At 65.2% G+C, this 55,170-nt stretch carries 54 protein-coding genes, 1 tRNA gene and 1 riboswitch (2 of these 56 cut by a window edge); of the genes, 30 read left to right on the top strand and 25 right to left on the bottom strand.

Going from position 1 to position 55,170, the window contains the following annotated elements:
• Positions 1-909, top strand: the final stretch of a protein-coding gene (uvrA, locus tag ACE3P9_RS07490) for an excinuclease ABC subunit UvrA (protein WP_374492957.1). The gene continues 5,151 nt to the left of window position 1, outside the view; only the last 909 of its 6,060 coding nucleotides appear in the window; the start codon falls outside the window, past its left edge; its stop codon occupies positions 907-909.
• A 182-nt stretch (positions 910-1,091) separates the two neighbouring features.
• On the opposite strand, the gene ACE3P9_RS07485 is transcribed toward uvrA, so the two are convergent.
• A complete protein-coding gene (locus ACE3P9_RS07485) occupies positions 1,092-2,021 on the bottom strand; it encodes a polyprenyl synthetase family protein (RefSeq protein ID WP_374492987.1) in 930 nt (309 codons plus the stop codon).
• Between the two features lie 303 nt (positions 2,022-2,324).
• On the opposite strand from ACE3P9_RS07485, the gene rplU reads away from it, so the two are divergent.
• From rplU to proB, 4 genes are all read left to right on the top strand, one after another.
• Positions 2,325-2,636: a 50S ribosomal protein L21 gene (gene rplU / locus ACE3P9_RS07480; RefSeq protein WP_374492956.1), complete on the top strand. Its 312-nt coding sequence runs from the start codon at positions 2,325-2,327 to the stop codon at positions 2,634-2,636.
• Between the two features lie 19 nt (positions 2,637-2,655).
• Positions 2,656-2,916, top strand: a complete 261-nt coding sequence (gene rpmA, locus ACE3P9_RS07475) for a 50S ribosomal protein L27 (protein WP_374492954.1) — start codon at positions 2,656-2,658, stop codon at positions 2,914-2,916.
• Positions 2,917-3,090: 174 nt separating this feature from the next.
• The gene (gene cgtA, locus ACE3P9_RS07470; RefSeq protein ID WP_374492952.1) at positions 3,091-4,251 is read left to right on the top strand and encodes an Obg family GTPase CgtA; all 1,161 of its coding nucleotides are present in this window, start codon (positions 3,091-3,093) and stop codon (positions 4,249-4,251) included.
• A gap of 84 nt (positions 4,252-4,335) precedes the next feature.
• Positions 4,336-5,505: a glutamate 5-kinase gene (gene proB / locus ACE3P9_RS07465; protein ID WP_374492950.1), complete on the top strand. Its 1,170-nt coding sequence runs from the start codon at positions 4,336-4,338 to the stop codon at positions 5,503-5,505.
• 130 nt (positions 5,506-5,635) lie between these two features.
• Here proB and ACE3P9_RS07460 read toward each other — a convergent pair whose 3' ends face one another.
• Both ACE3P9_RS07460 and ACE3P9_RS07455 read right to left on the bottom strand, forming a co-directional pair.
• The gene (locus ACE3P9_RS07460) at positions 5,636-6,181 is read right to left on the bottom strand and encodes a CNP1-like family protein (RefSeq protein ID WP_374492949.1); all 546 of its coding nucleotides are present in this window, start codon (positions 6,179-6,181) and stop codon (positions 5,636-5,638) included.
• Positions 6,178-6,900 (bottom strand): RNA pyrophosphohydrolase, encoded by a 723-nt coding sequence (locus tag ACE3P9_RS07455; protein WP_374492947.1) that lies wholly within the window; start codon positions 6,898-6,900, stop codon positions 6,178-6,180. Before ACE3P9_RS07455 ends, ACE3P9_RS07460 begins: the two co-directional genes overlap by 4 nt.
• Before the next feature lie 256 nt (positions 6,901-7,156).
• On the opposite strand from ACE3P9_RS07455, the gene ACE3P9_RS07450 reads away from it, so the two are divergent.
• Both ACE3P9_RS07450 and ACE3P9_RS07445 read left to right on the top strand, forming a co-directional pair.
• On the top strand, positions 7,157-8,914 hold the full coding sequence (locus ACE3P9_RS07450) for a proline--tRNA ligase (protein ID WP_374492945.1): 1,758 nt from the start codon (positions 7,157-7,159) through the stop codon (positions 8,912-8,914).
• A gap of 151 nt (positions 8,915-9,065) precedes the next feature.
• On the top strand, positions 9,066-9,722 hold the full coding sequence (locus ACE3P9_RS07445) for a lytic transglycosylase domain-containing protein (RefSeq protein ID WP_374492944.1): 657 nt from the start codon (positions 9,066-9,068) through the stop codon (positions 9,720-9,722).
• A 119-nt stretch (positions 9,723-9,841) separates the two neighbouring features.
• Here ACE3P9_RS07445 and ACE3P9_RS07440 read toward each other — a convergent pair whose 3' ends face one another.
• Positions 9,842-11,536 carry an FAD-dependent oxidoreductase gene (locus ACE3P9_RS07440; RefSeq protein WP_374492942.1) on the bottom strand — a complete coding sequence of 565 codons (1,695 nt, stop codon included), beginning with the start codon at positions 11,534-11,536 and terminating at the stop codon, positions 9,842-9,844.
• A 312-nt stretch (positions 11,537-11,848) separates the two neighbouring features.
• Between ACE3P9_RS07440 and ACE3P9_RS07435 the strand changes: the two genes are divergently transcribed.
• Complete coding sequence (locus ACE3P9_RS07435) at positions 11,849-12,361, top strand: acyl-CoA thioesterase (protein WP_374492940.1); 513 nt, start codon at positions 11,849-11,851, stop codon at positions 12,359-12,361.
• Positions 12,362-12,443: 82 nt separating this feature from the next.
• Here the strand turns inward: ACE3P9_RS07435 and ACE3P9_RS07430 are convergent, their stop codons facing one another.
• Entirely contained in the window at positions 12,444-13,043 is a 600-nt protein-coding gene (locus tag ACE3P9_RS07430) for a LuxR C-terminal-related transcriptional regulator (protein WP_374492939.1), read from the bottom strand.
• A 129-nt stretch (positions 13,044-13,172) separates the two neighbouring features.
• Between ACE3P9_RS07430 and ACE3P9_RS07425 the strand changes: the two genes are divergently transcribed.
• The 3 genes from ACE3P9_RS07425 (at position 13,173) to ACE3P9_RS07415 (ending at position 14,920) form a co-directional block, all read left to right on the top strand.
• Entirely contained in the window at positions 13,173-13,874 is a 702-nt protein-coding gene (locus ACE3P9_RS07425) for a CoA transferase subunit A (RefSeq protein WP_374492937.1), read from the top strand.
• An 11-nt stretch (positions 13,875-13,885) separates the two neighbouring features.
• Positions 13,886-14,533, top strand: coding sequence for a CoA transferase subunit B (locus tag ACE3P9_RS07420; protein WP_374492935.1), 648 nt, complete (start codon positions 13,886-13,888; stop codon positions 14,531-14,533).
• A 228-nt stretch (positions 14,534-14,761) separates the two neighbouring features.
• A complete protein-coding gene (locus ACE3P9_RS07415; protein ID WP_374492933.1) occupies positions 14,762-14,920 on the top strand; it encodes a hypothetical protein in 159 nt (52 codons plus the stop codon).
• 96 nt (positions 14,921-15,016) lie between these two features.
• Here the strand turns inward: ACE3P9_RS07415 and panC are convergent, their stop codons facing one another.
• The 3 genes from panC to ACE3P9_RS07400 form a co-directional block, all read right to left on the bottom strand.
• Complete coding sequence (gene panC, locus ACE3P9_RS07410) at positions 15,017-15,868, bottom strand: pantoate--beta-alanine ligase (protein WP_374492931.1); 852 nt, start codon at positions 15,866-15,868, stop codon at positions 15,017-15,019.
• Positions 15,869-16,032: 164 nt separating this feature from the next.
• Entirely contained in the window at positions 16,033-16,824 is a 792-nt protein-coding gene (gene panB, locus ACE3P9_RS07405) for a 3-methyl-2-oxobutanoate hydroxymethyltransferase (protein ID WP_374492930.1), read from the bottom strand.
• 121 nt (positions 16,825-16,945) lie between these two features.
• A complete protein-coding gene (locus ACE3P9_RS07400; RefSeq protein ID WP_374492928.1) occupies positions 16,946-17,629 on the bottom strand; it encodes a TetR family transcriptional regulator in 684 nt (227 codons plus the stop codon).
• Between the two features lie 421 nt (positions 17,630-18,050).
• On the opposite strand from ACE3P9_RS07400, the gene ACE3P9_RS07395 reads away from it, so the two are divergent.
• From ACE3P9_RS07395 to ACE3P9_RS07375, 5 genes are all read left to right on the top strand, one after another.
• Positions 18,051-19,334: an efflux RND transporter periplasmic adaptor subunit gene (locus tag ACE3P9_RS07395; RefSeq protein WP_374492927.1), complete on the top strand. Its 1,284-nt coding sequence runs from the start codon at positions 18,051-18,053 to the stop codon at positions 19,332-19,334.
• A gap of 12 nt (positions 19,335-19,346) precedes the next feature.
• Positions 19,347-22,643, top strand: a complete 3,297-nt coding sequence (locus ACE3P9_RS07390) for an efflux RND transporter permease subunit (RefSeq protein ID WP_374492923.1) — start codon at positions 19,347-19,349, stop codon at positions 22,641-22,643.
• Positions 22,636-24,087, top strand: coding sequence for an efflux transporter outer membrane subunit (locus ACE3P9_RS07385; RefSeq protein ID WP_374492922.1), 1,452 nt, complete (start codon positions 22,636-22,638; stop codon positions 24,085-24,087). Before ACE3P9_RS07390 ends, ACE3P9_RS07385 begins: the two co-directional genes overlap by 8 nt.
• A gap of 251 nt (positions 24,088-24,338) precedes the next feature.
• A complete protein-coding gene (fabI, locus tag ACE3P9_RS07380) occupies positions 24,339-25,103 on the top strand; it encodes an enoyl-ACP reductase FabI (RefSeq protein ID WP_374492920.1) in 765 nt (254 codons plus the stop codon).
• 193 nt (positions 25,104-25,296) lie between these two features.
• A riboswitch (yybP-ykoY riboswitch) is annotated at positions 25,297-25,499 on the top strand.
• Between the two features lie 10 nt (positions 25,500-25,509).
• A complete protein-coding gene (locus tag ACE3P9_RS07375) occupies positions 25,510-26,088 on the top strand; it encodes a TMEM165/GDT1 family protein (RefSeq protein WP_374492919.1) in 579 nt (192 codons plus the stop codon).
• 85 nt (positions 26,089-26,173) lie between these two features.
• Here ACE3P9_RS07375 and ACE3P9_RS07370 read toward each other — a convergent pair whose 3' ends face one another.
• From ACE3P9_RS07370 to ACE3P9_RS07330, 9 genes are all read right to left on the bottom strand, one after another.
• Positions 26,174-26,881 carry a glutamine amidotransferase gene (locus ACE3P9_RS07370; RefSeq protein WP_374492917.1) on the bottom strand — a complete coding sequence of 236 codons (708 nt, stop codon included), beginning with the start codon at positions 26,879-26,881 and terminating at the stop codon, positions 26,174-26,176.
• Positions 26,882-26,925: 44 nt separating this feature from the next.
• Positions 26,926-27,414, bottom strand: coding sequence for a hypothetical protein (locus ACE3P9_RS07365; protein ID WP_374492915.1), 489 nt, complete (start codon positions 27,412-27,414; stop codon positions 26,926-26,928).
• A 67-nt stretch (positions 27,415-27,481) separates the two neighbouring features.
• Positions 27,482-28,513 (bottom strand): sulfate/molybdate ABC transporter ATP-binding protein, encoded by a 1,032-nt coding sequence (locus ACE3P9_RS07360; protein WP_374492912.1) that lies wholly within the window; start codon positions 28,511-28,513, stop codon positions 27,482-27,484.
• 36 nt (positions 28,514-28,549) lie between these two features.
• Positions 28,550-29,413: a sulfate ABC transporter permease subunit CysW gene (gene cysW, locus ACE3P9_RS07355; protein WP_374492910.1), complete on the bottom strand. Its 864-nt coding sequence runs from the start codon at positions 29,411-29,413 to the stop codon at positions 28,550-28,552.
• Positions 29,414-29,462: 49 nt separating this feature from the next.
• Positions 29,463-30,299, bottom strand: coding sequence for a sulfate ABC transporter permease subunit CysT (gene cysT / locus ACE3P9_RS07350; protein WP_374492908.1), 837 nt, complete (start codon positions 30,297-30,299; stop codon positions 29,463-29,465).
• Between the two features lie 219 nt (positions 30,300-30,518).
• Positions 30,519-31,580, bottom strand: a complete 1,062-nt coding sequence (locus ACE3P9_RS07345) for a sulfate ABC transporter substrate-binding protein (protein ID WP_374492907.1) — start codon at positions 31,578-31,580, stop codon at positions 30,519-30,521.
• Positions 31,581-31,818: 238 nt separating this feature from the next.
• Positions 31,819-32,625: an exodeoxyribonuclease III gene (gene xth, locus ACE3P9_RS07340; protein ID WP_374492905.1), complete on the bottom strand. Its 807-nt coding sequence runs from the start codon at positions 32,623-32,625 to the stop codon at positions 31,819-31,821.
• A gap of 33 nt (positions 32,626-32,658) precedes the next feature.
• Complete coding sequence (locus tag ACE3P9_RS07335; RefSeq protein WP_374492904.1) at positions 32,659-33,270, bottom strand: DUF4337 domain-containing protein; 612 nt, start codon at positions 33,268-33,270, stop codon at positions 32,659-32,661.
• A gap of 113 nt (positions 33,271-33,383) precedes the next feature.
• Positions 33,384-33,890, bottom strand: coding sequence for a dihydrofolate reductase (locus tag ACE3P9_RS07330; protein ID WP_374492902.1), 507 nt, complete (start codon positions 33,888-33,890; stop codon positions 33,384-33,386).
• A 369-nt stretch (positions 33,891-34,259) separates the two neighbouring features.
• Between ACE3P9_RS07330 and ACE3P9_RS07325 the strand changes: the two genes are divergently transcribed.
• The gene (locus tag ACE3P9_RS07325; protein ID WP_374492900.1) at positions 34,260-34,736 is read left to right on the top strand and encodes a cytochrome c; all 477 of its coding nucleotides are present in this window, start codon (positions 34,260-34,262) and stop codon (positions 34,734-34,736) included.
• Positions 34,737-34,913: 177 nt separating this feature from the next.
• Here ACE3P9_RS07325 and ACE3P9_RS07320 read toward each other — a convergent pair whose 3' ends face one another.
• Both ACE3P9_RS07320 and ACE3P9_RS07315 read right to left on the bottom strand, forming a co-directional pair.
• Complete coding sequence (locus ACE3P9_RS07320; protein WP_374492898.1) at positions 34,914-35,735, bottom strand: thymidylate synthase; 822 nt, start codon at positions 35,733-35,735, stop codon at positions 34,914-34,916.
• Between the two features lie 163 nt (positions 35,736-35,898).
• Positions 35,899-37,332, bottom strand: a complete 1,434-nt coding sequence (locus ACE3P9_RS07315) for an FAD-binding oxidoreductase (protein WP_374492896.1) — start codon at positions 37,330-37,332, stop codon at positions 35,899-35,901.
• Positions 37,333-37,492: 160 nt separating this feature from the next.
• Here ACE3P9_RS07315 and ACE3P9_RS07310 point away from each other — a divergent pair, with 160 nt between their 5' ends.
• The gene (locus ACE3P9_RS07310) at positions 37,493-39,268 is read left to right on the top strand and encodes a SulP family inorganic anion transporter (protein WP_374492894.1); all 1,776 of its coding nucleotides are present in this window, start codon (positions 37,493-37,495) and stop codon (positions 39,266-39,268) included.
• Here ACE3P9_RS07310 and ACE3P9_RS07305 read toward each other — a convergent pair.
• Positions 39,262-39,789, bottom strand: a complete 528-nt coding sequence (locus ACE3P9_RS07305) for a DUF2069 domain-containing protein (RefSeq protein ID WP_374492892.1) — start codon at positions 39,787-39,789, stop codon at positions 39,262-39,264. The two genes, ACE3P9_RS07310 and ACE3P9_RS07305, sit on opposite strands and share 7 nt — an antisense overlap.
• A 114-nt stretch (positions 39,790-39,903) precedes the next feature.
• On the opposite strand from ACE3P9_RS07305, the gene ACE3P9_RS07300 reads away from it, so the two are divergent.
• Together ACE3P9_RS07300 and ACE3P9_RS07295 are read left to right on the top strand one after the other, a co-directional pair.
• Positions 39,904-41,226 (top strand): YihY family inner membrane protein, encoded by a 1,323-nt coding sequence (locus ACE3P9_RS07300; RefSeq protein ID WP_374492890.1) that lies wholly within the window; start codon positions 39,904-39,906, stop codon positions 41,224-41,226.
• A complete protein-coding gene (locus ACE3P9_RS07295; protein ID WP_374492889.1) occupies positions 41,223-41,741 on the top strand; it encodes a DUF2059 domain-containing protein in 519 nt (172 codons plus the stop codon). The genes ACE3P9_RS07300 and ACE3P9_RS07295 overlap by 4 nt, the downstream gene beginning before the upstream one ends.
• A gap of 55 nt (positions 41,742-41,796) precedes the next feature.
• Here the strand turns inward: ACE3P9_RS07295 and ACE3P9_RS07290 are convergent, their stop codons facing one another.
• Positions 41,797-42,630 carry an alpha/beta fold hydrolase gene (locus ACE3P9_RS07290; protein WP_374492887.1) on the bottom strand — a complete coding sequence of 278 codons (834 nt, stop codon included), beginning with the start codon at positions 42,628-42,630 and terminating at the stop codon, positions 41,797-41,799.
• 148 nt (positions 42,631-42,778) lie between these two features.
• On the opposite strand from ACE3P9_RS07290, the gene ACE3P9_RS07285 reads away from it, so the two are divergent.
• A complete protein-coding gene (locus ACE3P9_RS07285; protein ID WP_374492885.1) occupies positions 42,779-43,246 on the top strand; it encodes a CBS domain-containing protein in 468 nt (155 codons plus the stop codon).
• A 67-nt stretch (positions 43,247-43,313) separates the two neighbouring features.
• Here ACE3P9_RS07285 and ACE3P9_RS07280 read toward each other — a convergent pair whose 3' ends face one another.
• Both ACE3P9_RS07280 and radC read right to left on the bottom strand, forming a co-directional pair.
• Entirely contained in the window at positions 43,314-43,898 is a 585-nt protein-coding gene (locus ACE3P9_RS07280) for a class I SAM-dependent methyltransferase (protein WP_374492883.1), read from the bottom strand.
• A gap of 98 nt (positions 43,899-43,996) precedes the next feature.
• Positions 43,997-44,683 carry a DNA repair protein RadC gene (radC, locus tag ACE3P9_RS07275; protein WP_374492880.1) on the bottom strand — a complete coding sequence of 229 codons (687 nt, stop codon included), beginning with the start codon at positions 44,681-44,683 and terminating at the stop codon, positions 43,997-43,999.
• 117 nt (positions 44,684-44,800) lie between these two features.
• Here radC and ACE3P9_RS07270 point away from each other — a divergent pair, with 117 nt between their 5' ends.
• The 4 genes from ACE3P9_RS07270 (at position 44,801) to ACE3P9_RS07255 (ending at position 48,076) form a co-directional block, all read left to right on the top strand.
• Entirely contained in the window at positions 44,801-45,283 is a 483-nt protein-coding gene (locus tag ACE3P9_RS07270; RefSeq protein WP_374492878.1) for a peptidylprolyl isomerase, read from the top strand.
• Positions 45,280-46,263 carry a 4-hydroxy-3-methylbut-2-enyl diphosphate reductase gene (ispH, locus tag ACE3P9_RS07265; protein ID WP_374492877.1) on the top strand — a complete coding sequence of 328 codons (984 nt, stop codon included), beginning with the start codon at positions 45,280-45,282 and terminating at the stop codon, positions 46,261-46,263. The genes ACE3P9_RS07270 and ispH overlap by 4 nt, the downstream gene beginning before the upstream one ends.
• Positions 46,264-46,495: 232 nt before the next feature.
• Complete coding sequence (gene serS, locus ACE3P9_RS07260; RefSeq protein ID WP_374492874.1) at positions 46,496-47,815, top strand: serine--tRNA ligase; 1,320 nt, start codon at positions 46,496-46,498, stop codon at positions 47,813-47,815.
• Positions 47,816-47,984: 169 nt separating this feature from the next.
• A tRNA-Ser gene (locus tag ACE3P9_RS07255) sits at positions 47,985-48,076 on the top strand.
• A gap of 177 nt (positions 48,077-48,253) precedes the next feature.
• On the opposite strand, the gene ACE3P9_RS07250 is transcribed toward ACE3P9_RS07255, so the two are convergent.
• Complete coding sequence (locus ACE3P9_RS07250) at positions 48,254-48,538, bottom strand: helix-turn-helix domain-containing protein (RefSeq protein ID WP_374492872.1); 285 nt, start codon at positions 48,536-48,538, stop codon at positions 48,254-48,256.
• Positions 48,539-48,721: 183 nt separating this feature from the next.
• Here ACE3P9_RS07250 and ACE3P9_RS07245 point away from each other — a divergent pair, with 183 nt between their 5' ends.
• From ACE3P9_RS07245 to ACE3P9_RS07235, 3 genes are all read left to right on the top strand, one after another.
• Positions 48,722-50,311: a P-loop ATPase, Sll1717 family gene (locus tag ACE3P9_RS07245; protein WP_374492870.1), complete on the top strand. Its 1,590-nt coding sequence runs from the start codon at positions 48,722-48,724 to the stop codon at positions 50,309-50,311.
• 834 nt (positions 50,312-51,145) lie between these two features.
• The gene (locus tag ACE3P9_RS07240; protein WP_374492868.1) at positions 51,146-51,703 is read left to right on the top strand and encodes an NADPH-dependent FMN reductase; all 558 of its coding nucleotides are present in this window, start codon (positions 51,146-51,148) and stop codon (positions 51,701-51,703) included.
• 15 nt (positions 51,704-51,718) lie between these two features.
• On the top strand, positions 51,719-52,762 hold the full coding sequence (locus tag ACE3P9_RS07235) for a VTT domain-containing protein (protein WP_374492866.1): 1,044 nt from the start codon (positions 51,719-51,721) through the stop codon (positions 52,760-52,762).
• Between the two features lie 45 nt (positions 52,763-52,807).
• Here the strand turns inward: ACE3P9_RS07235 and ACE3P9_RS07230 are convergent, their stop codons facing one another.
• The gene (locus ACE3P9_RS07230) at positions 52,808-53,344 is read right to left on the bottom strand and encodes a TlpA family protein disulfide reductase (RefSeq protein WP_374492864.1); all 537 of its coding nucleotides are present in this window, start codon (positions 53,342-53,344) and stop codon (positions 52,808-52,810) included.
• Positions 53,345-53,605: 261 nt separating this feature from the next.
• Here ACE3P9_RS07230 and urtA point away from each other — a divergent pair, with 261 nt between their 5' ends.
• Positions 53,606-54,943, top strand: coding sequence for an urea ABC transporter substrate-binding protein (urtA, locus tag ACE3P9_RS07225; protein WP_374492861.1), 1,338 nt, complete (start codon positions 53,606-53,608; stop codon positions 54,941-54,943).
• Between the two features lie 167 nt (positions 54,944-55,110).
• Positions 55,111-55,170, top strand: the 5' end (the start) of a protein-coding gene (gene urtB, locus ACE3P9_RS07220) for an urea ABC transporter permease subunit UrtB (RefSeq protein ID WP_374492860.1). The gene runs 1,623 nt beyond the window's last position; only the first 60 of its 1,683 coding nucleotides appear in the window; it begins with the start codon at positions 55,111-55,113; its stop codon lies beyond the right edge, outside the window.

Genomic DNA, 55,170 nt, shown 5'->3' with positions numbered 1-55,170 from the left:
CGCGCCGGACGCGAGGCCGACGCCCAGGGCGAGCGCCCGGCCTGGACGGGCTGCGCGTCTGTCACCGGCTACGAGGGCATCGCCCGCGTACTGGAGGTGGACCAGACCCCCATCGGCAAAACCCCCCGTTCCTGCCCGGCGACCTATGTCGGCTTCTGGGATGCCATCCGCAAGCTCTACGCCTCCACCCTGGAAGCGCAGGCACGCGGCTTCGGCCCCGGCCGCTTCAGCTTCAACACCGGCGAGGGACGCTGCCCCGCCTGCGAGGGACAGGGCATGCGCACCATCGAGATGAGCTTCCTGCCCGATGTCAAGGTCGTGTGCGAAACCTGCCATGGGGCGCGCTTCAATCCCCAGACCCTCGCCGTCACCTGGCGCGGCCGCAGCATCGGCGACGTGCTGCGCATGGAAGTGGACGAAGCCGTCGACTTCTTCGCCAGCATGCCGGCCATTGCGCATCCGCTGCGCCTGCTGCAGGACGTGGGGCTGGGCTACCTCACCCTCGGACAGGCCTCACCGACCCTGAGCGGTGGCGAAGCCCAGCGCATCAAGCTCGTCACCGAGCTCACCAAGGTCCGGGACGACGTAGGCCGCCGGGGGCAAAAGGTGCCCCATACCCTGTACGTGCTCGATGAACCCACCGTGGGCCTGCACATGGCCGACGTGGAAAAACTCATCCGGGTGCTCCATCGCCTGGCCGATGCAGGCCACAGCGTCATCGTCATCGAGCATGACCTTGATGTCATGGCCGAAGCCGACTGGATGCTCGATCTGGGACCCGAAGGCGGCAGCGGCGGCGGGCGTCTGGTGGTCGCCGGCACGCCGGAAGCCGTCGTCGCCAGCGGCAGCCACACCGGTCAGGCACTTGCCCCCGTGCTGGCACGCAGCGGGGACGTGCTGCCCCACTGACTCGGCCCGAAAGAGCAGGGCAGAAGCGGATGGGATGTGCATGCATCCCACGTCTCTGCTGCTCTGCCTCTGCTGCTTTCAGAGGGACGCTTTCCCCATGGAGTGGGCAGAAGGCAAGAGCCATGCGGCCGCCATGCACCCGCTGTGCAGGCGCAGCGACAGATGCCGGAACGCCCGGAAGATCAGCTCCGGCGTTCCTGCAGACCCAGTGCCAGTGCGCGAAGTGCCTGGGCATGGGCGTTGTCGGACAGATCGGCAATCGCAGCAATGGCACGGTCGGCCTCGGCCGCTGCCACCACCCGTGCATCGGCCAGCGAGCCAGTGCTGCGCACGATGGCCACTACCTCGTCGAGCGCCTCCACCGAGCCGTGTTCGATCGCGTGACGGATCACGGCGGCCTGTTCCGCCGGGGCCTTCTGCATGGCAATGATCAGCGGCAGCGTGGTCTTGCCCTCGCGCAGATCGTCGCCCAGATTCTTGCCCATCTCCTCGGCCTGTCCCTCGTAATCGAGCACATCGTCGATGATCTGGAAGGCCGTGCCCAGCGCCTGTCCATAGGTTGCGCAGCACTCCTCGCGCTCGGCGCTGCAGCCCTGCAGCACCGCAGCGATGCGCGTGCAGGCCTCGAACAGCTTGGCCGTCTTGGAGCGGATCACATGCAGATAGTCCTCGGTCGTGAGCGAGGCGTCGTGCATGTTCATGAGCTGCAGCACCTCGCCCTCCGAAATGGTGTTGGTCGCCCCGGCCAGGATCTCCATGACGCGCATGTTCTGCACTTCCACCATCATCTGGAACGAGCGCGAATACAGAAAATCGCCCACCAGCACGCTCGCCGGATTGCCGAAGGACACATTGGCCGTCGGCCGACCCCGACGCAGGGTCGACTCATCGACCACGTCGTCATGCAGCAGCGTGGCCGTGTGGATGAACTCCACCACCGCCGCCAGCAGGTAGTGCTGCTCGCCCTGATAGCCGAGCGCCTTTGCCATCATGAGCAGCAGCGCCGGGCGCAGCCGCTTGCCCCCCGCGCCGATGATGTACTGCGACACCTGGCTCACCAGCGGCACCCCCGTGTTCAGCCGCGCGTGGATCACGCGATCCATCGCCTGCATGTCGGGGGCGATCAGGGCGAGGGCAGACTGTACGTTGGAGGCAGGCAAGGTGGAATCCCGTGGTGCGGAAGCGGCCCCGCAGGGCCATGAGAAACAAGGAGACGGAACCCGCCCCCTGCGAAGACCTCAAATTATAGAAGCCATGCCCCGCAAAGGTGCCGGGCCCCCGAGCTTGCCCTGTCCCTGATCAGGCCAAAATCCTTTTGTGACAGAAGGACTTGCGTCTCCGCCAGGGCTCAGGGTAAAATCCCGCTCTTGCCGGAAATTCGTCTGGCAAATTTCATTCATTTGAAGGTTTCAACAATGTACGCAGTCATAAAAACCGGCGGCAAGCAGTATCGCGTAGCAGCCGGCGACAAGATCAAGGTAGAACAGATTGCTGCGGACGAAGGACAAGAGATCACCATCGATCAGGTGCTGGCCGTCGGCGACGGCGACAGCCTGAAGGTGGGTACTCCCCTGGTTTCCGGCGCAACCGTGGTAGCCAAGGTGCTCGCCCATGGCAAGCACGACAAGGTCCGCATCTTCAAGATGCGCCGCCGCAAGCACTACCAGAAGCGCCAGGGCCATCGCCAGCAGTTCACCGAGCTGGAAATCGCTTCCATCAACGCTTGAAGCCCAAGGAGAGTAACTCATGGCACATAAGAAAGGCGGCGGCTCTACGCACAACGGGCGCGATTCCAAGCCCAAGATGCTGGGCGTGAAAGCGTTCGGCGGTGAACACATCAGCGCAGGTTCCATCATCGTGCGCCAGCGTGGTACCCGTTTCCACGCCGGCAACAACGTGGGCATCGGCAAGGACCACACCCTGTTTGCGCTCGTCGACGGTCACGTGTCCTTCGTGACGCGCGGCGCGCTCAACAAGCATGTGGTGGACGTGACCCCCGCCGAATAATCCGGCGCGGCAGGTTCGTTCCTCCCTTTGCCGGCCAGTGCCTTCGGGCGCGGGCCGGCTCGCACAAGCCCCGACTGGTTCGGGGCTTGTGCTTTTTGCGGGCCCGCACCCGGGCCTGCCCTACAATCGCACCCATCACCGGGCGGCCCGCAGGCCGATCCACAGGACCCAGGCATGAAATTCGTAGACGAAGCGTTCATCGACATCGCAGCGGGCGACGGCGGCAATGGCTGCGCTTCGTTCCGCCATGAAAAATACAAGGAATTCGGCGGCCCCGACGGCGGGGACGGCGGACGCGGCGGCCACGTCTGGGCCGTGGCGGATCCCAACCTCAACACGCTGGTCGACTACCGCTATGCACGCCGCTTCGAGGCACGGCGCGGCCAGCATGGCATGGGATCCGACATGTTCGGCGCGGCCGGCGAGGACATCACCCTCAAGATGCCGGTCGGCACCATCGTGAGCGACGCCGAGACGGGCGAAGTGCTGCACGAGCTGCTCGTGCCCAACGAGCCGGTGCTCATGGCCAAGGGCGGTGATGGCGGCTTTGGCAACCTGCGCTTCAAGAGCGCCATCAACCGAGCCCCCCGGCAGAAGACGCTGGGGCATCCGGGCGAGCGCAGAAGCCTCAAGCTCGAACTCAAGGTGCTGGCCGATGTGGGGCTGCTCGGCATGCCCAATGCCGGCAAGTCCACCTTCATTGCGGCCGTGAGCAACGCACGGCCCAAGATTGCAGACTACCCCTTCACCACCCTGCATCCCAATCTGGGCGTGGTGCGTGTGGGGCCCGAACAGAGCTTTGTCGTGGCCGATGTTCCCGGCCTGATCGAGGGGGCCGCCGAAGGGGCCGGCCTGGGGCACCAGTTCCTGCGCCATCTCCAGCGCACGCGCCTGCTGCTGCACGTCATCGACATGGCCCCGTTCGACGAGGGCATCGATCCGGTCGCGCAGGCCCGTGCCATCGTGGGCGAGCTGCGGAAGTACGATGCCGGCCTGTACGCCAAGCCCCGCTGGCTGGTGCTCAACAAGCTCGACATGGTGCCTGCCGAGGAGCGCGAGGCCCGCATCGCCGATCTGGTGCGTCGCCTGCGCTGGAAAGGTCCGGTGCATGCCATCTCTGCGCTCACGCGTGAAGGGTGCGAACCGCTCATCCGTGCCATCTACGAGCACATCCATCACGAACAGGTGGCCGAACAGCCGCCGCAGGAGATCGACCCCCGTTTCGTCGATCTGGAGGGCGAGGCTCCCGTGGCAGCGCCGGCCAAGTCCCGGGTCAAGCATTCTGCATCTCCCCGGCGGCGCACGGCGGGACGCGGCAAGCCTTCCGCATCCTGACCCAGCCGCAGATACCGGGCACGTCCGTGACGTGCCCGCCTGCATTCGTGCCGTCCGTTTTTCCCCTTCCATTTCCTGTCCGACATGTCTGAACTGCTCACCCCCGATCCCCTGCTGGCACGTGACATCCTGCGCCATGCGCGGCGCATCGTGGTCAAGGTGGGCTCCAGCCTGGTCACCAACGAAGGGCGTGGTCTCGACGAGCAGGCCATTGGCGAATGGTGCCGTCAGCTCGCCGAGCTGCGCCACCAGGGCTTCGAGGTCATCATGGTGTCGAGCGGTGCCGTGGCCGAGGGCATGAAGCGCCTCGGCTGGGCCAGCCGTCCCAAGGAAATCCATGAGCTGCAGGCCGCTGCAGCCGTGGGGCAGATGGGGCTGGCACAGATGTACGAAACCAAGCTCCGGGCCAATGGACTCAATTCTGCCCAGGTGCTGCTTACGCACGCCGATCTGGCCGACCGCGAGCGCTATCTCAACGCCCGTTCCACGCTGCTGACCCTCCTGCATCTGGGAGTGCTGCCCGTCATCAACGAGAACGACACTGTCGTCAACGACGAAATCAAGGTAGGCGACAACGACACCCTGGGAGCGCTGGTCGCCAATCTGGTCGAAGCCGACCTGCTGGTGATTCTGACGGACCAGCGCGGCATGTTCGATGCCGATCCGCGCAAGCATCCCGATGCCCACCTCATCGCCGTGGGCGAGGCCGGCGATCCGGTGCTCGAAACCATGGCCGGCGGCAGCGGCAGCAGCATCGGCAAGGGCGGCATGCTCACCAAGATTCTGGCTGCCCGCCGTGCGGCGCGTTCCGGCGCCAGCACGGTCATTGCCTGGGGGCGCGAGCCCGAGGCACTGCTGCGGCTGCTGAAGGGCGAGGTGGTGGGCACTGTGCTCGTGGCGGCCACCCAGAAGCTCCAGGCCCGCAAGCAGTGGATCGCCGATCACCTGCAGGTGCATGGCTCGGTGCGGATCGATGCAGGGGCCGTGAGCAAGCTTGTGCATGACGGCAAGAGTCTGCTGCCCATCGGCATGATCGGCGTGGATGGAGAGTTCCGGCGCGGCGAGGTCATCACGATCTGCGATCCCTCAGGCACCGAGATTGCCCGTGGATTGGCCAACTACTCCAGCGAGGAAGCGCGCCAGCTCTGCCGCCAGCCGTCCAGCCAGATCGAGTCGCTGCTCGGCTACGTGGCCGAGGCGGAGATGATCCACCGCGACAACCTTGTGCTCTCCGACTGGCACGCGCAGGGCTGACCGCCCGCTGTAGGCTGTGGGGGGACCACGCATCCAGCCACAGAGCCCTGCAGCGCCTGGAACGGCATCCGGGACTGCAGGCCCTTACTTCCCCAGGGCTGGCGATGGGGAAAAGAAGGAACCGCCCCCTTCACCAGGACGTGTTGGACCAATAGCGGTTGTGGCCGAAGCGGCGCCGGGCATCGTCGGTGGAGATGGGCGGAGTGGCATCGTCACAGAGGCCATCTTGTGCAATGGCAATGGCATAGCGGCTGCGCTCCAGGGCCAAGTCGCTCCAGGCGTCATCGGCTGCTTCCCAGCGCGCAGGGGTGAGGTCGAAGCGATAGCGCTCATAGGTCCGCACCTGCCACAGGCGGCAGTTGATGCCCTGATAGAAGGCTGACCGCGCGCCCTCCTTGCTGCTGAGCAGCACCACATAACGCACCACGCCATCCTGCCCCAGGGTGAGCGAATCCACATCGACCTGCACGGTGATGGCGGAATAGCCGGGCATGGGCACCTTTTCGAGATGCCGTGTCGACAGGGCGGGTGCCGGTGGCACCGGGCCTTCCTGCCAGTTGCGCTGTGCGGCTTCGGCATCGTAGGCCGGTGCAGCCTGGGCCACGGGAGACAGCAGAACAGTGACCAGGGTGCCGACCAGAAGGCAGGCACCGGCGAGCGGAGCAATGGGTTTCATGGGTGGGCAGTGGGATCGGCCGGGGACGGAGGCATGGCATCGGGGCCCTTGCCGGCGTGGGAAGGGCGGGCCTGCAGGCTTCCGGTGGGAATGGGGTCGTAGCTTGCGTCAGGTGGCAGGCTGAAGTCGGCCATGTCCACCCCGCGAGCGCCGGGCATGCCACGGTTGCGGGCAGACGCCGGAATCTGGATCTCCTGATCCAGACGGGGCTTGTGGTTTGCACGCAGGTAGCGGTTGCGATGGTCGGTGCGCGGCAGAAAGCGAGCGAGTTCCGTCAGGGCCATCTCGTAGACGCCGCGCTTGAATTCCACCACCACATCGAGCGGCACCCAGTAGTCGTTCCAGCGCCAGGCATCGAACTCGGGATGGTCGGTGGCGCGCAGGTCGAGCTCCCAGTCCTGTCCGAGGAGCTGGAGCAGGAACCAGATCTGCTTCTGGCCCTTGTAGTGGCCGCGGGCTTCGCGGCGGATGTAGCGGTCTGGCACTTCATAGCGCAACCAGTCTCGGGTGCGTGCCACGATCCGCACGTGGTGGGGATGCAGTCCCACCTCCTCGTGCAGTTCGCGGTACATGGCCTGCTCCGGCGACTCGCCACGGTCGATGCCGCCTTGGGGAAACTGCCAGCTGTGGGTGCGGATACGCTTGCCCCAGAACACCTGATTCTTGCGGTTGAGCAGAATAATGCCGACATTGGGACGAAAACCTTCCCGGTCGAGCATGATCAACTCCAAATTTTGTCATTGAATCCATTATGCACGGCAACGGCCTCCTTATCTACGAAAATAGGGGGATGGGACCGAGCCGCCCGCCTGCCCGCCCGAGGTTCGGCCGCTGCAGGGTGCGCCGCCTCCGCTACGGGCGCTGCCGCGGCTTCTTCCTTTGCTGCACAAGGGGCCTGGCGACATGCGCGTCCGTGTGCGACGCGAGGCCGGTTCCCGATTCTGATTCTCATTCCACAAGGCATCACAGATTTCCATGAAAGCTTCCCAGTTTCTGATCACCACCCTTCGAGACGCCCCGGCCGATGCCGAGGTTGTCAGCCACAAGCTCATGATGCGGGCCGGCTTCATCAAGCGGATGGGGGCGGGCATCTATACCTACATGCCCATGGGGCTGCGGGTGATTCGCAAGGTCGAGGCCATCGTGCGCGAGGAAATGAACCGCGCCGGCGCCATCGAGATCACCATGCCTGTCGTCCAGCCGGCCGAGCTGTGGCAGGAGACCGGGCGATTCGACAAGATGGGCCCCGAGCTGCTGCGCATTCAGGACCGCCATGACAACCGCTTCGTGATCCAGCCCACGAGCGAGGAAGTGGTGACCGACATTGCGCGGCAGGATCTGCGCAGCTACAAGCAGCTGCCCAAGAACCTCTACCAGATCCAGACCAAGTTCCGCGACGAGCGCCGTCCGCGCTTCGGCCTGATGCGGGGGCGCGAATTCATCATGAAGGACGCCTACAGCTTCGACAAGGATGTCGAAGGCGCCAAGGCCAGCTACCAGAACATGGCGCAGGCCTATCGCCGTGCCTTCGACCGCTTTGGTCTGGACTACCGTGCGGTGGCGGCCGACAGCGGCGCCATCGGGGGCGATCTGAGCGAGGAATTCCAGGTCATCGCCGCCACCGGCGAGGATGCCATCGTCTACTGCCCGACCAGCGCCTACGCGGCCAACATCGAGAAGGCCGAGGCCCTGGCTCCCACGCAGTCCCGTGCGGCCGCCACCGAACCTCTGGTCGAGGCGCCCACACCCGGCAAGAGTACCTGCGCCGATGTGGCTGCCCTGCTGGGAGTGCCCCTGCAGCGCACGGTCAAGTCGCTCGTGCTGGCGACCGATACGCTCGATGACGCCGGCGACATCGTCGGAGTGGAGGTCTGGCTGCTGCTGCTGCGCGGCGACCATGACATGAATGAAGTCAAGGTCGGCAAGATCCCGGGTCTTGACCAGGGCTTCCGCTTTGCCACCGAGACCGAGATCGTCGAGCACTTCGGCTGCCGCCCCGGCTATCTGGGGCCGCTGCGGCTGCAGAAGCCGGTGCATCTCGTGGCAGACCGCGAGGTGGCCGTGATGGCAGACTGGATCTGTGGGGCCAACCAGCCCGATGTCCACCTGACCGGGGTGAACTGGGGCCGCGATCTGCCCGAGCCCGAGCTGGTGGCCGATCTGCGCAATGTGGTCGAGGGGGACCTTGCGCCGGACGGCAAGGGCGTGCTGGCCATCGAGCGCGGCATCGAGATCGGCCATATCTTCTACCTCGGCACCAAGTACAGCAAGGCCATGAATGCCACCTTCCTCGACGAGAACGGCAAGGCCCGATGCTTCGAGATGGGGTGCTACGGCATCGGAATCACGCGCCTGCCGGCAGCGGCCATCGAGCAGAACCATGACGAACGCGGCATGATCTGGCCCGATGCGATTGCCCCCTTCACGGTGGTGATCTGCCCCATCGGCATGGATCGCAGCGAGGCCGTGCGCACCGAGGCGCTGCGCCTGCACGATGCGCTCCAGGCCGCAGGGGTCGATGTCATGCTCGATGACCGTGGCGAGCGTCCCGGTGTCATGTTCGCCGACTGGGAGCTCATCGGGGTGCCGCACCGCGTGGTGCTCTCTGACCGGGGCATTTCCGCGGGCGAGTGCGAATACCAGCATCGTCGCGATACGGCCGCCACCAAGGTGCCCCTGCAGGACATCGATGCCTTCCTGAGTGCCCGTGTGGCTGCCGCTGCACAGGCCTGATGGTGCACACCCCGGGGTGCTGCGCCATCGGCCCGCGCGGCATTCCGGAGTGACTGCAGTACAGCAGTATCATGGCGGGCCCGAGAATATGCACGGCATGCTCCCGTCAGGGGGCAGCCCAGACAAGATGGTGACACATTCAGCACAGCCAATGGAGTGGAACAAGGAAGAAGGGCTGCTGCCCCGCCGGGCATGGCTCGCGCAGCAGCTGCGCCGCAGCGCAGGCGTGGTGGCCGGTCTGGCTGGCGCCGGCACGTGGCAGCAGGCCCAGGCCGGTGCCCAGAAGGAGGAGTATCTGGCCGATTCCGTGCGCACGGCCCTGAGCTCGGCCATTGCCTACAGCGCACCGCCGGTGCCGGTGTTCTTTGATCGCAAAAGCGAAATGGAATACCGCTACTGGCTCACCAGCATGAGCCAGCGCCTCGGCAACCGCATGATCAACGATTTCACGCGGCAGGAATTTCTGCAGACGGTATGGTATGAGGCCACCCGTGCCGCGCTCGAGGTGTCCCTGGTGCTGGGGCTCATTCAGGTCGAGAGCAATTTCCGCAAGTTCGCCATCTCCAATGTGGGCGCTCGCGGACTCATGCAGGTCATGCCGTTCTGGGTGCGTCAGATCGGCGATGGCGACCCCGGCAAGCTCTTTCACATGCAGACCAATCTGCGCTTTGGCTGTGTCATCTTGCGCCACTACCTCTACCGCGAGAGCGGCAACATGTACATGGCGCTCGGTCGCTACAACGGATCGCGTGGCCAACCTCAGTATCCGAATGCCGTCTTCGGAGCCCAGCGGCGCTGGGTGCTGTGATTGCGGGGAAGAAGGGGAGCTGTAAGTGTCCCCTTCTGCGTCCTCGCCTTTCGGGGCACGAAAACAGCCAGGCCCCTGAAAAGGGGCCTGGATCGTGCACGAGAGGTGCGGCAGCGGGCTTACATGCTGCCGTAGTTGGGGCCGCCGCCGCCTTCGGGAGCCACCCAGACGATGTTCTGCGTGGGATCCTTGATGTCGCAGGTCTTGCAGTGCACGCAGTTGGCGGCATTGATTTGCAGGCGGTCGGAACCGTCCTCGTTCTTCACGAACTCATAGACGGCAGCCGGACAGTAACGGCTTTCGGGGCCGGCGTACTTGGCCAGGTTCACCTTGACCGGCACGGTGGAATCCTTGAGCGTCAGGTGCGAAGGCTGGTTTTCCTCGTGGCTGACGTTGGCGATGAACACACTGCTCAGGCGGTCGAAGGTCAGCTTGCCGTCGGGCTTGGGGTACTCGATGCGCGCGCACTCTGCCGCTGGCTTGAGCTTGGCGTAGTCGGGGGTCTTGCGGTGCATGGTCCAGGGCATGTTGCCGCCGAGCAGCTTCTGCTCGATGCCGGTCATGATGGTGCCCATGTCGCGGCCCTTGTGGAACCAGTACTTGAAGTTGCGGGCCTTGTTGAGCTCGTCGTAGAGCCAGCTGGCCTGGAAGGCATCGGGGTAGGCGGTCAGCTCGTCGGAATGGCGGCCGGCCACGATGGCATCGTAGGCGGCGTCGGCGGCCAGCATGCCGGTCTTGATGGCGGCATGGCTGCCCTTGATGCGGCTGGCGTTGAGGTAGCCGGCATCGTCACCCACCAGCACCCCACCCGGGAACACGGTCTTGGGCAGGCTCAGCAGACCACCGGCGGTGAGGGCACGTGCGCCGTAGCCGATGCGCTTGGCGTTGACATTGCCGTCCTTGTCGGTGAAGTACCACTTGATGTTGGGATGGGTCTTGAAACGCTGGAATTCCTCGAACGGGCTCAGCCACGGGTTCTGGTAGTCCAGCCCCACGACGAAGCCGATGCTCACCATGTTTTCGCCCCAGTGGTACATGAAGGAGCCGCCATAGGTGTCTGCATCCAGCGGCCAGCCGGCACTGTGCAGCACCAGGCCCGGCTCGTGGCGGGAGGGGTCGATCTGCCACAGCTCCTTGATGCCGATGCCGTAGGCCTGCGGATCCTTGCCTTCGTCGAGCTTGAAGTGGGAGATGAGCTGCTTGCCCAGCTGGCCGCGGCAGCCTTCGGCGAAGACGGTGTATTTGGCATGCAGTTCCATGCCGAGCTGGAAGTGGTCGGTCGGCTCGCCGTTCTTGCCGATGCCCATGTTGCCGGTGGCCACGCCCTTGACGGAGCCATCGTCATTGAACAGCACCTCGGTGGCAGGGAAGCCGGGGAAGATTTCCACACCCAGGGCCTCGGCCTGCTGGGCCAGCCAGCGGGTGAGGTCGGCCAGGCTGATGATGTAGTTGCCGTGGTTCTGGAAGCACTTGGGCAGCATGAAGTGCGGCACGGACGTGGCCTTGCCGTTTTCCTTGAGCATGAGGAACACGTCGCGGGTCACATGCTGCTGCACGGGGGCACCACGTTCTTCCCAGTCGGGGAAGAGCTCATGCAGCGCCTGGGGATCGAAAGTGGCACCGGAAAGGATGTGGGCGCCGGGCTCGGAACCCTTTTCGAGCACGACGACCGACACGTCCTGGCCATGTTCGGCTGCGCGCTGCTTGAGGCGGATGGCGGTCGACAGGCCGGCAGGGCCGCCGCCCACGATGACCACGTCATAGTCCATGGATTCACGCGGGCCGAACTGTTCGAGAATTTCCTGAGGGGTCATGTTGTCTCCAGCAGATTGATCAAATTGATGGTGCGCAGGATTCCGTATTCAGAAAGCGGCACATTGAGTGTGTCACAAAAAAGAACGGTCGTGCGATTTCTGTGCGTTTGCCGAGAGCGGATAGGCAGTCTCTGGGGCAAAATCGAATGGCATGCAGATCCCGGGCGTCTGTTTACGCGAGGTTACAGCCAGTTTCCTTCGTAATTGTAGGGACAAATACCATCCTGATGCCCATTCCGGCCTCGTCGCGATCCAGAAAATCCGGGCCTGTCGCAGTTTGCGCCCCTCATTTCCCGCAGAAGGAGAACCCCCATGAAATTGCCGCTGCCCACCGAAAAGTACGAAATCCACCGCATGCGCATGCCAGTGCGCTGGGGAGACATGGATGCCTTTGGCCACGTCAACAACACCGTGTATTTCCGGTATTTCGAGCAGGCCCGCGTCGAGTGGCTCACCCAGGGGGGGCGTACGATGGTGGCCGACGGCAAGGGGCCCGTGGTGGTCAATGCCTTCTGCAATTTCTACCGACAGCTCGAATATCCCGCCAATCTGGTCATTACCCAGTATCTCAGCCATCCGGGACGCAGTTCCTGTGATGTGTGGATGACGATTGAGCGTGCAGACCAGCCGGGCCAGATCGTGGCCGATGGGGGCGCCACGATCGTGTGGGTCGACTTTGCGGCGTCGCGCGCCGTGCCTCTGCCGCCGTGGGTGCGTGCGCTCATGGACGAGGGCATCGCCCGGGCGCGTGAGCGCATGGCCATGCAGCAGCAGATCCAGCAGCAGGTTCAGGGCAGCGATCCGCTGCCCGTGCAGCCAGACTGAGGCGTCGAGTCGCGCGGAGCGGGGCATGGCATGGGCGGCAATCAAGGCCGGAACCACGCATCCGCAGCGCAGCGGCAGGAGTTCAGGGAGCCCCGGCAAGCAGCTTCTGTACCAGGGCGGCGGTGGTCGTGGTGTCGTATTTGCGCATGAGGTGGGCGCGATGTACTTCGACCGTGCGGGGGCTCAGTCCCAGATGGCGGGCAATTTCCTTCGATGTGCGTCCGACCAGGAGCTGGCTGGCCACCTCGCGTTCGCGCGGAGTGAGCTCCACTCCGATGGGACGGTGGGTGTCGAGCTCCTCGAAGCTCCACACCCCCGCTGCATGAGGGTGTGCGCGGTCGAGTGCGCGGCCCGAGACGCGGCACCAGAACACCTGGCCGGCAAAGCGGCCGCCCACCCGCCGCATGACGCGCTCGTCCTGGTAGCTGCCGCGCTGCACCAGGGGCTGGAAGATGCGTTCGCCCATGCGGTGGAACTCGTCCACACTGGGGTAGAGCAGGGCAAAGCTCTGCCCGAGCAGCACGTCCGGCGTGGTGCCGAACAGGGAACAGACCTGCTGATTGCAGGCCACGATGATGCGGTGCCGTGACACGATGAGGCCGATGGGGGCGAGGTCGAAGGCCCACCGGTAGTCATCGGGCAGCGGAGCCGGCACGGCGGGGATGGGATCGGGAATGTCCATTACGCAATCCTACGTAGTCGGATACGTAGTATCGTCATTCCTGCATGATGCGCGGAGCAGGACGGAGAGAGTCCCGTCCCGGGAGTGCGGATGCTCCAGGATTTTTCCGGGTTTTTCCAGGAGGTGACAGTGAACAAGGTATATCCCAATGCGGCTGCCGCGCTGGAAGGCGTGGTGCAGGATGGTCAGCTCATCGCGGTGGGTGGGTTTGGCCTGTGCGGCATTCCAGAGGCGCTCATCGATGCGCTGCGCGACAGCGGCGTGCGCGATCTGACCGTGGCCTCGAACAATGCGGGCATCGACGGCGTGGGGCTGGGCAAGCTGCTCGAGACACGCCAGATCCGGAAGATGATCTCCAGCTATGTGGGAGAGAACAAGGAATTCGAGCGCCAGTACCTTGCCGGTGAGCTGGAGCTCGAATTCACTCCCCAGGGCACGCTGGCCGAAAAGCTGCGGGCCGGCGGGGCGGGCATTCCAGCCTTCTTCACCAAGACCGGCGTGGGCACCATCGTGGCGGAGGGCAAGGAGCTGCGCGAATTCCGGGGGGAAACCTATGTGATGGAGGAATCGCTCTTTCCGGATGTGTCGCTTGTGAAGGCCGATGTGGCCGACATGGCGGGCAACCTGCGCTTTCACCTGACCGCGCGCAACTTCAACCCTGCGGCCGCCACGGCGGGCCGCATCTGCATCGTGGAGGTCGAGCGGCTGGTGGCCACGGGCGAACTGGCGCCGGACGACATTCACCTGCCGGGCATTTATGTGCACCGCATCGTGGTCAACTCCCAACCCCAGAAGCTCATCGAAAAACGCACCATCCGCGACCGCAAGTAAGGAGACGCATCATGGCATGGACCCAGGATCAGATGGCCGCGCGTGCGGCCCAGGAACTGCAGGACGGTTTCTATGTGAATCTCGGCATCGGCATTCCCACGCTGGTCGCCAATCATGTGCCCGATCATGTCGAGGTGTGGCTGCAAAGCGAGAACGGCATGCTGGGCATAGGCCCCTTCCCGTATGACGACGAGGTCGATGCCGACCTCATCAATGCCGGCAAGCAGACGGTGACCACGCTCAAGGGCAGCAGCATCTTCGGCAGCGACCAGAGCTTTGCCATGATCCGGGGCGGCAAGATCAATCTCAGCATTCTGGGCGCCATGCAGGTGTCGGCCGAGGGCGATCTGGCCAACTGGATGATTCCGGGCAAGATGATCAAGGGCATGGGCGGCGCCATGGATCTGGTGGCCGGCGTTCCGCGCGTGATCGTGCTCATGGAGCATGTGGCCCGCAAGAAGGACGGCACCACCGACCTCAAGATCCTGCAGCAGTGCACCCTGCCGCTCACAGGGGTGAAGGTGGTTGACCGCATCATCACCGACCTGGGGGTGTTCGACGTCACTCCCGAAGGCCTGCGGGTGGCCGAGCTGGCCGATGGCGTGAGCTTTGACGAGGTGCAGGCCAAGACAGGCGTGCCGCTGCTGCCGCAGGCCTGATACTGTCCCATCGACTGCCTTGCAGGATGGCGACCGGAGATCGCGCCGGAGTCGCGGTCTTCTGCTCTGGCGCCGTGCGGATGCCACACTCCGTGTGCTGGAGAGGGCTTTCGGACGGTGTTTGCCCCCTTGAGTGGGCAATCGGCGAAACGCGGGGGCCCTGCATGCGCTAACATTGCAGGTTTTCCCATAATCCATCCTCTTTCACCCAACACAGGAGTCCCCACCATGGGCAACAAGATCGTTACCGAAGCCGACCGCAAAGCCACCAAGCCCCTGCCCGGCGCCCCCCGCATCAAGGCCAACGGTGGCCAGCGTCTGAGCAAGGAGCGTGGCTCCCACATCCGCAGCAAGAAGAACCCCGGCAAGCGTGCCCATCAGGGCTGATGCACGGTTCTGCGCAACCGCTGGCCATAAAAAACCGGCTCTGAGGCCGGTTTTTTTATGGGGATGGGGGTCTGACAGGGCTGTGCGTGCAGGGGGTCAGGCGGCGAGGGTGATCTCTATGTTGTCGATCAGCCGGGTGGTGCCGAGCCAGGAGGCCACCAGCACCGCGAGCGCACGGTCTGCGGCAGTGGCCGGGCGCAGGTCGCGCTGGTTGGCGACCAGCAGGTAGTCGGTGCGCCAGCCATGCGCTGCCAGGCGATCGCGGGCCTGGGCGCACAGGGCTTCGTAGTCGCGGACGCCGGACGCTATGGCGGAGCGAATGGTCTGGAGCTCCTGCTGCAGGCGCGGTGCCTCGGCCCGCTCGGCGGCGCCGAGATAGCCGTTGCGCGAGGAGAGTGCCAGCCCATCGGGAGCACGGGCGATTTCCTGTCCGAGGATGGTGATGGGCATGTTGAGCTGCTGCACCATGCCTTCGAGCACCTTGAGCTGCTGGTAGTCCTTCTTGCCGAAGACGGCGGTATCGGGCTGCACGAGGTTGAAGAGCTTGGTCACCACTGTGGCCACACCGCGGAAGTGCCCAGGCCTGAATTCGCCACAGAGGCGGTTCTGCAGCTCGGGCGGCTCGACGAAATACGTCTGCTCGCCATACGGGTACATGGTGTCCACCGAGGGGTGGAAAACGGCATGGACGCCGGCAGCCTGCAGCTTTTCACAATCGGCTTCGAAGGTGCGCGGGTATTTGTCGAGGTCTTCGTTGGGGCCGAACTGGATCGGGTTGACGAAGATGGAGGCGATGGTCTGGCCACCGAGCGGGGCTGTGTGGGCCAGGGCCGTGCGGCACAGGGTGATGTGGCCTTCGTGCAGGTTGCCCATGGTGGGGACCAGGGCCACATGCCCGGCAGTCTTGCGCCAGGCGCGCAGTTCGGCAATGGAAGTAAGGATCTGCATGGTGTTCAGGGGAAAGAGGGAGCAGGGAGCGCTGTGCCATCGCACAGCCTCTCTGGCGGGAATGGAAGGATATGGAGCGTTGCAGTGCGCCTGTGGAAGTGCATATGGCGCACGCACTGCCCCGCAGCTGCGCGGGGCAGGGGGCAGACGCGGCAGCGTCGTGTTCAGTAGCTGTGCTCGGGGCCCGGGAAGGTGCCTGCACGGACCTGCTGGACGTAGTCGCCCACGGCCTGCTGGATGGTGCCTGCATCCTGCATGAAGTTCTTGACGAAGCGTGCCTTGCGACCCGGGTACACGTTGAGCATGTCGTGCAGCACCAGCACCTGACCGTCGGTGGCGACTCCAGCGCCGATGCCGATGGTGGGGATGCCGATGCGACGGGTGACTTCGGCCGCCAGGGTGGCCGGAACCATTTCGAGCACGAGCATCTGGGCACCGGTGTCGGCAATGGCCATGGCGTCCTGCATGAGCTGGGCTGCCTGCAGGTCTGTCTTGCCCTGCACCTTGTAGCCGCCGAGCGTGTGCACGGCCTGTGGGGTGAGGCCCAGATGGCCGCACACGGGGATGCCCCGCTCGACGAGAAAGCGCACGGTATCGGCCATGAAGCTGCCGCCTTCGAGCTTGACCATTTCGGCTCCGGCCTGCATGAGCTGGGCGGCGCTGGCAAAGGCCTGTTCGCGGCTTTGCTGATAGGAGCCGAAGGAGAGGTCGGTGAGCACCAGCGCATCCCCGGCTCCGCGTGCCACGCAGCGGGTGTGGTAGGCCATGTCTTCCAGGGTGACCGGCAGGGTCGAGGTCTGACCCTGCATGACCATGCCCAGCGAATCTCCCACCAGCAGGACGTCGACCTGGGCCTGTGCGAGCAGTGCGGCAAAGCTGCTGTCGTAGCAGGTGAGCATGGCAATCTTCTGCTGCTCGGCCTTCATCTTCTGCAGGGTGGATACCGTGACTTTCATCCGTTTCTCTCCTGTGCGTGCCTCTGGAAAGGGCGCTGCGTAACGACACGGGTCGCGCAGGCGTCCGTCGGTTCGTGAATCGATGAGCGGATTGTAGGCCAGAGGCGTCGCAGGGCGCGGTTCAGGGGGTTGTGGCGGGCGGCAGGGCGGATTCGGGGATCGGTGCTGGCAGGGGGGCGCGCATCAGCCAGGGGCTGTGGCTGAGCATGTGGATGCAGGAGTGCACGTAGCGGGGAGCACATTCGGCCATGTCGAAACTGCCGGGGTCGGCCAGCCACTGGTTGGCGATGCCGAAAAGCGTGCACATGAACAGGGTGCAGGCGGCATCGATGTCGAGCTCGGCCGGCAGGTAGTGGTGGCGCTGGCCGATGGCGAGGGCCGAGAGCAGCTGCTGGTGCCACAGGGACTTGTGGTGGCGCAGGATGCGGGTGATGGCCGCGTTGTCCGGGGTTTCCTCGCACTGCAGGTGCAGCACGGTGTAGAAGCGGCGGGCATCGGGATCCTGCACCAGACGCAGCTGGAAGTTGATGCACAGCTGGAGGAATTCAGGCCAGGCCTGCGGGTTGCCGTGGTCCATGGCGCGGCTCATGTCTTCCTGCATCACGGCAAAGTGCCGCTGGCAGAGCGCCTCGAAAAGGTCTTCCTTGTTGCGGAAGTGCCAGTAGACGGCGCCTCGGCTCAGTCCGGCCGTGCGGGCGATTTCTTCGAGCGAGGCCCGGGCCACCCCGCGCTGATGGAACACCACCGTGGCAGCGTCGAGCAGGGCATGGCGGGTCTGGAGGGCTTCTTCTCGGGTGCGTTTCACGGGATGGGCAGGGAAGGAAAGAAAGGAGAACGGGAGGACAAGCGCTGCGAAGGGTGCAACCGGAGCATGGGGGGGCGGTGGGAGCGAGGCGGCTGCGGCAGCGTGCCGACGAACACAATACCCCTGCGGTCCACAAGGGTGATGCATTTTATACATACAATCACGAATGTATATAGCGCAGTCATGCAGCGCAGCATTCGCTGTGCAGGGGGAGCGGCATCGTCTGTCGGCAGGGGCACACGGAGCTTGCGATTGGTAACAACTGGCCTTGCAACCTCTTGTGTGCATCTGCAAACCAGCCTTCAAGATGTATGCCTGTGCATGTGACATAGCCTCGTGCAGCGGCAGGGGGTGGTGGTGCAATGGGGTGTGGCGTGTCGTGTGGCTGCGCTTTTTCAGACATTCCGATGGGAGAGATTTCATGACCAGGTTTTCTTCGGCGGCGTGCCCGGTGCGCACGCTTGCGCTGCTCGCGGCAGCGTCCATGGCGCTCACGCTGGCTGCCTGCGGCAACAAGGGCGATGCGACGGGAGCAGGGGGGGCCCAGGGGGCCAAGGCCATGGCTCCCGTGGTGGGGGTGCTGACCGTGCAGCCCGGGACGGTGGTCATCACCACCGAGCTGCCCGGCCGGCTGGAAGCCAACAAGGTGGCGCAGGTGCGGGCCCGTACGGCCGGGGTGGTGCTGCGTCGGCTGTACCGCGAAGGCAGCGATGTGAAGGAGGGGGTCTCCCTCTTCCAGATCGACAACGCACCCCAGCAGGCGGCGCTGCAGAGCGCGCGGGCCTCGCTGGCCAAGGCGCAGGCCAGCCTGGCGCAGGCCAGCGACACGGCACGCCGCTACAAGCCGCTGGTGGAGGCCAATGCCATCAGCAAGCAGGAATACGTGACGGCCCAGGCCAACGAACGTGCAGCTCGGGCCGACGTGCTGTCGGGGCAGGCGGCCGTGCGCACGGCCCAGATCAATCTGGGGTACAGCTATGTGCGGGCGCCCATCAGTGGTCGCATCGGCAAGGCTCAGGTGACCGAGGGCGCGCTGGTGGGGCAGACCGATTCGACGCTGCTGGCCACCATCCAGCAGCTGGACCCCATGGTGGTCAACTTCACCCAGAGCGCCAGCGACCTGATGAAGCTGCGCAAGTCGCTTGCTTCCGGATCGGCCGAGTCGGCCGGAGGCAATCCGCCCGTGAAGGTGGTGCTCGACGATGGCAGCATCTACGGCACGCCTGGGCGGCTGCTGTTCATCGATGCCACGGTGGACCCCACCACCGGACAGGTCAATCTCAAGGCCGAGATTCCCAATCCGCAGCACGTGCTGCTGCCGGGACTGTACGTGCGCGTGCAGGTGGAGCTGGCTCGCATCGAGCATGCCGTGCTGATTCCGCAGCAGGCTGTCACGCGCGGGACCACGGGCGATACCGTCATGGTGGTGAATGCCGACGGCAGCTTTGCGCCGCGTCCGGTGACCGTTGCACAGGCCCAGGGCAACAGCTGGGTCGTGACGGGCGGACTCAAGGCGGGTGACAAGGTCATTGTCGACGGCATGTCGGTGGTGCAGATGATGCGCGCCAAGAAGGTCACCCCCCAGCCCTGGCAGCCGCCCAAGCAGGCCGCCAGTGCGCCCGTGGCCGCTCCGGCTCCTGCTGCCGCAGCGTCTGCCGGCGGTGTGAAGGGGGCGGCCTCCACGGTGCCCGCTGCCTCGAAGTAACGGAGCCTGTCCATGTCCAGATTCTTCATTGACCGCCCCATCTTTGCCTGGGTGGTGGCGCTGTTCATCATCATTGCGGGGCTGGTGTCCATCACCAAGCTGCCCATCAGCCAGTATCCGCAGGTGGCGCCGCCCACCATCAACGTGCAGGCCACCTATGCAGGGGCCGATGCACAGACCATCGACGACAGTGTGCTGTCGGTCATCGAACGCGAGATGAACGGCATCGACGGGCTCGACTACATGCAGTCCACCTCGCTGTCGAACGGCACCGGCACGCTCACGCTGACCTTCACGCCCGAAACCAACAAGGACATCGCGCAGGTGATGGTGCAGAACCGGCTGGCGCGGGTGGAATCCCGTCTGCCGAGCGCGGTGCGCCAGGTGGGGGTGCAGGTGTCGCAGGCCCGCTCCAACTTCCTGATGTTCGTCATGCTGTATTCGGACGATCCGAACACCGACGTGGCCGACATCAACGACTACGTGGCACGCAACGTGCTGCCCGAGCTGCAGCGGCTCGACGGCGTGGGCGGTGCGACGCAGTTCGGTGCCGAACGGGCCATGCGCATCTGGCTCGATGCCTCCAAGCTGCAGAGCTACAACCTGACGCCGGCCGACGTGAGCGCGGCCATCACGGCGCAGAACGTGCAGGTGTCTTCGGGCAGTCTGGGCGATCTGCCCAACCAGTCCGGACAGACCATGACGGCCACCATTGTGGTGCCCGGCCAGCTCAAGACGGTGGAGCAGTTCGGCAACATCGTGCTGCGTGCCGACACGAGCGGGGCCACCGTGCGCCTGCACGATGTGGCGCGGGTGGAGCTGGGGTCGCAGACCTACGCCACTTCCGCACGTCTCAACGGCAAGCCTGCGGTCGGTATCGGGGTGCAGCTCTCCACTGCCGGCAACGCCCTGGCGGTGGCCAAGGCCGTCAAGGCCAAGATGGCACAGCTGCAGCCGTACTTCCCGGCCCATGTGAGCTGGAAGGTGCCGTATGACAGCTCGACCTTCGTCAGCATTTCCATCGAGAAGGTGGTGCACACCCTCATCGAGGCGGTGGTGCTGGTGTTCCTGGTGATGTTCCTGTTCCTGCAGAACATCCGCTATACGCTGATTCCTACCATCGTGGTGCCTATTGCCCTGCTGGGAGCCTTTGCGGTCATGCTGCCGCTGGGCATGTCGATCAACGTGCTGTCCATGTTCGCCATGGTGCTGGTGATCGGCATCGTGGTCGATGACGCCATCGTGGTGGTGGAGAACGTCGAGCGCATCATGGCCGAGGAAAAGCTCCCGCCCCTGCAGGCGGCCCGCAAGGCCATGGGGCAGATTTCGGGCGCGGTGGTCGGCATCACCGTGGTGCTGATCTCGGTGTTCATCCCCATGGCCTTCTTCTCGGGGTCTACGGGCAACATCTATCGCCAGTTCTCGGTGGTGATGGCCGTGTCGATCTTCTTCTCGGCCTTCCTGGCGCTGTCGCTCACGCCGGCGCTGTGCGGCACGCTGCTCAAGCCCATCGAGGGCGACCCGCATGACAAGAAGGGGTTCCTGGGGGGCTTCTTCAACGGTTTCAACCGCCGGTTCACCAGTGCCACCCACACCTACGAGGGCTGGGTGGGCCGCCTGCTGCGCCGTGGAGGACGCATGGCCGTGATCTACGTCGCGCTGGCGGCGGTGGCCGTGTTCGTGATGCTGCGGCTGCAGAGCTCCTTCCTGCCCAGCGAGGACCAGGGCAACCTGCTCGTGACCGTGCAGCTGCCTCCCGAGGCGACCAAGGAGCGCACCATCCATACGCTGGAGCAGATCGAGCAGTTCACGCTGCATCAGCGCGAGGTGCAGGATATGGTGACCGTGTCGGGCTTCAGCTTCTCCGGGCAGGGGCAGAACATGGGGCTGGGCTTCATCACGCTCAAGCCCTGGGCAGACCGCGAGGCCAAGGGCTCGGATGCCAACTCCCTGGCCGGGCGCATCACCGGCGCGATGATGCAGCAGGTGCGCGACGGCTTCGTCTTTGCGCTCTCGCCGCCATCCATCCCTGAACTGGGCACCAGCTCCGGCTTCAGCTTCCGGCTGCAGGACCGTGCAGGCAAGGGCCATGCGGCACTGCTCGCGGCCCGCAATCAGCTGCTGGGCATGGCCTCGCAGAACAAGGCCATCACCGGTGTGCGTCCCGACGGCATGGAAGATGCCCCCCAGCTCAAGCTGGACATCGACCGCGACGCCGCCAGCGCCCAGGGGGTGAGCTTCGGCAGCATTGCCGCTGTGCTGTCCACCGCACTCGGCTCGACCTACGTCAACGACTTCCCCAATCAGGGCCGTCTGCAGCGCGTGATCGTGCAGGCCGACGCCAAGGACCGCATGCAGCCCGAAGACCTGATGCGCCTCACGGTCAACAACACCCAGGGCGTGGCCATTCCGCTGTCCACGTTCATGAAGGCCAGCTGGGTCACCGGCCCGATGCAGACCGTGCGCTACAACGGCTATCCCGCCATGTCCATCACCGGCAATGCCGCCCCGGGCTACAGCACGGGCGACGCCATGAAGGCCATGGAACAGATGGCAGCCAAGCTGCCCGACGGCTTCGGCTTCGAGTGGACCGGCCTGTCCAAGGAAGAAAAGCAGGCGGGCAACCAGTCCGGCATCCTGTATTCGTTCTCGATTCTGGCCGTGTTCCTGTGTCTGGCTGCGCTGTACGAGAGCTGGTCCATTCCTGTGGCCGTGATGCTGGTCGTGCCCCTGGGCTTCCTGGGGGTGGTGCTCGGCACCTGGGGACGCGGCATGGCCAACGACGTGTACTTCCAGGTCGGTCTCATCACCGTGATCGGGCTGTCGGCCAAGAACGCCATTCTGATCGTGGAATTCGCCAAGGACCTGCAGGCTTCGGGCAAGAGCGCACTCGAATCGGCGCTGGCTGCTGCGCATCTGCGCTTCCGCCCGATTCTCATGACCTCGCTGGCCTTCATTCTGGGCGTGGTGCCGCTGTACTTCGCCTTCGGTGCCAGCTCGGCGAGCCAGCGTGCCATCGGGACCAGCGTGCTCTGGGGCATGCTGATCGGCACCTCGTTTGCCGTGTTCTTCGTGCCGCTGTTCTATGCGGCGGTGCGCACGCTCTTCCCACCCACTGCGCATGAATCCAACATGTACGCCGAGCACGCCGCCCATGCCGGGGTCAATGCCGCCAGTGCAGACCGCTATCTTGCCGAGGCCGAATCCGGACTTTCCGAGGAGGACCGCAGCGCCCTGCATCGTGGTGCAGGCACCTCCCCCCGTCCAGACCAGGGCTCCGCTCCCAAGGGAGACACCCATCATGACTGACATTCGATTCCCCGCGCGCACGCTGGTCGCCCTGGCTGCAGCCAGCACGGCGCTGGCCGGCTGCTCGCTCGCTCCCACCTATGAGCGCCCGGCCAGCCCAGTGCCGGCGAGCTGGCAGCACGCTCCTGACAACGACACCCGCCTGCCTGCTGCCGCCGACATCGGCTGGCAGCAGTACTTTGCCGATCCACGCCTGCGCGAGCTCATTCGCCTCGCACTCGACAACAACCGCGACCTGCGCGTGGCCGCGCTCAACATCGAGGCCGCCCGTGCCCAGTACGGCGTGCAGCGCGCCGACCTGCTGCCTTCGGTCAATGCCGGCGGCAGCGCCACGCGTTCGCGCACGTCGGCTGCGGCCACCAGCACCGGACAGCCTGTCACGGGCGATGTCTACACGGCCAACGTGGGCTTCTCGGCCTTCGAACTGGACTTCTTCGGCCGCGTGCGCAGCCTCACCGCAGCTGCGCTGCAGACCTACCTGGGCACCCGCGAGGCCCGCGACAGTGCCCAGATCAGCCTCATCGCCTCTGTGGCCACCGCCTACGTCACGCAGCTGGCGGCGCAGGAGTCCATGGACATTGCCCGCAAGACCCTGACCTCGCGCGAGAAGGACTACCGCCTCACCAAGCTGCGCTTCAATGCCGGAGTCATCTCGGCCGTGGACCTGCGGCAGGACGAGACCCAGATCGAGGCGGCCCAGTCCGACTACGCAGCCCAGACCCGCCTGCGCGAGCAGGCCCACAACGCGCTGGTTCTGCTCGTCGGCCAGCCTCTGCCGGCCCATCTGCCCGCCGGACTGCCGCTGGGCAAGCAGGTGGCCATCAGTCGGCTGCCTGCGGGGCTCTCGTCGGACGTGCTGCTGCGCCGCCCCGACATCCGCGAGGCCGAAGCCACCCTCAAGGCCGCCAACGCCAACATCGGTGCCGCGCGGGCCGCCTTCTTCCCGAGCATCAGCCTCACCGGCAGCTATGGCAGCCTGAGCTCGTCGTTCCACAACCTTTTCAGTGGCCCCGACATGGCCTGGAGCTTCGGCCCCAGCATCAGCCTGCCCCTGTTCAACTTCGGACGCAATCAGGCCAACCTCGACCTGGCCAAGGCCCGCAAGAACATCGCCGTGGCCAGCTACGAGAAATCCATCCAGTCCGCCTTCCGCGAAGTGGCCGATGACCTCATCGCGCAGCAGACCCTGGCCGACCAGCTCGCCTCGCAGCAGCGCAGCTTCGACGCCCAGTCGGAACGCCTGCGGCTGGTGCAGATGCGCTACGACAACGGCATTGCCAGCTCTCTCGACCTGCTCGATGCCCAGCGTTCGAGCTATTCCAGCGAGCTCAGCCTCGTCCAGACCCGCCAGCTCCTGCTCAACAACCAGATCGACCTCTACAAGGTGCTGGGCGGCGGGCTCGTGGATGTCACACCGGCCGCAGCCACCCAGCCGCACGGCTGAGGTGGAGGCACAAGCCCCCTGGAGCGGGAATGCCCGCCCGGGCAGTGCGGAAGCTGCATCCAGCTCTCGTCTGCCCCGGCGGGCATTCTTTTGTCCCCTGCTGGGAAATGCACGCAGTTTCCCGGCGCGCGAAGGCTACCCCATGGCTCCGCAAAGGCCCACACCATCGCCACCACGGTCACCACCGCTTTCACTGCCTTGACACATCTCCCATGCAACATTAGGCTTGAATCACACTGAAAGGGGTGGGCATGTTTTCTCTGAGCGGACAGAAGGCGCTGGTTGTCGGCGTGGCAAACGAACATTCGATCGCCTGGGGCTGTGCCCAGGCCCTGCGTGCGCAGGGAGCCGAGGTGGCCATCACCTGGCTCAACGACAAGGCCCGTCCCTATGTCGAACCGCTGGCCACCCAGCTGCAGGCCCCGATCGTCGGCCCGCTCGATGTGACCCAGCCCGGCCAGATGGAAGCCTTCTTCGACCGCATCACCCACACCTGGGGACGGCTCGATACCCTCGTGCACTCCATCGCCTTCGCTCCCCGGCAGGACCTGCACGGCCGCATCGTCGACTGCTCGTCCGAAGGCTTTGCACAGGCCATGGACATTTCCGTGCACTCCTTCCTGCGCATGATCCGGCTGGCCGAGCCGCTGATGCCCGAGGGCGGGACCTGTCTGTCCGTCTCGTTTTTCGGCTCGTCGCGCGTGGTGCGGCACTACAACATCATGGGGCCCGTCAAGGCGGCGCTCGAAAGCTCCGTGCGCTACGCTGCTGCCGAGCTGGGCGAAAAGGGCATCCGTGTCCACGCCCTCTCGCCCGGACCGCTCTCCACACGTGCAGCCAGCGGCATCGACCACTTCGATGAACTCCTTACCGCCGCCACCGAGCGCGCGCCCACCCACCAGCTCGCCACCATCCAGGACGTAGGTGCCGTCGCTGCATTCCTCGCCAGCAACGCCGCCCGCAACCTCACCGGCGGCGTGCACGACATCGATGGCGGGTTCTCCATCACGGCGTGACTCGGGGCAGAAGGCTGCTGCGTCCCACCTGGGGTAAGGCAAGGCGCTCTTCGCACAACATGCTCCTCTCTCGATTCTTCGTGCCATGGAAGTTTCCAGCTTCCTGCAGCACGTGAAATCGGGGCAGGGGTGATCGGCTGTGGCTGCGCAGTGGAGTGGGCGGACGGATGGGCAGAGGAGGGAGGCTGGGTATAATCGGGCCCGTCATGGGGGAGTAGCCTCTCCGGGCACTGCGTGTGCAGCGCGGTGCCGTGTGGTCTGTGTCAACATGCTTGTCCCGCAGGACATGGCACAGACGGTGCATTCCTGGCAAGACCTTTGACCATTCCGCTTCCGTCCGGCCGGGCAGAGGCGGACATGGTCATGCGTCCTTGTCATGCCCGGCCGTCATTTTTCCCCTGTACACATGGAAGCATTTCTCGTCTCGACCGGTGTGGTCGCTCTCGCGGAGATGGGTGACAAGACCCAGCTCCTGGCCTTCATTCTGGCCGCACGCTTCAAGAAACCCCTCCCCATCATTGCTGGCATTCTGGCAGCGACCCTGGTCAATCATGGTCTGGCCGGGGCGCTGGGCGCCTGGATCACGTCGACTCTGCAGCCGGGCGTGCTGCGCTGGGTGCTGGGGGTGTCGTTCATCGCCATGGCGGTGTGGACGCTGATTCCCGACAAGATCGAGGAAGAGGAGGGGCAGGTGGCCCGTCGCCTGGGGGTGTTCGGGGCCACGGCAGTGAGCTTCTTTCTGGCCGAGATGGGCGACAAGACCCAGATTGCCACGGTGGCGATGGCGGCGCATTACGCCCATCCGCTGTGGGTGGTGGCGGGGACGACCTGCGGCATGCTGATTGCCGATGTGCCTGCTGTGTTCGTGGGCGACCGGCTGGCCAAGCGCATTCCGATGCGGCTGGTGCACGGGGTGGCTGCGGCGATCTTTGCTGTGCTGGGGGTGGCGACGCTGCTGGGTGCCGGGGCTTCGCTGGGGCTGTGAGGCGCCAGCTGGCGCAGGGCCCTGCCGTGATGCGGCGGGGCGTTCTGCACCGGGGCAGGGAAGGGGCTCGCAGCGAGCCCGCCCGTCAGGGCGTGGGCAGCTGGTCGAGCCAGGCTCCCAGGGCCTGTGCGGCCTGGCGGGCCAGTGTCGGGCCGTGCGTGGCGCTGTCGGCGCGCAGGGCCGGGATGTCGATGCCAGCCTGGGAGAGCTCACAGGCGTGCCCGATGAACCAGCGTTCCAGCCGTGCGGGATCGGCCTCGGGGTGGCACTGGAAGGCCAGGGCATGGCGGCCCCACTGGAAGGCCTGGTGGCGGCACAGATCGGTGGAGGCCAGGCACTGGGCGCCTTCGGGCAGATCGAAGGTGTCGCCGTGCCAGTGCAGCATGGAGGTGAGGGTGCCGTCGAGCGGGGCCAGCACGGAGGCAGCGCCTTCGGCGATGAGCTGCAGGGGCTTCCAGCCGATTTCCTTGGCGGGGCCGGGGTAGACGCGCGCGCCGAGCGCACGGGCCATGAGCTGTGCACCGAGGCAGATGCCCAGCGTGGGGCGATCGGCCTGCAGGCGGGTGCGCAGCAGGTGCAGTTCGTCGTCGAGGAAGGGGTAGAGGCCTTCCTCGTAGGCGCCGATGGGCCCGCCGAGCACGATGAGCAGATCGGGCGCGAGAGCATCCAGACGAGAGAGGGTGTCGACGCCTGCCTCGAGATACTGCACGGTGTAGCCGCGGGCGCGCAGCAGGGGGGCGAGGGTTCCCAGATCCTCGAAGGCAACGTGGCGGATGGCGATGGCGTGTTTCATGGCAGGGCAGCAGGACGGCAGAACAGGAGACGAGGGCCGTTCCGTCAGGCGCAGACCCTCAGCGAGACAAAGCCTGCATGATGCATCAGTTCGCGCAGCACGATGAGATAGGCGATGAATTCGGGCCGCTCCGGAATGCCCAGACGGGCGGCAGGCATGCCGCCGAGCACATCGGCCAGGCGGTTGAAGACCTCTTCCACGGCGTCGATGGAGAGGGTGAGGGGCAGGGGCTGCGCGGGATGTCCGGCCGCAGCGGCTGCTTCGGCCAGGTGGCGGGCTTCGGCATCGTGTGAGCGAAGGAGCCCGGTGCGGGGCCAGCCCGCGATGCGCGGCATGAGGATGTCCTCGACTTCGGCAATGCAGGCCTCGACTTCACCTGCCGTGGGCAGGGGGGCATGGCGCATCTGCTGCTGCAGGACGGTGAGGCCCAGAGGCAGGCGCGCCACCACGGACGGGGTGGTGGCATCAGCGGCAGAGGCGTCGGTGAAATCGAGGGTGGTGCTGTCGGGGCCGATGTGCAGGAGAGCGGACATGGGACGGGCGGGGCGCGAGAAGAAAGGATTTCGACTGTAGCACCGCCGTCTGCGGCACGGGGGCGGCTCAGATGCCGGCGCCGGCGTCCACGAATTCGGTCACGCGCGTGGGACGCAGCCAGACCCGGGTGCCGCTGGACAGGGGCAGCTGGTGCTCCAGGGCCTGATGCTCGCTGCGGGTGAGCTGCACGTCGATGAGGCTGTGGTCGTCGTCGCGGATGAACTCCATGTAGGTATAGGGGCCGACGATCTGGGTCTGCTTCCACTGGGCCGGAATGGCGTCCATGGGCACGGGGGCTCCGGCAGGGATGGGCAGCACCTGGATCTGGTGCGGGCGCACATAGGTGGGGGTGGCGCTGCCCTGCGGATGGAGGCGGTTGACGTCGCCCAGAAACTCGATGACGAAAGGCGTGGCCGGGTGCTCGTACACCTCGTTGGGCGTGCCGACCTGTTCGACATGGCCGGCACTCATGACGACGACGCGGTCGGCCACTTCCAGTGCCTCTTCCTGATCGTGGGTGACGAACACGGTGGTGACGCCCATGTCGTGATGGATCTGGCGCAGCCAGCGGCGCAGGTCCTTGCGCACCTTGGCGTCGAGGGCGCCGAAGGGCTCGTCGAGCAGCAGCACCTTGGGACGCGTGGCCAGGGCCCGTGCGAGGGCCACGCGCTGGCGCTGGCCGCCCGAGAGCTGGGCCGGGTAGCGCTTGCCCAGGCCGGGCAGCTGCACCTTGTCGAGCAGATGGGCCACGCGCGCATCGATCTCGGCCCGTGAGGGGCGACGCGATGCCGGCAGCACCGAGAGGCCGAAGGCGATGTTTTCCGCCACCGTCATGTGGCCGAACAGGGCGTAGTGCTGGAACACGAAGCCGATGTTGCGGTCGCGCACGTCGGTGCGGGTGATGTCGGTGTCGTCGAACAGGATGGCACCTGCATCGGGCTGTTCCAGTCCGGCGATCATGCGCAGCAGCGAGGTCTTGCCCGAACCGGAGGGGCCGAGCAGGGCGACGAGCTCGCCGTCGCCGATGCGCAGGTTGATGTGGTCGCACACGACGGTGGGGCCGAAGGATTTCTGAAGGTCCTGGAGGGTGATCTGCATGGCAAGACTCGGAAGAAAGTGCGGGCGTGGAAGGGGTCAGGCGGCCGTGCGGGCTGCGATGCGGCGTTCGGCGAGGTACTTGAGCACCAGGGTCACCAGGGCGAGCAGGGCCAGCAGCGAGGACATGGCAAAGGCGGCGGCGAACTGGTATTCGTTGTAGCTCACCTCGATGTGCAGCGGCATGGTGTTGGTCTGTCCCCGGATGTGTCCCGAGACCACCGACACCGCGCCGAACTCGCCCATGGCGCGGGCGTTGCTGAGCACGAGCCCGTAGAACAGCGCCCACTGGATGTTGGGCAGGGTGACGCGGCGGAAAATCTGCCAGCCGCTGGCCCCCAGCACGCGGGCCGCTTCTTCCTCCTGGCTGCCCTGGGCTTCCATGAGCGGAATCAACTCCCGCGCCACGAACGGGAAGGTGATGAACACCGTGGCGATGACGATGCCCGGCACCGCGAAGATGACCTGCACCCCGTGCGCCTCCAGCCAGCTGCCGAGCCAGCCGTTGGCTCCGTACACCAGCACGAGCGCCAGGCCGGCGATCACCGGCGACACCGAAAACGGCAGATCGATGAGCGTGACGAGCAGGCTCTTGCCCCGGAAGTCGAACTTGGTGACGGCCCAGGCTGCCGCCAGCCCGAAGGCGGCATTGAGCGGCAGCGAGATGACCGCCGCAAGCAGCGTGAGGCGAATGGCCGAGAGCGCATCGGGGTCGGTGATGGCGACCCAGTAGGCGCGCAGCCCTTCGCGGAAGGCTTCGACAAAGATGCTGACGAGCGGCACCAGCAGGAACAGCGACAGGAACAGCAGCACAAAGCCGATGAGCGTGGCGCGCAGCCAGACCGGTTCAGTGGTCACGGGAGCTGCGGCCGGTGGGGTGGGGGAGACGGATGCGTGGGACATGGAGAACTCGCAAGGGGGCAAAACGCAGAAGGCGCGCGACGGATGCCGGTCAGGCAGAGCGCCGCTTGCGCTGCCACGCCTGCAGCAGGTTGATGGCGAGCAGCATGATGAAGGCGGCGAGCAGCATCACCACGGCAATGGCCGAGGCGCCTGCGGCGTCCTGCTGCTCGACCTTGGCGATGATGAGCAGGGAGGTGATTTCCGTCTTGAAGGGGATGTTGCCTGCAATGAAGATCACCGAGCCGTATTCTCCCAGCGCACGTGCAAAGGCAAGGGCAAATCCCGTGAGCAGGGCCGGGGTGAGCGTGGGCAGCAGCACACGGCGGAAGGTCTGCCAGCGCGAGGCACCCAGCATGGCAGCCGCCTCTTCCTGCTCGCGATGCAGATCCTGCAGCACCGGCTGCACCGTGCGCACGACAAAGGGCAGACCGATGAAGGTCAGTGCCAGCATCACGCCCAGCGGGGTGTAGGCGACCTGGAACGGCAGCCAGCGGCCGATCCAGCCGTTGGGCGCGTACAGCCCCGTGAGGGCCACACCTGCCACGGCCGTGGGCAGGGCAAAGGGCAGATCGACCATGGCATCGACGAAACGGCGGCCCGGAAAGCGGTAGCGTTCCACCACCCATGCCACCAGCAGGCCCATGGCGGTATTGAGCAGCGCCGCCATCAGCGAGGCGCCAAACGTGAGCCGGTAGGAGGCCACCACCTGCGCGCCCGTGGCGATGGAGACGAAACGCTCCCAGCCCAGCTGCGACGAGGTGGCGAACACGGCGGCCAGCGGCAGCAGCACGATCAGGCCCATGTACAGCAGGGCCACACCGAGCGACAGATGGAAGCCGGGCAGCACGCTGCGGTGGCGCAGCAGAAGAGGGGGGCGGCTGGACATGATCGGCAATCGGGGTGGAAGGGAAAAGAGGCGGAACAGCACGGCGACCGGAACCCCGGTCACCTGGCAGCAGGCGGGATGGGAAAAGGCCCCTGTGCGTCGGCTCCGCAGAACGGCAGCGAGCAGGGCGGGCCATGGAAAGGAAGGGGGCGGGCGGCAGCCGGCAGCCGGCAGCCGGAAATCAGTCAGGGTTACTGGCTGCCGGCGCCAGTACCTGGCTTACTTGCCGGCGCGCTTGGCCATGGCCTGGTCGTAGGTGCCGCCGTCCTTGAAGTGCTCGGCCTGGGCCTTGCTCCAGCCGCCGAACAGCTCGTCGACGGTGAAGGTCTGCTGGGCCGGGAAGTCCTGCGCATGGCGGGCCAGCACCTGCGGGTCACGCGGGCGCATGTGGAACTTGGCGGCAATTTCCTGTCCCTCGGGCGACCACAGGAAGTTGAGGTAATCGGTGGCGGCCTTGCGGGTGCCCTTCTTGTCGACCACGGTGTTGACGATGGCCACGGGGTTCTCGGCCAGGATGGTCCACTTGGGGTAGACGATCTGGAACTTGTCGCCGAATTCCTTGCGGATGAGCGGCACCTCGCTCTCGAAGGTCACGAGCGCGTCGCCCATGTTGCGCTGGGCAAAGGAGGTGGTGGCAGCACGGCCGCCCCCGTCGAGCACCGGCACCTGGGTGAACACGCGGGTGCTCAGGTCGCGGGCCTGGTCGGGCGTCTGGCCGGACTTGAGGGCCGAGCCCCAGATGGCCAGCCAGGTGTAGCGGCCATTGCCCGAGGTCTTGGGGTTGGGGATGATGGCCTGCACGTCGGGACGTGCCAGATCGGCCCAGTCGTGGATGGACTTGGGGTTGCCCTTGCGCACCAGAATCACGGAGATCGAGGTGGTGGGGGAGGCGTGGTTGGGGAACTTGCTGGCCCAGTCCTTGTCCACCAGACCCTTGCCGGCGAGGAAGTCGATGTCGCTCGCCTGGTTCATGGTGACCACATCGGCCTGCAGGCCTTCGGCCACGCTGCGCACCTGCTTGCTGCTGCCGCCATGCGACTGCTGGATCGACACCTTGTCGCCGTTGCGGGCAGCGGCGGCGACATAGGCCGTGTCGATGTCCTTGTAGAACTCGCGCGAGACGTCGTAGCTCACGTTGAGGAGCTTGGCCTCGGGCTTGGAGGAGGAGCAGCCCTGCAGCACCAGTCCGCCGCCCAGGGGGATCAGCACGGCGGCCCCGGTGGCCAGCAGCAGGCTGCGGCGGGACGTGGGGGAGGAGGCGGAGAAGGTGGTGCGGGTCATGGTTTTTCCTGTTCTGGCTGCGCCGGGGAGATGCCCCTCGGCGTCATGGATCGGGGCATGATAAGTCGCCGCACAAAGCAGGAAAACGAATATATTGTTGTTTGTTTATATGGTCGAATGCATATAGTGGCGGCAGGCCGGTGCTCCGGCTGCTGCAGGGCCTCTGCACGAAGGGTGGCGCCCGGTGGTACGGCCCGGGAGGATGCCGGGTCCCGGGCCAGTTCATGCGCACCTGTGCCTATGGCTGCGTCTGTGCCTGTGTCTGGCCGAGCGTCAGCACCACGGGGGTGTGGTCGCTTGGGCGCTCGTTGGAGCGGGGCTGGCGGTCGATGGCACAGGCGGTGGCCTGCGCCACGAGCGGCTGGCTGATGAGGATGTGGTCGATGCGCATGCCGCGGTTGCGCCGAAAGGCCATGTTGCGGTAATCCCACCACGAGTAGGCCTTGGGCGGCTGCGGGAACAGGCGCAGGCTGTCCACCAGCCCCAGGTCGATGAGGCCCTGCAGGTGGGTGCGCTCCTCGGTGGTGCAGTGGATGGTCTCGCGCAGGCCCTCCGGGTCCCACACGTCGAGGTCGTCGAACGTGATGTTGAAGTCGCCCATGAGCACCAGCCGCGGGGTCTTGACCAGCTCCTCGCGCAGCCAGGTCCGCAGGGCATCGAGCCAGCGCATCTTGTAGGCGAACTTGTCGCTGCCCGGCGCCTGCCCGTTCGGAAAGTAGGCGCCCACCACGCGCATGGGTTCGCCGTCGGGCGCGGCATAGGTGGCGCTCAGCACCCGGGCCATGTCGCAGTCCATGCCCGGAATGTTGCGCACCACGTCCTGCCCCGGCTGGCGCGAGATGAGCGCCACGCCGTTGTAGGTGCGCTGCCCGAACCACGCCGCCTGCCAGCCGGCCTCGGCAAAGGCATCGACCGGAAACTTGTCGTCCGTGAGCTTGGTTTCCTGCAGGGCGAGCACGTGCACGTCCGGATGGGCGGCGAGCCAGTCGAGCACCTGCGGCAGGCGCACGGACAGGGAGTTGACATTCCAGGTGGCGAGTTGCATGGGGATCTCCGAAGGGGCGGCAACAAATGCGGGTCAGACGTGCAGCATGGCGAGGGCACCCAGGCACAGCCCGGCAGCCCCCATGGCGAACATGGCGTATTCGAGCCACCTGCGGCGGGTCAGCAGCGCGATGGCGGCCAGTGCAATGGCCACCTGCAGCACGGTGGTGGCCTGGGCCCAGCGATGGTGCAGGTGCATCTGCTCCTCGCTGCGGGCTTCCCAGGTGGCGGATTCCTTTTCCAGCGCCTCGGCCTGATGCTGGATGGCGGTCTTTTCGGCTGCGTAGCGGTCGATGCGGGACTGGAAGCCCGCCTTGCGGTCGTCGGGCGAGAGGTCCCGCGTCATTTCGACCAGCGCCTGCTTGGTGCTCTTGGACTGGTAGTAGCCCCACTGGTCGGCCGCCTCGGTCTTGCGGATGGCTGCGTTGTTCTTGTAGATGCCGGCCTTGGCCTGGGTATCGCCGCTCATGTAGGAGAACAGGGCGCCCACGGTGGCGATCACGGCCGTGAACAGCGCGATCTGGTTGGTCAGGCGGGCGCCTCCGTGCCCTTCGGACGGAGCACCATGGGCGGCACTGCCGTGCTCGATGGCATGTTCGAGTTCGTGGTCATGGGGACCGTGGACGTGAAAGGAGTCGCTGGACATGGGAAAGAGCTCGGGTGTAAGGGAAGAACGGATGGATGCCGGCACAGGGCAGGAAGGGAACGGGCAGTGGACGTGCTCCCCCGTATCTGCGGCCCTGCACCGGCACAGCGCCGTCAGGGCTGGCGGCGGTAGGTGACAAAGGCAAAGGGCAGCCCGGTGGTGCTCACGTGGGAGACGCGGGAGACTTCATGCCATTCGGGGCCCCAGGTCGGGGCGTGGGCATCGCCCTCGAAGTCGGCGTCGATCTCGGTCACCACGGCCTCCTGGGCCAGCGGGGCGGCCTGCCGGTAGATGTCTGAGCCGCCGATGATCCAGACCACCGGGGCCGGAGCGCAGGCCGCAAGGGCGGATGGGAGATCGTGCGCCACGAGAGCGCCGGGCGCCTGCCAGTCGGTCTGCCGGGTGACAACCACGTTGGTGCGACCGGGCAGGGGGCGGAAGCGGGGCGGCAGGCTGTCCCAGGTCTTGCGGCCCATCAGGACCGGCGCGCCCAGCGTGGTCTGGCGGAAGTGGGCCAGATCCTCCGGCAGGTGCCAGGGCATGGTGCCCTCGCGGCCGATGATGCCGTTGCGGGCGCGGGCGAGGATCAGGTGGACGCGGGGAAGGGGAGAGCAGGCCATGGGCGCAGATTGTAGGCGCAGTGCGTGCGGGCAGCAGGCGCGGCAGGCAAGCTTCGGCGCCTCGCGAGCGGCTGTAGTCCGCAGCACGGCAGCACTGTGAAAAATGATGCACCGGTAACGACTGGATACGAACCCGGGCCCTGCGAATGCAGGCCCTGCCGGCAAATGCGCATAATGCCGGGAGGTCCCGGTGTCTGTGCCGGGAGCAGCGGGTGGGGGGCGATCTGTCTTTCCGCCGGCTGGCTTTCCGATGGCGACGGCATTCTCGATCAGGGTGACGGGACGCATGCAGGGACCTGCACCCAGCCGTGGTGCCGTCTCGAGGGACAGGCACGCGGCTGATCTCCGAATTTTTTGCATTTTCCGACGATGAACACTGTTGAACGTGCAGGCCGCGCCCTGCTGATGGCTGCCCTGGGAGTGGCCAGCGTGGCGGCTTCGGCCCAGGCTGTGACCTTCTCCAAGCCCGAGGAAGCGGTGAACTACCGCAAGGGCGCCTTCGAGGTCATGGAACGCCACTTCTCCCACCTGAGCAACATGGCGCTGGGCCGCATTCCCTTCAACAAGCAGCAGGCCGTGTTCGATGCCTCCACGGTGCGCCTGCTCTCGCTCCTGCCGTATCAGGCCTTCGTGCCCGGTACCGAGCATGTGGCCAACACCCATGCCAACGATCTGGTGTGGTCGGCCACCCCCCGTTTCCAGGGCGAGGCCCGGGACTTCCAGGCCAAGGCGGCACGCCTGCCTGCCCTTGCCCGTTCGGGTGACATTGCTGCCCTCAAGAAGGCCGTGGCCGATACCGGCGCCAGCTGCCGCAAGTGCCACGACAGCTTCCGCGAACGCGGCTGAGGCCATTCCGCCCGGATGCTGCCGCGCGCTGCAGCGGCGATCCACCGCCGTTCGACGCTCCGCTCACAGGCCTCTGTGCCTGGCGGGGCGTTTTTCTTTGGTTGGCGCATGGGGTGACGGGCAGGGCGGGCCTGAGCCTGCCCGCCGTGTGCCGCCCCACCGGGGACGGTCCCATGGTCACACGGCCACGGGGGCCTTGATGGCCGGATGGTGCCGGTAGTCGCGCACCTCGAAGTCCTCGTAGGCGTAGCTGAACAGGTCGGCCGGTCGGCGGTGGATGTGCAGGGTCGGGTAGGGATAGGGCTCCCGGGCGAGCTGCAGCTCCACCTGCTCGCGGTGGTTGTCATAGATGTGGCAGTCGCCCCCTGTCCAGATGAAGTCGCCCGGTTCCAGGTCGCACTGCTGCGCCACCATGTGGGTCAGCAGGGCATAGCTTGCGATGTTGAAGGGCACGCCGAGGAACAGGTCGGCACTGCGCTGGTAGAGCTGGCAGGACAGGCGCCCCTCGGCCACATAGAACTGGAAGAAGGCGTGGCAGGGCATGAGTGCCATGCGGTCGAGCTCGGCCACGTTCCAGGCGCTCACGAGGATGCGGCGCGAATCCGGGTTGCTGCGCAGGGTGCGCACCACATCCGCGATCTGGTCGATGTGCCCGCCGTCCGGTGTGGGCCAGCTCCGCCACTGCACGCCGTAGACGGGGCCCAGGTCGCCGGTCTTGGGATCGGCCCATTCGTCCCAGATGGTGACGCCATGCTCCTGCAGCCAGTGCACATTGCCGTCGCCGCGCAGGAACCACAGCAGTTCGTAGATGATGCTCTTGAGGTGGACTTTCTTGGTCGTGACGAGCGGGAATCCCTGCTGCAGGTCGAACCGCATCTGGTAGCCGAAGACGCTGCGCGTGCCGGTACCGGTGCGGTCCGACTTGGCCACACCGTGGTCACGCACGTGACGCAGCAGGGTTTCGTACTGGTTGGAGCAGGGGGTGGTGGGGATGGACATGGTGCGCGGAATGGGCGGCGGCCAGCGTGCACAGGGTGCAGCACCGGCCGGAGGGACAGGGCTCGATTATTGCTGTGGCCGCATATCCGGGCCCGGGGAGCGGATATGCGGTCGTCCCGTGGCGGAAGGACGGTGTCGGTGGGCAGGGGAGAGACTGCGGCGCTCAGTGGCCCAGCACACGGCCGGGATTCATGAGGTTGCGAGGGTCGAGCGCCTGCTTGAGGCTGCGCATCAGCGCCAGGGCCACGGGCGACTTGTAGTGTGGCAGGGTGTCGCGCTTGAGCAGGCCGATGCCGTGCTCGGCGCTGATGCTGCCGCCATGCCGTGCCACGGCATCGAACACGAGGGTGTTGATGCCGGGCTCCTGCTCACGCAGGAAGATCGCCGGGTCCTGCCCTTCAGGGGCCTGGATGTTGTAGTGCAGGTTGCCGTCGCCCAGGTGGCCGAAGTTGACGATGCGCACGCCGGGCACGGCCTGGCCGAGTGCGGCATCGGTCTCGGCCACAAAGGCCGGAATGGCCGATACCGGCAGCGAGATGTCGTGCTTGATGTTGAGCCCCTCTTCGGACTGCGCGAGCGAGATGCTCTCGCGCATGTGCCACAGCGCCTGTGCCTGCGAGAGGCTCTCGGCCACGATGGCATCGGTGACGCAGCCCGAGGCGAGGGCTGCTTCCAGCAGCGCCTCGAAGCGGGCACGGGCGGATTCCTCTCCGTCGAAGTCGGAGTTCTCCAGCAGCACGCAGTAGGGAGTGTCGCGGTACAGCGGGACGTGGAGCTGCGGAAAGTGCCGGTCCACCAGCGTGAGCGCAAAGCGGCTCATCATCTCGAAGCCGGTCAGCCCTGCATGCAGGTGCTGGCGTGCCAGTCCGAGCAGGTCCACGGCGGCCTGCACGCTCGGCACGGCTGCCCAGGCGGTGAGCTGCACGCGCGGCATGGGGAAGAGCTTCATGGTGGCCGCGGTGATGATGCCCAGCGTGCCCTCGCTGCCGATGTACAGATCGCGCAGGTCATAGCCCGTGTTGTCCTTGCGCAGGCCCTGCAGGCCGTCCCAGATGTCCCCCTGGGGGGTGACCACTTCCAGGCCCAGGCACAGCTCGCGCGTGTTGCCGTAGCGCAGCACCTGGGTGCCGCCTGCGTTGGTGCCCAGATTGCCGCCCAGGGTGCAGCTGCCTTCGCTGGCCATGCTCAAGGGAAAGAGGTGTCCTGCGGCGGCAGCGGCTTCCTGCACCTGCTGGAGCACGCAGCCGCTTTCGGCCGTGAGGGTGAGGTTGGCGGCGTCGATGCGGCGGATGGCATGCATGCGGCCCAGGCTGAGCACCACGCTGCGGCCATCGGCGTCCGGGGTGGCACCGCCCACGAGGCTGGTATTGCCTCCCTGGGGCACGATGGGCGTGCCGGAGTCGGCGCAGGCGCGCACCACGGCAGCGACCTCGGCGGTGCTGCCCGGGCGCACCACGCACAGCGCCTGGCCGTGGTAGCGCTTGCGCCAGTCGTTGCAGTAGGGGGCGGCATCGGTACTGGTGAGGACATGGTCGGAACCGACCAGCGTGGCGAGCCGGGATGCCAGGCCAGCCGTGGAAAGAGCGGAATCTTGCATGGGCTTCATTATCATGGGTGTGTTTCGTTTTTCGTTTCCCTTTGCCCCTCTCGTTCTGTCTGGAGATGTTGCCGATGCGTGTGATGCGCCTGTGTTTGTCGACTTTCTGCTCCGGCGCCCGGTGCGGTGCAGGCGCGTCCGGGAGAGGACCATGCGGGCCATGCCGCTGAAGCCGATGCGGATCGGGCGGTGGCCGACTTTCTCCGGCGACGTGCTCGCCGGGCTGGCGCTGGCGGGGATGCTGCTGCCGGAAGCGGTGGCCTACGCCGCCATTGCAGGCGTGCCGACCGTGCATGCGCTGGTGGCGGCCCTGGCGGGCCTGTTTCTGTATCCGCTGCTGGGCAGCAGCCGGTTTGCCACGGTGTCGTCGACCTCGTCGGCGGCGGCCATCTTTGCTTCCATGGTGGCGGCCAACGGCACCGCGAGCGGCTATGCCCTGGTGGGCATGACGGGGGGCCTGTTTGTGCTGGCCGGGCTGCTGCGGGCGGATTTTCTGGCCTCCTTCATCTCGCGGCCCGTGCTGCGGGGGTTCACGTGGGCGCTGGCCTTCACCATCATCGTGCGGCAGATTCCGCATCTGCTGGGGCTTCCGGTGCAGGGCGGCCGCGTGTTCGAGGTGCTGGGGCAGCTGGGCATGCACCTCACTGCGGCCCACGGCCCCAGCGTGGCACTGGGCGGCGCGACGCTGGCCTGCTGGCTTGGTCTGCATGGGCTGCGGCGGCGCTGGAGCTGGCTTCAGCCTTCGCTGTGGGTGCTGCTGCTGGGCATGGCCGCCGGGGTGGCGCTGCCGCTCGGTGCGCAGGGGGTGGCCCTGGTGGGCATGATCGATCTGGAAGGCGTGCATCTGGCCTGGCCCGACCTGGACTGGGCCGCCTGGGTGCGCACGGCGCAGCTGGCACCTGCGCTGCTGATGATTCTGTTTGCCGAATCCTGGGGGGCCGTGCGCTCGCTGGCCCTGCAGAATGGGGACGAGGTGCATTCGCGCCGGGAGATGCTGGCGCTCGGGGTGTCGAACATGGCAAGCAGCCTGGTGCAGGGGCTGCCCATCGGGGCGGGGTTTTCCGCCTCGGCGGCCAACTACGCGGCGGGCGGGCGCAGCAAGCTCGCTGGCGTGTGTGCCGGAGTGGCCATCGCCGTCATGCTGCTGTGGCTGCGCCCGTGGCTGGCGCTTCTGCCCATTCCGGTGCTGGCGGCAGTGGTCATCGGCATCCTGCTGCACAAGCTGGCGCTCCGGCCGGTGCTCACGCCGCTGCGCATGGGCGGGGACGCCTGGCTGGCGCTGGTGGCGGTGGCGGGGGTGCTGTTCTTCGGGGTGCTGTTCGGCATGCTGCTGGCGGTGGGCCTGTCGGTGCTGCTGGCCCTGCGCCGTTTTGCCCAGCCGCTGTGCAGCGAACTCGGGCAGTGGCCTGGTTCGCACGACTATGTGGATCTGGCGAGCCATCCGGATCTGCGCCGGGTGCCGCATGTGCTGATTCTGCGGCCCGAGGAGCCGGTCTTCTTTGCCAATGCAGAGGCCATCTTCGGGCACTTTCGCGCCCTGGCCCACCGGCCCGGCGTGCAGGCGGTGGTGCTGAGCCTGGAGGCTTGCGACGATCTCGATACCACCTCGGTGGAGGCGCTATCCGAGCTGCAGAACCATCTGCACCGGCATGGGCAGCGCCTGCTGCTGGCGCGGGTCAAGGACAGGCCCCGCGCAGCCCTGCAGCGGGCCTTTCGGGCGCTGGCGGCGCCGGGCCAGGCCGTTCCGGCCCTCACGGGAGATTCCGCTCCGCCCCTCACCCCCTTGCCGTGGCAGATGTACTGGAGCGTGGACGATGCCGTCCAGGAGGCCGAGGCTGCGACTGCGCCCCCGGGGCATTGGCCGGTGGCTGCTCCCCCGGCGGAGCAGGGTGCGCCGCCTGCGGCTGTGGCGCGGGGTGTGGCCCCGTCTCAGTGAGGGGTGTGAGCGGAAGATGCCGGCTCGGCCGTGTGCCCTTGCGCAGCTGGCGAGTCGTCTTCTTCCTCCGCGTCGTCGTCCGTTATCTCGGTGTCGGCAAACGGCGGAGGTGCTTCGCTCGGGTGGGCTGCTGCGGCCTTCTGGCGCAGCCGGATGTGGATCACGCAGGCCACGAACAGGGCCAGGCACAGCAGCACTTCGGCCAGGGCGTAGTAGTGGCTTGGAACCCGGTCGCTCGTGGCGCGCACCACGCCTTCGCAGAAATACAGCCACACCATCAGACTCAGCCAGCGGTAGGTGTACATGCGGTGCTTGAGCAGGCCGGCCAGCGGAATGCACAGCGGCAGCGCCTTGAGTGCCAGCCACGAGCCTCCGGGCCGAACGGGAGCCAGCCAGAGCTCCCAGGCCACGCACAGGGCGACCAGGGCCAGCAGCAGGGCCACGGCCGCCGCACGCGACGCGCGGACGGCGGCAGAAGGAGCGACCGGAACAGGGGGGAGAGAAGCGGAAGGCGAGGTCATGGCAGGAGAAAAAGGGCGCTCGGAGGCCGGCAGACTGCATGCAGTCATGCGTGCCACGGGGCACAGTGCCATGGTGCCCCCTGACAGCAGGCCGGGAGGTGGCATCATAGCGTCATGCATGTGCTTCACCGACTGCTGCGCTGGCATTTTCAGCTCCCGCGGCGTTTTCTGGAACTGCCCTGGCGCGAAACCCTGACCATGTTCCGTCAGCGTTTCCGCGAGGATCATCTGGCGCTCACCGCCAGCAGCCTGACGCTGACCACCCTCACCGCCATGGTGCCCTTCTTTGCCGTGATGCTCTCGGTGTTCACGGCCTTTCCGGTGTTTGCACGGCTGCAGCTTGCGCTGGAACAGTGGATGGTGCAGAACCTGATTCCGGACGCCATCGCCAGCCAGGTCTCCAACAGCATCACCACCTTTGCAGGCCATGCCCGCGAGCTGGGCACGGCGGGGACCTTCTTCTTCATCCTGACGGCGTTTTTCCTGATGTCGAACATCGACACGCAGTTCAACGCCATCTGGCGCGTGCGCAAGCGCCGGCCGCTGGCGCAGAGCGTGCTGGTGTACTGGGCAGTCATCACCATCGGGCCCGTGGTGCTCGGGGCCAGCATTGCCACCACCTCGTACATTCTCTCGCTGTCGCAGGGCTGGGTCACCGGAGTGCCCGAGATTCCTTCCGGCAGCGTCAAGGCACTGATCGATCTGGTGGAATTCGCGCTCATGTCCATCGGCTTCGGCTCGCTCTATTACTTCGTGCCCAATACGCGGGTCCGCACGGCCCATGCGTGCGCCGGGGGGGTGTTCACGGCGGCGGGGCTGGCGCTGGCCCAGCGGCTTCTTGGCCTGTATCTGGCGCGCGTGCCCTCGTATTCCGTCATCTATGGCACCTTTGCCACGCTGCCCATCCTGCTGCTGTGGATGTACATGGCGTGGCTGATCGTGCTGCTCGGGGCGGTGATTGCGGCCTATCTGCCGAGCCTGCTGCGCGGACCGCGCCGGCACGGGCAGGGCATGGCGTGGCAGATGCAGCTGGCCGTGGAGGCGCTGCGCGAGCTTGTGGTGGCCCATGCCACGCCCCAGCGCGGCCTGTCGGTCGAGAAACTTGCGGCCGCCCTGGAAGTCGAGGCGCCCCAGCTCGAACCCGTGCTGGAGGAGCTCGCGGCACTGCGCTGGCTAGGCCGCCTCGATGAAAAGGTCGGCACCTGGGTGCTGCTCGTGCCTCCCGATTCGACTCCCGTCGCGCCGCTCGTCGCGCGCTGGCTCCTGCCCCCGACGCCCGAGCTGCAGCCCCTGTGGCAGCAGGCACCGGCAGGGTTGACCCTTTCCGACGCGCTGGGGCTGGTGCCCATGGCAGCGGCTTCCGGGCCCGAGCCTGCCACCCCGCCCGGCTTGTCTTCCCCCGCTCCGTCTGCGAGCTCTCTTCAGGACCCCTCATGATCCGTCTGTCCCGTCTTGCCGCCACCTGTGCCCTGGCCGTTCTCGGCACCTCTGCCTGGGCGGCCGTGCCCACTGATGCCTCCCTGCGGGAGCTCATGGATGTCTCCGGGGTCGAACAGACCTATCGGCAGATGCCCGCCATGATGCGCGACGGCGTGCTGCGGGCCATGAAATTCAACCCTGACCTTTCCCGGCTCAACGCGCGCCAGCAGAAGATCGTGGCCGATGCCCAGGACCAGCTCGGCAAAATCGTGGTCGAGGAGATGACTTCCGCCCAGATGCAGGGATTCATCGTGCAGACCTACCAGCACGTGTTCACGCAGGAGGAAGTGGATGGACTCATCGCCTTCTACCGCTCGCCCGTCGGGCGGGCCTGGGTTGCGAAAATGCCGCAGGCCAACCAGCGCCTCATGGAGCTCGTGCAGCAGCAGGTCATGCCGCGCGTGCTGCAGCGTGTCGGAGAGGTCTTCCGGCAGATGAAGACCGACCTGCGTGCGGCCCAGACCGCCGACTGACCGATTGACTTGCTGACCTGGTGCGGCCCGGGCCTCCTGCCTGCGCCCAGCCGCGTCAGTGCGCAGGCGTGGCGGCCTCGGGCAGTGCCTCCTGGAGCACCTGCAGGAGCGCGTCGGTGGCTTCGGCCATGAGGTCATGTCCGCCCGGCAGCACATGCGTCTGCCCCAGCGGACCTGCGGCTTCGATGAGGGAGCGTGCCGCCTTGGCGGGAGTCATGCGGTCGACCTCCCCGAGCACGAAAGTCACCGGACAGCGCACCCGTGCCATGTCCGTGAGCCCGTCGGCATAGCGGTCGCAGGCCAGAAACCCGGTGCGCAGCAGGTGCCCCTGCGGGTTGCTGTCCAGCACCCGGTGCATCAGGGCACGTGACACCTCGATGGGGGCTGAGGCAGGGTCTGCTGCCGTCTCTGCAGACGGTGCCGCAGGGGCCGTGTGCGAATAGCGCGCAATGAGGTCGATGGCCTGGTCGGGATCGGATTCGGCCATGTCCAGCAGGGCAGGCGATACCTTCATCGGAAAGGCCGTGCCCACCAGCACCAGCCGCTGCACCCGGGCAGGCTCCATCGCCGCCAGATGCAGGGCGATCAGGCTGCCCCAGCTGTGTCCCACCACGGCCACCCGGTAGATGTCCAGGGCATTGAGCATGGCCAGCAGCCGCGAGGCGGCGTCTGCCACGCTGGCAGGGGGCGTTCCGGCGCTGCGGCCGTGGCCGGGCAGGTCCACGGCCAGCACATTCCAGCCGCGCTGGGCGAGCGGCGCCAGAAAGGGCGCCCACACCGAGTGGTCGTTGAGCACGCCATGGATGCACAGCACAGTGGGCTGTCCGGGTTGCGGGGGCAGGGGCCCCGTGTCCGCATACAGGCGTTGGTCGGCAAAGGTGATGTCCATGGGGTGCAGCTCCTTTCGTGATGCGGCGGCGGGGCAGGGCCCCCAGGGGCATGCCGATTCGGGTTCCAAGGGCATCCACGGGGGTCACAGCCCCGATTGTGGGATATATTTGCCCCCATTTCCTCCCATTTTCCTGCAAGGTGCCCGCATGAAGGTCAGCGACATTCTCCGCGTCAAAGGCAATACCCTCTTCACCATCTCCCCCGACGACACGCTGCTTGCCGCCGTCCAGCTGGTCGCCGACAAGGACATCGGCTCCCTGGTGGTCATGGCGCACGGGGATGTCGTGGGCATGCTCACCTTCCGCGAGATCAACCTGCAGCTCGCGCGCAACGGCGGCGAACTCGGCGGCACCCTGGTGCGCACCGCCATGGACGACTACCCCATCACCTGCACGCTCAACACCGACCTCGACGAGGTGCGCCGCATCATGCTCGATCACCATGCGCGCTACATCCCCGTCATGGACGGCCGCACCCTCCATGGGGTGATCAGCTTCTACGACGTGGCCAAGACCGTGGTGGAAAGCCAGAACTTCGAGAACAAGATGCTCAAGGCCTACATCCGCGACTGGCCCGAGCACGACGAGGAAAAGGCCGGCAACAACGCCAGCTGATGCCCCGATCCCGTTCTGCCCGCTGGCTGCGGCCGGCCGGGCAGGGGATCATGGTGCCTGCCGCCTCTCAGGCCACGCGCTCGCAGGCCAGCACGTAGGGCGGGTCGTGGGGCACATTGACCAGCGCATAGCGCGCCACCCGCCACTGGCCGGGATCGCGCTGGCTTGCCCACGCCTCCACGGCCTCCCGCTCCTCCACGGCGCCCGGATGGCCCTGATACACCACCAGCACCAGTACGCCATGCACCTGCAGCAGGTCTGAGGCTGCCTGCAGGGCTGCGCAGGTGGGCTCGGGGCGTGTCACCACCTGCTTGTCGCTGCCGGGCAGCCAGCCCAGATTGAACACGGCGGCCTGCAGCGGGGCATCGACATGCGCGGCCAGTGTCTCGTGGCCCGCATGCACCAGAGTCACCCGGTCGAGCACGCCGGCGTCGGACAGACGCTGCCGGGTGTGCGCCAGGGCCTGCTCCTGCACATCAAAGCCCCACACACGCCCTGTGGGCCCTACGCACTCGGCCAGCAGCAGCGTGTCGTGCCCGTTGCCCGCCGTGGCATCGAGCGCGCAGTCCCCGGGCTGCAGGGCCTCGCGCAGGATGCGATGGGCCATGGGCACGATGGCAGGCAGATGCAGGGTCAGGCTGGAAGGGCGCATGGCAATACAGGGGAACAGCAGAAGCAGTCGGAATCAGCGGGCGCAGGAACCGGAAATGCGGGAGGGAATAGTAGGGCACAAAGCCGCAGAGCGCTGGCTCAGCCCGCCGGCATCAGCCCCTGTTCGGCCATGGACAGTGCCTGCCCCCGGCCCACGATGATGTGGTCGAGCACCCGGATGTCCAGCAGCCCCAGCGCCTGCGACAGATGCCGCGTGAGGGCGATGTCGGCTTCCGAGGGCGTCAGCGTCCCGCTGGGGTGATTGTGCGCCAGCACCACGCTCGCGGCGTGATGGTGCAGCGCGCGCAGGGCCACCTCGCGGGGGTATACGCTGGTCTGGTCGATCGTGCCCCTGAACAGGGTCTCGCACTCGATCATGCGGTGCTGCGCATCGAGAAACAGCACCGCAAAGCATTCGTGTGGCAGATGGCCGATCTGCATCTGCAGATAGTCGCGTGCCAGCGACGACTCGTTCATCACCTCGCGCTGCGCCAGCCGCTGGGCCAGCGCGCGCCGAGCGAGCTCCATCACCGCCAGCAGCTCGGCGCGCTTGGCCGTGCCTCCCAGTCCCTTGATGCGCGCCAGCGATCCGGCCGATGCCTGCAGCAGGCCTCCTACGCCACCGCAGGTATCCAGCACTTCCTGCGCCATCACCAGCACGTTCCGGCCGGCCGTGCCGGTGCGCAGCAGCAGGGCCAGCAGCTCGGCATCGCTCAGGGCGGCAGGGCCCCGGGCGAGCAGCTTCTCGCGCGGCAGGGAGTCGGCAGGGAGATGGTCGAGGGCCATGGAGAGGAAGATCGAGGCAGCAGACAGTCACCCCCCGCATGGCCGTAGGCCCTGTGGGGAGTATGGCAATCGGGGGTGGGCTCTTACAATAGGCCGCATTCCCTTTTGGTGCCGATTATGTCTGAACCTGTGACCCCCACCATCTCCGCCACCCAGGACGTGCCTGTGGTGCAGCCCACCTCTTTCCTGACCCTGCACTACCGCCTCTCCGGCCCGCAGGGCGACATCATCAACACCTTCGACCAGCTCCCCGCCACGCTTTCGCTGGGCACCGGGGTGCTGTCTCCCGCGCTGGAGCAGCGCCTGCTGGGTCTGGCTGAGGGAGCGCATGCCCGCTTCGATGTGCCGGCCGGCGAGGCCTTTGGCGAGCGCAATCCGCAGATGCTGCAGTGGCTCAAGCGCAGCGTGCTCGCCGAGATGGGCGATCCCGACGAGCAGTACACCGTCGGCGAGGTGGTGCAGTTTCCCACTCCCGATGCCCAGGGGCAGTTTGCGGGCCGTGTGGCCGAGCTGTCCGACGAGGCGGTGCTGTTCGACTTCAACCACCCGCTCGCAGGCCAGCCGGTCGCGTTCGAGGTGCACATTCTGGGCGTGCTATGAGCGACCAGTCCCCCCGCATGGCCGGGGATGCCGCCATTGTGCTGGCGGCGCCGCGCGGCTTCTGCGCCGGTGTCGATCGTGCCATCGACATCGTCGAGCGGGCGCTGCAAAAGTTCGGCCGGCCCATCTATGTCCGGCACGAGATCGTGCACAACACCCACGTGGTCAACGACCTGCGCAGCCGCGGCGCCATCTTCATCGAGGAGCTCTCTGAAGTGCCGCCCGGTGCCACGCTGGTCTTCAGCGCCCATGGCGTGAGCCGCGCCGTGGAGGAGGAAGCCCGCGAGCGCGGGTTCCGCATCTTCGACGCCACCTGCCCGCTCGTCACCAAGGTGCACATCGAGGTCGCCAAGCTCGCCCGCGAGGGCTACGAGTTCATCATGATCGGCCACAAGGGCCACCCCGAGGTCGAAGGCACCATGGGGCAGCTCGATGGCGGCATCCATCTGGTCGAAGACGTGGACGACGTGGCCCATGTCCAGCCCGCGCAGACCGAGCGCCTGGCCATCGTCACCCAGACCACCCTGAGCGTGGACGACGCCGCCGCCATCACGTCCGCCGTGCGTGCGCGCTTTCCCAGCATCCGCGAACCCAAGCAGCAGGACATCTGCTACGCCACCCAGAACCGGCAGGACGCCGTCAAGCTCCTCAGCCGCGAGGCCGATGTGGTCATCGTGGTGGGCAGCCCCACCAGCAGCAACAGCAACCGTCTGGCCGAGCTGGCCGGCCGGCTCGGTGTCGTCAGCCACATGGTCGACCATGCCGACGAGCTGCAGCCCGGCTGGTTCGCGGCAGCGCACACCGTGGGCATCACGGCGGGCGCTTCGGCCCCCGAGAGCCTGGTGCAGGAAGTCGTCCGCCGCGTGCGCGAGCTCGGCGCCGTGTCGGTGCGCACCATGGACGGTGTCGAGGAAAAACTCAAGTTCCCGCTGCCCAAGGGCCTGCGCCTCGATAGCGAGGAGGGGGCTGGCATCTCCTGATCACCCCGCCTGCCTGTACTCTGCCGTATGTCGGGCCGTGCTGCGGCCTCTTGCCGGCGCCGCTGATGCAGGAGGGCACACCCACCACCGCAGCCCGGGAATGCTGCTGCTCTGCACGCTTCCTGCGTGTGCCCTGTGCGTGCGCTGCCGCTCCGGCGTTTTCGCAAATTTCAGCTGCTGCCCGTGCAGCCCGCTTCATCTTCATTTTCACCGATCGCTTTTCATTTTCACCATGCTCGACATCAACCTTCTTCGCAAGGACCTCGACCAGGTCGTTGCCCGTCTCCAGACCCGCAAGAATCCGCAGCCCTATCTCGACGTCGACGCCTTCCGCGCGCTCGAAGCCGAACGCAAGACCATCCAGACTCGCACCGAAGAGCTGCAGGCCCGCCGCAACCAGCTCTCCAAGCAGGTCGGCCAGCTCAAGGGCAAGGGCGACCATGCCGGCGCCGAAGCCGTGATGGCCGAAGTCGCCGGCATCAAGCAGGAGCTCGAACACAGCGCAGCCTGCCTCGAACAGATCCAGACCGACATGGCTGCCATGCTCCCCGGCATCCCCAACCTGCCGCACGCCAGCGTGCCTGTCGGCCCCGATGAATCGGCCAACGTCGAGCTGCGCCGCTGGGGCACCCCCCGGACCTTCGACTTCCCCGTCAAGGACCACGTCGATCTGGGCGCTCCGCTCGGCCTCGACTTCGAAACCGCCACCAAGCTCACCGGAGCCCGCTTCTCCGTCATGCGCGGCCAGATCGCCCGCCTGCACCGTGCACTGGCCCAGTTCATGCTCGACCTGCAGACCACCGAGCACGGCTACACCGAGTGCTACGTGCCCTACATCGTCAACGCCGACAGCCTGCGCGGCACCGGCCAGCTGCCCAAGTTCGAGGCAGACCTTTTTGCCGCCAGAAAAGGCGGGCAGGAAAGCGAGGATCATCCCGACAACACCCCGCTCTACCTCATCCCCACGGCCGAAGTCCCCCTCACCAACACCGTGCGCGGCGAAATCCTGGCAGAGGCCGACCTGCCCATCCGGCTCACGGCCCACTCCCCCTGCTTCCGTTCCGAAGCCGGCAGCTACGGGCGCGACACCCGGGGCCTGATCCGGCAGCACCAGTTCGACAAGGTCGAAATGGTCCAGATCGTCCACCCCGACCACAGCTACGAAGCCCTGGAGGACATGACCTCCCACGCCGAAGCCGTGCTCCAGAAGCTCGGGCTGCCGTACCGCGTCATCGTGCTGTGCACCGGCGACATGGGCTTTGGCTCGGCCCGCACCCATGACCTCGAAGTCTGGGTTCCCGCCCAGAACACCTACCGCGAAATCTCCTCGGTCAGCAACTGCGAAGCCTTCCAGGCCCGCCGCATGCAGACCCGCTTCAAGAACGCGCAGGGCAAGAACGAATTCGTCCACACCCTCAACGGTTCCGGCCTGGCCGTGGGCCGCTGCCTCGTGGCCGTGCTCGAAAACTACCAGCGCGCCGACGGCAGCATCGAAGTGCCCGAAGCCCTGCGCCCCTACATGGGCGGCCTCACCGAACTGCGCGCCGCCTGAGGGCAGCACGCAGCCGTGCCGTGGAGCCCCCCGAGGCTCCCGGACGACGGAACAGGCACGCGCACGGCGGCCACGCAGCCAATTTCGCCACCCACAACGCAAACCCGCTGCGCTTGCATGTAGAATCGCCTCTTCGGCTGCCTCAGCGCCCAGGCAGCCCGACCGACCCGGAGAGATGGCAGAGTGGTCGAATGCACCGGATTCGAAATCCGGCATACAGGTTCTCCTGTATCGAGGGTTCGAATCCCTCTCTCTCCGCCATGAGCGCTTGGAATATTGTTATTATTTGTAATAGGATTCCAAATAATCAAGGCAAGTCAATAGGTTAGGACTGGAAACACACTGAGTTTAGTGGGTTTCCCGGAGCTTGTCCCCTCTTGGTACGGATCATGGTATCGGAGGGAGAGTCATGGTATCGTCAATCCAATTGGAGACCTACTATGACCAACACCAACTCAGCAGCGTCGTGACGAGCAACCATGCCGTGCCGCCTTCGGCCAGCTTGCGCGGCGGTCTGCTGTCTTTGCGACGCTGCCGGGCAGACAATTGCGCCGGCCCAGAAGCATAGCCGTCAGAGCCTCGGTTGCACGTGATCTCGCGGCTCAGCGTACTTGGGGATCGTCGAAGAAGCCGACCAATCTCTCGCAGACTCTTGTTCTGCTGGCGCATGCTCGCCAGCGTCGCGCGCTCATCGGCGCTCAAGTGTTCGAATCTTCTGGGCATCTTCGCAACTTACCTCAGGTTGAGGTGTTGCATTTCAGACTTGAATCCGCCCAGGTATAAAATGCGCGAGGTGACATTGAGTTTGCGAGGTATTATGTCGTCAGGGCTGTGTCCTTGGTGAACAGCATCAACGGTGTTCTACTTTTTGCCGACTTCGCTTTATGCAAAAAGAGGGATTAAACAATGAAGGTAGTCAGTGACCTCGAGCTTGGGTACTCCGATGCTGAGAATTACAGGCGGCGAGAAAACAAGATTCTGCTCAACAGGGTTTTTATTCGCAACCAAAATCTCGATCTTCTGTGTAATCCGGCTATTTCATTTCTGATAGGGGAAAAGGGCACGGGAAAGACTGCTTATGCAGTTTTTCTTGCTAATAACGACTATCTCGATACCCGTACGAGCCTGAGGTATATCCGGGAGACTGAGTATCAAAAATTCATTGCATTAAAGAATGAAAAACATTTGGGGTTGTCTGACTATTCCAGTATCTGGAAAGTTATTATTTACCTCCTTCTCGCGCAAAAAATCATTGAGCGAGAGGGTGGTATTGAATTTTTGAGGCGTTTCACAAAGTTTGGTGCTATACAGAAGGCTATTGACGAATATTATAATAAGGCGTTCTCTCCTGAGATAATTCAGGCGCTGCAATTTGTGCAGGAATCAAAAGTTGCAGCAGAACTCATGGCGAAATATGCAAAGGTATCGGGCGAGGGGAAAGATACCCTAACGTTCTCTGAATCTAGGTTTCAAACAAACCTCTTTTATATCCAAAGGGGATTCGAGGATGCATTCCGGCAAGCAAGATTAGAAAAAAATCATTTGCTGTTTATAGACGGGATAGATATTCGCCCCTCGTCAATACCTTATGAGGAATACCTGCTATGCATAAAAGGTCTGGCGAACGCCATCTGGGAAGTTAATAACGACTTTTTTCCAACCATCAAGGGTGGCGGCGGAAGAATGCGCGCAACCTTATTGATCAGGCCTGATATTTTTCAATCAATCGGACTTCAAAATCAGAATACTAAGATTCGTGAAAACTCGGTATTTCTCGATTGGCGCACTGAGTACACGAATCATCGGAAATCCGATCTATTCAAAGTTATTGATCACCTTCTGTCCTCGCAGCAAGGCAAACTCTTGGATGATGGAGAGGCGTGGGATTACTACTTTCCTTGGGATGCGCCGAATTTGGCAGAGAAATTTGAGCACCACACATCATTCATCAGCTTCTTAAGGTGGTCGTACTATCGCCCGAGAGATATAGTTACCATGCTGTCCATTTTGAAGGAATTGTCAGTACAACGAGGAGGGGTTCACGAATGCTTCAAGTATTTGGATTTTGAAAATGCGGAATTCAAGCGTCGATATTCGGAGTATTTGTTAGGCGAAGTAAAAGATCATTTAACGTTTTACTATGGTGTTGAAGAATACAATCTTTTCCTAAAATTCTTCAAGCACCTTAACGGAAAGAATAAATTCACCTATGATGAGTACTTGTTATTCTATGATGACTTTCATAGGTCCATTTCAAAAAGCAGCGCCAGCATTCCAAGGTTTATGTCGACGCCTAGTGACTTTCTGCAGTTTCTCTACGATCTCAACATTTTGAGCTATATAGAATACCCGGTTGGGGATAAACCTTACATACGATGGTGTTTCAGACAGCGTAGTTATGGCGATATAAATCCGAAAGTCAAAGAGGGTTGTGACTATCAAATTTTCTATGGCCTATATAAAGCGCTAAACGTTGGCCAAGAGTTTAGGAGGTAATTCGTACAACGACGCAGCCGAGTGAGATAGCATCGCGGCCGTTCCCTTGATTGTTCAGCAAGGACATTGCAGAGCCATTTTCCGAGTAGTGGCAAATAAGTTCAATGCTTGCCGGTGCCAAGGGTAGGCCGCGTGATAACCCCACCCCTATCCCCTGAGGGGTAGTCTTCGCCGCCAGACGAGCTCGGGGACTGGCGCGAAACGGCACCAGTCCCAAGCCAACAGCGTATATGCCGTACGGATGCTGTCAAGGGTTCGCAAGCCGGGCTGCGCCCGCCCTTGACAGCCCCCGTAACGGCGGGAAAAGCCCGGGATCGGGGCTGGTCTTGGTATCAATGAAAAGGTGTTTTTGGTACGGCCATTGGTATACAAGCTATTGATTTCGTAAAGCTTGTATGAAATAATCCTTTTCACCGGACTCTCTCTCCGCCAATGCCAAAGAACCCGTTGGTTTTCAACGGGTTTTTTCTTGTGTGTCTCGGCGCGGGTGTCCCAGATCGGTGTCCACAGAACCGGCAGCAGCTCACGGGGCGGTTCACGGCTGCCAAGGCGTATGAGCTGGAGGCAGATGGAATGGCGCAGACTGCATTTCCATCTTCTGCACGCTCTGGCAGGCGGCAGACAGTCCGTGCGTTCCTACCATGCTTCGGCGCACCCCCATGCTCCACCATGTCATGGCAAAAGCCGTATGGTGTCGGGCAAGGAGAAGTCGCCCGGGAGCCGGGAGTTGGCCTTGGCTGTGCAGCGCGGCTGCGGGGGCAGGGGCGGAGCCGAAAGAAGGCGCCGGGTGGGACTTCTGCCGATTCCGCGTTTGCACCTCAAGGAGAAAGAAACATGCGTTCCCTGCGATTCCTGGGCATTTCGGGCAGTCTGCGCCGCCAATCCACCAACCTCGGCCTGCTGCGTGCTGCGCAGAGCCATCTGCCCGAAGGCGTGGAGATGGACATTGCAGACCTCTCCGACATTCCCTTCTACAACGCGGATGTGGCCGACAAGCCTGCGTCCGTGCAGCGCGTGCTTGCCCAGATGGGCGCGGCCGATGCCCTGGTGCTGGCCTGCCCCGAATACAACTTCTCGCTTGCGCCCGCGCTCAAGAACATCCTCGACTGGGCCTCGCGGGAGCCGGACAATGCCCTGCTCGCAGGCAAGGCCGTGGCCATTCTGGGTGCTGGAGGGGGCATGGGCACATCGCGGGCCCAGTACCATCTGCGCCAGGTGTGCGTCTACCTCGATCTGCACCCCCTCAACAAGCCCGAGGTGTTCGCCAATGCCTTCACCGGCGCGTTCGATGCCGAAGGACGCCTGATCGACGAACGCCTCACCGCGCTCGTTGCCACCCAGATGCAGGCACTCGCTGGCTGGAGCCGCCGCCTGCAGGCGCCCGTTGCCTGACTCCCATAGCCCTTCATGGACGTTGCCGCCCTCATCGATGCCCTGCACCGGCATGCCGCCTATGTCGTCTTCCTGAACGTGCTGCTGCAGCAGATCGGGTTGCCGGTTCCTGCCGTTCCGACCCTGCTGCTTGCAGGCAGCCTGGTGGTGGCACCGTCTCAAATGGCGGGCATGCTCGTTGCGGCCATCTGCGCCTCGGTACTGGCCGACTGGGTCTGGTATGGGGCAGGGCGGGTGTTTGGCTATCGCGTTCTCTCGGGGCTGTGCAAACTCTCGATCAATCCCGGCTCCTGCGTCAACCAGACCGAACACCGCTTCATGCGCTGGGGCGTGAAATCGCTGGTAGTGGCGAAGTTCGTGCCGGGATTTTCCACCGTGGCGCCGCCCATCGCGGGAGCGCTGCGCATGCCGCTGTCGAGCTTTGTGCTTGCTGCCGCCTGCGGTGCGGCCCTGTGGGCCGGGCTTGCGCTGTGTGCGGGGTGGCTGATGCATGACCAGGTACGCCAGGTCATTGCCCTGCTCAGTGCCCGCACGGGGGGACTGCTGTGGTTCGTGCTGGCGATCGCCGCGCTCTGGCTGGGCTGGAAACTGTGGCAGAAATACCGGTTTCACCGCCTGTGCGCCGTGCCGCACATCACCCCGGATGAGCTCATCGCTGCGATGAAAATGCCCACCCCGCCGCTCCTGCTCGACCTGCGGGGGCCCCTCATGATCCAGGCCACTGGCGTTGTGCCCGGGGCCGTGGTGGCGGATCAGGACCATCTGGAACGTGCCGTGGCCGGATGGCCGCGAGAGGCGGAGATCGTCACGCTCTGCGCCTGCCCCGAGGATGCGGGTGCCGTGGAAGCGGCCCATCGGCTGCGTGAGGCGGGCTATCCCCATGCACGTCCCCTGCAGGGAGGGTATGACGCATGGGTGGCTGCACATTCACCCGCGCCCGCATCTGCGCCAGCAGCGGTATCGGCGGCAGCAGCGGAGGCTGCCCTTGCTCCCCAGACGGCCGTTGCCACAGGAGGCTCTGCGGGAAGCAGCCAGAGAGTGGCCAGCAAAGAGCGATAGGCGGGGCCTTGGACTCCGCACGGGGCGCGGGCAAGCCTTTCAGCTTCAGGGCGCGGTCAGCAGCGGGGTGACCAGGGCTTCGAGCGCGGCCATGTCCAGCGTGGCGGAGCCGACGTTGCCGTTGCGGCGCACGATGCCCTGACGGTCGATGATGTGGGTGGCGGGCAGGCGCGGAATGCGCCCCAGGGACTGGAAGCGGGCCTGTGCCTGCCAGGCCGCCGGAAAACTCAGCCCGCGCAGCATGCGGCGGGCTGCCATGGTCTCGCGCGGATCGTCGAGGTTGATGGCGAGCATCTCCAGCCCCTGTCCGTGATGCCGTGCGTAGTAGGCCTGCAGGATGGGCAGCTCCTCGCGGCAGGGAGCGCACCACGAGGCCCAGAAATGCAGCAGCGTGACCTTGCCGGGTTCAGGCAGCCGCATCAGGGTGCCACTGGGGAGGACGGCTTCCACCGGCGGCAGCGGAGCTCCCACATGCAGCCCCTGTGCATGGCAGGCAAGCGCCAGGCCGGCCAGCAGCACGCCGGCGAGCCAGCGAAGCAGGGCGCATGGGAAGAGTCTGATAAAGGCAATTGAAAAATGCATCTTTATTTTTCTGTATGGGCATATGCGCCAGTACGGCGATTATCTATGGCGCTGTAAAGTGTGGAAGCCTCTTTTTTGGTGCGGCGCAGCATCTTGGCGCACAAAATGCACCGCTATGTGGCGCAAAAGAGAGATTCAATAAAAATACCTCTTTCAAAATGAAGGCAAATTGTCAGCCTGTGTAGGTAAAAGTGATTTGGCACGTTTCATGCATTTGGACACATATCCTTCAACCATCCCTTGCATGAAAGGCTTGCTCCTATGAAACGTCGTGACTTTGCACTGTCCCTGGCTGCCGGTTCCGGCTCCCTGCTGTCTCTGGGGCTCGCGGGCTGCAACAAGACTTCCGCGCCCGAAGCGGGTTCCAGCGCTGCAGCCAGCGCGACAGCCGGAGCCAGTGCGGCAGCCAGCGCCGCTGGGGATGGTTCCACGATCAAGGTGGGCATTCTGCACTCCCTGTCGGGCACCATGGCCATTTCCGAAACGTCGCTGCACGATGCAGCCCTGATGGAAATCGAGGCGATCAACAAGGCGGGCGGCGTCATGGGGCGCAAGATCGAGCCGGTGGTGGTCGATCCCGCCTCCAACTGGCCGCTGTTTGCCGAAAAGGCCCGCCAGCTGCTGACCAAGGACAAGGTGGCCGCAGTGTTCGGCTGCTGGACGTCGGTGTCCCGCAAGTCGGTGCTGCCGGTGTTCGAGGAGCTCAATGGCCTGCTCTTCTACCCCGTGCAGTACGAGGGAGAGGAAATGAGCAAGAACGTGTTCTATACCGGAGCTGCGCCGAACCAGCAGGCCATTCCGGCAGTGGAATATCTCATGGGCAAGGAAGGCGGCTCCTGCAAGCGCTTTTTCCTGCTGGGAACCGATTATGTGTATCCCCGCACCACCAACAAGATTCTGCGTGCCTTCCTGCACAGCAAGGGCGTGAAGGATACCGATATCGAGGAGGTGTATACCCCCTTTGGCCATTCCGATTACCAGACCATCGTGGCCAATATCAAGAAATTCTCTCAGGGCGGCAAGACGGCGGTGGTGTCGACCATCAACGGCGATTCCAACGTGCCTTTCTACAAGGAACTGGGCAATGCCGGCCTCAAGGCGACCGATGTGCCGGTGGTGGCCTTCAGCGTGGGCGAAGAGGAACTGCGCGGCGTCGATACCAAGCCGCTCGTGGGCCATCTGGCTGCGTGGAACTACTTCATGTCGGTCAAGAATCCGGTCAATGAAGCATTCAAGAAACAGTGGTTCGACTACGTGGCCGAGAAGAACCTGCCCGGCGGCACCAAGCGCGTGACCAACGACCCGATGGAAGCCACCGTGGTGGGCATGCGCATGTGGAAGGCTGCGGTCGAAAAGGCCAAGTCCACCGATGTCGATGCCGTGCGCAAGGCCATGTACGGCCAGAAGGTCGACGCACCGAGCGGCTATACGCTGGAGATGGGCGACAACCACCACCTCTACAAGCCGGTGATGATCGGCGAGATCCGTCCCGACGGCCAGTTCAACGTGGTCTTCAAGACGCCCAAGACCATCCGTGCGCAGCCGTGGAGCCCCTACATCCCCGGCAACGAAGGCAAGCCCGACAAGGTGTCTGCCTGATCGGAGCAGCAGGACAGCCGCCGTGCCCCACAGGGCAAGGCGGTGCGTCTGCTCCCATCCTCCCCTGACCTTCTGGCGAGAGAGGCCCGTGCTCATCGGGCAGGGGAGTCTTCACGGGTGTGGCGATGCGGGTGCTGGGCACCCGCATCGTTTTTGGGATCGACCTCATGAAACTTCGACTGATAGCTCCCCTGGTGGCCGCCTGTGTGTGGCTCGGGGCTGCAGGC

The sequence above is a fragment of the Allobrachymonas sp. genome (assembly GCF_041912815.1).
Taxonomy (GTDB): domain Bacteria; phylum Pseudomonadota; class Gammaproteobacteria; order Burkholderiales; family Burkholderiaceae_C; genus Brachymonas.
The sequence above is the reverse complement of the archived record's forward strand: the minus strand, read 5'-3'. Positions and strand labels throughout refer to the sequence as shown.

Coding starts and splice junctions, on each gene's coding strand:
- ACE3P9_RS07270 (WP_374492878.1), top strand. CDS start 44,801: ATGTCTGAACCTGTGACCCCCACCATCTCCGCCACCCAGGACGTGCCT.
- ACE3P9_RS07375 (WP_374492919.1), top strand. CDS start 25,510: ATGGAAGCATTTCTCGTCTCGACCGGTGTGGTCGCTCTCGCGGAGATG.
- urtA (WP_374492861.1), top strand. CDS start 53,606: ATGAAACGTCGTGACTTTGCACTGTCCCTGGCTGCCGGTTCCGGCTCC.
- cysT (WP_374492908.1), bottom strand. CDS start 30,299: ATGTCCAGCCGCCCCCCTCTTCTGCTGCGCCACCGCAGCGTGCTGCCC.
- ACE3P9_RS07280 (WP_374492883.1), bottom strand. CDS start 43,898: ATGCGCCCTTCCAGCCTGACCCTGCATCTGCCTGCCATCGTGCCCATG.
- fabI (WP_374492920.1), top strand. CDS start 24,339: ATGTTTTCTCTGAGCGGACAGAAGGCGCTGGTTGTCGGCGTGGCAAAC.
- rpmA (WP_374492954.1), top strand. CDS start 2,656: ATGGCACATAAGAAAGGCGGCGGCTCTACGCACAACGGGCGCGATTCC.
- ACE3P9_RS07345 (WP_374492907.1), bottom strand. CDS start 31,580: ATGACCCGCACCACCTTCTCCGCCTCCTCCCCCACGTCCCGCCGCAGC.
- ACE3P9_RS07300 (WP_374492890.1), top strand. CDS start 39,904: ATGCATGTGCTTCACCGACTGCTGCGCTGGCATTTTCAGCTCCCGCGG.
- ACE3P9_RS07370 (WP_374492917.1), bottom strand. CDS start 26,881: ATGAAACACGCCATCGCCATCCGCCACGTTGCCTTCGAGGATCTGGGA.
- ispH (WP_374492877.1), top strand. CDS start 45,280: ATGAGCGACCAGTCCCCCCGCATGGCCGGGGATGCCGCCATTGTGCTG.
- panB (WP_374492930.1), bottom strand. CDS start 16,824: ATGAAAGTCACGGTATCCACCCTGCAGAAGATGAAGGCCGAGCAGCAG.
- ACE3P9_RS07430 (WP_374492939.1), bottom strand. CDS start 13,043: ATGGACATTCCCGATCCCATCCCCGCCGTGCCGGCTCCGCTGCCCGAT.
- ACE3P9_RS07305 (WP_374492892.1), bottom strand. CDS start 39,789: ATGACCTCGCCTTCCGCTTCTCTCCCCCCTGTTCCGGTCGCTCCTTCT.
- ACE3P9_RS07285 (WP_374492885.1), top strand. CDS start 42,779: ATGAAGGTCAGCGACATTCTCCGCGTCAAAGGCAATACCCTCTTCACC.
- ACE3P9_RS07445 (WP_374492944.1), top strand. CDS start 9,066: ATGGAGTGGAACAAGGAAGAAGGGCTGCTGCCCCGCCGGGCATGGCTC.
- cysW (WP_374492910.1), bottom strand. CDS start 29,413: ATGTCCCACGCATCCGTCTCCCCCACCCCACCGGCCGCAGCTCCCGTG.
- rplU (WP_374492956.1), top strand. CDS start 2,325: ATGTACGCAGTCATAAAAACCGGCGGCAAGCAGTATCGCGTAGCAGCC.
- ACE3P9_RS07435 (WP_374492940.1), top strand. CDS start 11,849: ATGAAATTGCCGCTGCCCACCGAAAAGTACGAAATCCACCGCATGCGC.
- ACE3P9_RS07335 (WP_374492904.1), bottom strand. CDS start 33,270: ATGTCCAGCGACTCCTTTCACGTCCACGGTCCCCATGACCACGAACTC.
- xth (WP_374492905.1), bottom strand. CDS start 32,625: ATGCAACTCGCCACCTGGAATGTCAACTCCCTGTCCGTGCGCCTGCCG.
- ACE3P9_RS07460 (WP_374492949.1), bottom strand. CDS start 6,181: ATGAAACCCATTGCTCCGCTCGCCGGTGCCTGCCTTCTGGTCGGCACC.
- ACE3P9_RS07365 (WP_374492915.1), bottom strand. CDS start 27,414: ATGTCCGCTCTCCTGCACATCGGCCCCGACAGCACCACCCTCGATTTC.
- ACE3P9_RS07310 (WP_374492894.1), top strand. CDS start 37,493: ATGCCGCTGAAGCCGATGCGGATCGGGCGGTGGCCGACTTTCTCCGGC.
- cgtA (WP_374492952.1), top strand. CDS start 3,091: ATGAAATTCGTAGACGAAGCGTTCATCGACATCGCAGCGGGCGACGGC.
- proB (WP_374492950.1), top strand. CDS start 4,336: ATGTCTGAACTGCTCACCCCCGATCCCCTGCTGGCACGTGACATCCTG.
- panC (WP_374492931.1), bottom strand. CDS start 15,868: ATGCAGATCCTTACTTCCATTGCCGAACTGCGCGCCTGGCGCAAGACT.
- ACE3P9_RS07250 (WP_374492872.1), bottom strand. CDS start 48,538: ATGCCCAGAAGATTCGAACACTTGAGCGCCGATGAGCGCGCGACGCTG.
- ACE3P9_RS07240 (WP_374492868.1), top strand. CDS start 51,146: ATGCGTTCCCTGCGATTCCTGGGCATTTCGGGCAGTCTGCGCCGCCAA.
- ACE3P9_RS07230 (WP_374492864.1), bottom strand. CDS start 53,344: ATGCATTTTTCAATTGCCTTTATCAGACTCTTCCCATGCGCCCTGCTT.
- ACE3P9_RS07245 (WP_374492870.1), top strand. CDS start 48,722: ATGAAGGTAGTCAGTGACCTCGAGCTTGGGTACTCCGATGCTGAGAAT.
- serS (WP_374492874.1), top strand. CDS start 46,496: ATGCTCGACATCAACCTTCTTCGCAAGGACCTCGACCAGGTCGTTGCC.
- ACE3P9_RS07415 (WP_374492933.1), top strand. CDS start 14,762: ATGGGCAACAAGATCGTTACCGAAGCCGACCGCAAAGCCACCAAGCCC.
- ACE3P9_RS07395 (WP_374492927.1), top strand. CDS start 18,051: ATGACCAGGTTTTCTTCGGCGGCGTGCCCGGTGCGCACGCTTGCGCTG.
- ACE3P9_RS07485 (WP_374492987.1), bottom strand. CDS start 2,021: ATGCAGGCGATGGATCGCGTGATCCACGCGCGGCTGAACACGGGGGTG.
- ACE3P9_RS07450 (WP_374492945.1), top strand. CDS start 7,157: ATGAAAGCTTCCCAGTTTCTGATCACCACCCTTCGAGACGCCCCGGCC.
- ACE3P9_RS07390 (WP_374492923.1), top strand. CDS start 19,347: ATGTCCAGATTCTTCATTGACCGCCCCATCTTTGCCTGGGTGGTGGCG.
- ACE3P9_RS07235 (WP_374492866.1), top strand. CDS start 51,719: ATGGACGTTGCCGCCCTCATCGATGCCCTGCACCGGCATGCCGCCTAT.
- ACE3P9_RS07325 (WP_374492900.1), top strand. CDS start 34,260: ATGAACACTGTTGAACGTGCAGGCCGCGCCCTGCTGATGGCTGCCCTG.
- ACE3P9_RS07385 (WP_374492922.1), top strand. CDS start 22,636: ATGACTGACATTCGATTCCCCGCGCGCACGCTGGTCGCCCTGGCTGCA.
- ACE3P9_RS07440 (WP_374492942.1), bottom strand. CDS start 11,536: ATGACCCCTCAGGAAATTCTCGAACAGTTCGGCCCGCGTGAATCCATG.
- ACE3P9_RS07320 (WP_374492898.1), bottom strand. CDS start 35,735: ATGTCCATCCCCACCACCCCCTGCTCCAACCAGTACGAAACCCTGCTG.
- ACE3P9_RS07315 (WP_374492896.1), bottom strand. CDS start 37,332: ATGCAAGATTCCGCTCTTTCCACGGCTGGCCTGGCATCCCGGCTCGCC.
- ACE3P9_RS07290 (WP_374492887.1), bottom strand. CDS start 42,630: ATGGACATCACCTTTGCCGACCAACGCCTGTATGCGGACACGGGGCCC.
- ACE3P9_RS07295 (WP_374492889.1), top strand. CDS start 41,223: ATGATCCGTCTGTCCCGTCTTGCCGCCACCTGTGCCCTGGCCGTTCTC.
- ACE3P9_RS07420 (WP_374492935.1), top strand. CDS start 13,886: ATGGCATGGACCCAGGATCAGATGGCCGCGCGTGCGGCCCAGGAACTG.
- ACE3P9_RS07330 (WP_374492902.1), bottom strand. CDS start 33,890: ATGGCCTGCTCTCCCCTTCCCCGCGTCCACCTGATCCTCGCCCGCGCC.
- radC (WP_374492880.1), bottom strand. CDS start 44,683: ATGGCCCTCGACCATCTCCCTGCCGACTCCCTGCCGCGCGAGAAGCTG.
- ACE3P9_RS07455 (WP_374492947.1), bottom strand. CDS start 6,900: ATGCTCGACCGGGAAGGTTTTCGTCCCAATGTCGGCATTATTCTGCTC.
- ACE3P9_RS07360 (WP_374492912.1), bottom strand. CDS start 28,513: ATGCAGATCACCCTCCAGGACCTTCAGAAATCCTTCGGCCCCACCGTC.